The 55963-nt window shown below is 70.0% G+C and carries 53 protein-coding genes and 1 rRNA gene (1 of these 54 cut by a window edge); 29 read left to right on the top strand and 25 right to left on the bottom strand.

Features of this window, described 5'->3' with window-relative positions:
- A protein-coding gene (locus KVT45_RS10540) for a HAMP domain-containing sensor histidine kinase (protein WP_217546281.1) crosses the window boundary here: on the top strand, nucleotides 1-1190 show its 3' portion. The gene continues 238 nt to the left of window position 1, outside the view; the window shows 1190 of its 1428 coding nt (coding positions 239-1428); its start codon lies off the left edge, out of view; it ends in the stop codon at nucleotides 1188-1190.
- A gap of 150 nt (nucleotides 1191-1340) precedes the next feature.
- Here the strand turns inward: KVT45_RS10540 and KVT45_RS10535 are convergent, their stop codons facing one another.
- Nucleotides 1341-1955 (bottom strand): Uma2 family endonuclease, encoded by a 615-nt coding sequence (locus tag KVT45_RS10535; protein ID WP_217546279.1) that lies wholly within the window; start codon nucleotides 1953-1955, stop codon nucleotides 1341-1343.
- A 288-nt stretch (nucleotides 1956-2243) separates the two neighbouring features.
- On the opposite strand from KVT45_RS10535, the gene KVT45_RS10530 reads away from it, so the two are divergent.
- From KVT45_RS10530 to KVT45_RS10520, 3 genes are all read left to right on the top strand, one after another.
- Complete coding sequence (locus KVT45_RS10530; RefSeq protein WP_217546277.1) at nucleotides 2244-2987, top strand: PH domain-containing protein; 744 nt, start codon at nucleotides 2244-2246, stop codon at nucleotides 2985-2987.
- A 72-nt stretch (nucleotides 2988-3059) separates the two neighbouring features.
- Nucleotides 3060-3662: a PH domain-containing protein gene (locus KVT45_RS10525; RefSeq protein WP_217546276.1), complete on the top strand. Its 603-nt coding sequence runs from the start codon at nucleotides 3060-3062 to the stop codon at nucleotides 3660-3662.
- 88 nt (nucleotides 3663-3750) lie between these two features.
- Complete coding sequence (locus tag KVT45_RS10520) at nucleotides 3751-4479, top strand: response regulator transcription factor (RefSeq protein ID WP_217546274.1); 729 nt, start codon at nucleotides 3751-3753, stop codon at nucleotides 4477-4479.
- Nucleotides 4480-4504: 25 nt separating this feature from the next.
- Here KVT45_RS10520 and KVT45_RS10515 read toward each other — a convergent pair whose 3' ends face one another.
- Both KVT45_RS10515 and KVT45_RS10510 read right to left on the bottom strand, forming a co-directional pair.
- Entirely contained in the window at nucleotides 4505-6292 is a 1788-nt protein-coding gene (locus KVT45_RS10515; RefSeq protein ID WP_217546272.1) for an ABC transporter ATP-binding protein, read from the bottom strand.
- Between the two features lie 857 nt (nucleotides 6293-7149).
- A complete protein-coding gene (locus KVT45_RS10510; RefSeq protein WP_217546271.1) occupies nucleotides 7150-8946 on the bottom strand; it encodes a bifunctional UDP-sugar hydrolase/5'-nucleotidase in 1797 nt (598 codons plus the stop codon).
- Nucleotides 8947-9114: 168 nt separating this feature from the next.
- Here KVT45_RS10510 and mshD point away from each other — a divergent pair, with 168 nt between their 5' ends.
- Nucleotides 9115-10044, top strand: a complete 930-nt coding sequence (gene mshD, locus KVT45_RS10505; protein WP_217546269.1) for a mycothiol synthase — start codon at nucleotides 9115-9117, stop codon at nucleotides 10042-10044.
- A 7-nt stretch (nucleotides 10045-10051) separates the two neighbouring features.
- Here the strand turns inward: mshD and KVT45_RS10500 are convergent, their stop codons facing one another.
- The 5 genes from KVT45_RS10500 to KVT45_RS10480 all read right to left on the bottom strand — a co-directional run bounded on the left by KVT45_RS10500 (nucleotide 10052) and on the right by KVT45_RS10480 (nucleotide 14115).
- Nucleotides 10052-10252, bottom strand: coding sequence for a hypothetical protein (locus KVT45_RS10500; RefSeq protein WP_217546268.1), 201 nt, complete (start codon nucleotides 10250-10252; stop codon nucleotides 10052-10054).
- An 85-nt stretch (nucleotides 10253-10337) separates the two neighbouring features.
- Nucleotides 10338-11885 (bottom strand): ABC transporter permease, encoded by a 1548-nt coding sequence (locus KVT45_RS10495; protein WP_217546266.1) that lies wholly within the window; start codon nucleotides 11883-11885, stop codon nucleotides 10338-10340.
- Nucleotides 11882-12742: an ABC transporter ATP-binding protein gene (locus KVT45_RS10490; RefSeq protein ID WP_217546264.1), complete on the bottom strand. Its 861-nt coding sequence runs from the start codon at nucleotides 12740-12742 to the stop codon at nucleotides 11882-11884. Before KVT45_RS10490 ends, KVT45_RS10495 begins: the two co-directional genes overlap by 4 nt.
- Before the next feature lie 15 nt (nucleotides 12743-12757).
- Entirely contained in the window at nucleotides 12758-13567 is an 810-nt protein-coding gene (locus KVT45_RS10485; protein WP_217546262.1) for a zf-HC2 domain-containing protein, read from the bottom strand.
- The gene (locus tag KVT45_RS10480; RefSeq protein WP_217546261.1) at nucleotides 13564-14115 is read right to left on the bottom strand and encodes an RNA polymerase sigma factor; all 552 of its coding nucleotides are present in this window, start codon (nucleotides 14113-14115) and stop codon (nucleotides 13564-13566) included. Before KVT45_RS10480 ends, KVT45_RS10485 begins: the two co-directional genes overlap by 4 nt.
- Before the next feature lie 111 nt (nucleotides 14116-14226).
- Here KVT45_RS10480 and KVT45_RS10475 point away from each other — a divergent pair, with 111 nt between their 5' ends.
- From KVT45_RS10475 to KVT45_RS10435, 9 genes are all read left to right on the top strand, one after another.
- Nucleotides 14227-14637 (top strand): GntR family transcriptional regulator, encoded by a 411-nt coding sequence (locus KVT45_RS10475; RefSeq protein WP_217546259.1) that lies wholly within the window; start codon nucleotides 14227-14229, stop codon nucleotides 14635-14637.
- The gene (locus tag KVT45_RS10470; RefSeq protein ID WP_217546258.1) at nucleotides 14634-15512 is read left to right on the top strand and encodes an ATP-binding cassette domain-containing protein; all 879 of its coding nucleotides are present in this window, start codon (nucleotides 14634-14636) and stop codon (nucleotides 15510-15512) included. Before KVT45_RS10475 ends, KVT45_RS10470 begins: the two co-directional genes overlap by 4 nt.
- Complete coding sequence (locus KVT45_RS10465; RefSeq protein ID WP_217546256.1) at nucleotides 15509-16411, top strand: ABC transporter permease; 903 nt, start codon at nucleotides 15509-15511, stop codon at nucleotides 16409-16411. The genes KVT45_RS10470 and KVT45_RS10465 overlap by 4 nt, the downstream gene beginning before the upstream one ends.
- Nucleotides 16411-17190, top strand: a complete 780-nt coding sequence (locus KVT45_RS10460) for a hypothetical protein (protein WP_217546254.1) — start codon at nucleotides 16411-16413, stop codon at nucleotides 17188-17190. The genes KVT45_RS10465 and KVT45_RS10460 overlap by 1 nt, the downstream gene beginning before the upstream one ends.
- Before the next feature lie 196 nt (nucleotides 17191-17386).
- Nucleotides 17387-19744 (top strand): RNA degradosome polyphosphate kinase, encoded by a 2358-nt coding sequence (locus KVT45_RS10455; RefSeq protein WP_217546252.1) that lies wholly within the window; start codon nucleotides 17387-17389, stop codon nucleotides 19742-19744.
- Nucleotides 19725-20747 (top strand): CHAD domain-containing protein, encoded by a 1023-nt coding sequence (locus KVT45_RS10450; protein ID WP_217546251.1) that lies wholly within the window; start codon nucleotides 19725-19727, stop codon nucleotides 20745-20747. The genes KVT45_RS10455 and KVT45_RS10450 overlap by 20 nt, the downstream gene beginning before the upstream one ends.
- Entirely contained in the window at nucleotides 20744-21160 is a 417-nt protein-coding gene (locus KVT45_RS10445; RefSeq protein ID WP_217546249.1) for an NUDIX hydrolase, read from the top strand. Before KVT45_RS10450 ends, KVT45_RS10445 begins: the two co-directional genes overlap by 4 nt.
- A 466-nt stretch (nucleotides 21161-21626) precedes the next feature.
- Nucleotides 21627-22481 carry a hypothetical protein gene (locus KVT45_RS10440; RefSeq protein ID WP_217546247.1) on the top strand — a complete coding sequence of 285 codons (855 nt, stop codon included), beginning with the start codon at nucleotides 21627-21629 and terminating at the stop codon, nucleotides 22479-22481.
- A 104-nt stretch (nucleotides 22482-22585) separates the two neighbouring features.
- Nucleotides 22586-22753 carry a hypothetical protein gene (locus KVT45_RS10435; protein WP_167449949.1) on the top strand — a complete coding sequence of 56 codons (168 nt, stop codon included), beginning with the start codon at nucleotides 22586-22588 and terminating at the stop codon, nucleotides 22751-22753.
- Nucleotides 22754-22779: 26 nt separating this feature from the next.
- On the opposite strand, the gene KVT45_RS10430 is transcribed toward KVT45_RS10435, so the two are convergent.
- The gene (locus tag KVT45_RS10430; RefSeq protein ID WP_217546246.1) at nucleotides 22780-23118 is read right to left on the bottom strand and encodes a metal-sensitive transcriptional regulator; all 339 of its coding nucleotides are present in this window, start codon (nucleotides 23116-23118) and stop codon (nucleotides 22780-22782) included.
- Nucleotides 23119-23315: 197 nt separating this feature from the next.
- On the opposite strand from KVT45_RS10430, the gene KVT45_RS10425 reads away from it, so the two are divergent.
- Both KVT45_RS10425 and KVT45_RS10420 read left to right on the top strand, forming a co-directional pair.
- Complete coding sequence (locus tag KVT45_RS10425; RefSeq protein ID WP_132892118.1) at nucleotides 23316-23936, top strand: DUF47 domain-containing protein; 621 nt, start codon at nucleotides 23316-23318, stop codon at nucleotides 23934-23936.
- 7 nt (nucleotides 23937-23943) lie between these two features.
- Nucleotides 23944-24942, top strand: a complete 999-nt coding sequence (locus KVT45_RS10420; protein ID WP_089101703.1) for an inorganic phosphate transporter — start codon at nucleotides 23944-23946, stop codon at nucleotides 24940-24942.
- 358 nt (nucleotides 24943-25300) lie between these two features.
- On the opposite strand, the gene pstB is transcribed toward KVT45_RS10420, so the two are convergent.
- The 4 genes from pstB to pstS form a co-directional block, all read right to left on the bottom strand.
- Complete coding sequence (gene pstB / locus KVT45_RS10415) at nucleotides 25301-26077, bottom strand: phosphate ABC transporter ATP-binding protein PstB (RefSeq protein WP_217546244.1); 777 nt, start codon at nucleotides 26075-26077, stop codon at nucleotides 25301-25303.
- 39 nt (nucleotides 26078-26116) lie between these two features.
- Nucleotides 26117-27163 carry a phosphate ABC transporter permease PstA gene (gene pstA / locus KVT45_RS10410; protein ID WP_217546242.1) on the bottom strand — a complete coding sequence of 349 codons (1047 nt, stop codon included), beginning with the start codon at nucleotides 27161-27163 and terminating at the stop codon, nucleotides 26117-26119.
- Nucleotides 27160-28170, bottom strand: coding sequence for a phosphate ABC transporter permease subunit PstC (pstC, locus tag KVT45_RS10405; protein ID WP_217546241.1), 1011 nt, complete (start codon nucleotides 28168-28170; stop codon nucleotides 27160-27162). Before pstC ends, pstA begins: the two co-directional genes overlap by 4 nt.
- Before the next feature lie 143 nt (nucleotides 28171-28313).
- Nucleotides 28314-29444: a phosphate ABC transporter substrate-binding protein PstS gene (gene pstS, locus KVT45_RS10400; RefSeq protein WP_217546239.1), complete on the bottom strand. Its 1131-nt coding sequence runs from the start codon at nucleotides 29442-29444 to the stop codon at nucleotides 28314-28316.
- A gap of 365 nt (nucleotides 29445-29809) precedes the next feature.
- Between pstS and KVT45_RS10395 the strand changes: the two genes are divergently transcribed.
- Entirely contained in the window at nucleotides 29810-31372 is a 1563-nt protein-coding gene (locus tag KVT45_RS10395) for an FAD-binding oxidoreductase (protein WP_217546237.1), read from the top strand.
- A 158-nt stretch (nucleotides 31373-31530) separates the two neighbouring features.
- On the opposite strand, the gene KVT45_RS10390 is transcribed toward KVT45_RS10395, so the two are convergent.
- The 5 genes from KVT45_RS10390 to KVT45_RS10370 form a co-directional block, all read right to left on the bottom strand.
- Nucleotides 31531-32223, bottom strand: a complete 693-nt coding sequence (locus KVT45_RS10390) for a phosphatase PAP2 family protein (RefSeq protein WP_217546236.1) — start codon at nucleotides 32221-32223, stop codon at nucleotides 31531-31533.
- Nucleotides 32224-32415: 192 nt separating this feature from the next.
- Nucleotides 32416-33435: a bifunctional lytic transglycosylase/C40 family peptidase gene (locus KVT45_RS10385; protein WP_217546234.1), complete on the bottom strand. Its 1020-nt coding sequence runs from the start codon at nucleotides 33433-33435 to the stop codon at nucleotides 32416-32418.
- 99 nt (nucleotides 33436-33534) lie between these two features.
- On the bottom strand, nucleotides 33535-34308 hold the full coding sequence (locus tag KVT45_RS10380) for a serine protease (protein WP_217546233.1): 774 nt from the start codon (nucleotides 34306-34308) through the stop codon (nucleotides 33535-33537).
- Between the two features lie 44 nt (nucleotides 34309-34352).
- Entirely contained in the window at nucleotides 34353-34982 is a 630-nt protein-coding gene (locus tag KVT45_RS10375; protein WP_217546231.1) for a Uma2 family endonuclease, read from the bottom strand.
- 172 nt (nucleotides 34983-35154) lie between these two features.
- On the bottom strand, nucleotides 35155-35589 hold the full coding sequence (locus tag KVT45_RS10370; RefSeq protein ID WP_217546229.1) for an ATP-binding protein: 435 nt from the start codon (nucleotides 35587-35589) through the stop codon (nucleotides 35155-35157).
- Nucleotides 35590-35772: 183 nt separating this feature from the next.
- Here KVT45_RS10370 and KVT45_RS10365 point away from each other — a divergent pair, with 183 nt between their 5' ends.
- Together KVT45_RS10365 and KVT45_RS10360 are read left to right on the top strand one after the other, a co-directional pair.
- Nucleotides 35773-36618, top strand: a complete 846-nt coding sequence (locus tag KVT45_RS10365; RefSeq protein WP_217546228.1) for a helix-turn-helix transcriptional regulator — start codon at nucleotides 35773-35775, stop codon at nucleotides 36616-36618.
- Nucleotides 36619-36629: 11 nt separating this feature from the next.
- Nucleotides 36630-36953 (top strand): DUF397 domain-containing protein, encoded by a 324-nt coding sequence (locus KVT45_RS10360; RefSeq protein WP_217546227.1) that lies wholly within the window; start codon nucleotides 36630-36632, stop codon nucleotides 36951-36953.
- Here the strand turns inward: KVT45_RS10360 and KVT45_RS10355 are convergent.
- The 5 genes from KVT45_RS10355 to KVT45_RS10335 all read right to left on the bottom strand — a co-directional run bounded on the left by KVT45_RS10355 (nucleotide 36950) and on the right by KVT45_RS10335 (nucleotide 43063).
- Nucleotides 36950-37729 (bottom strand): trypsin-like serine protease, encoded by a 780-nt coding sequence (locus KVT45_RS10355; RefSeq protein WP_217546226.1) that lies wholly within the window; start codon nucleotides 37727-37729, stop codon nucleotides 36950-36952. The two genes, KVT45_RS10360 and KVT45_RS10355, sit on opposite strands and share 4 nt — an antisense overlap.
- Nucleotides 37723-38322 (bottom strand): hypothetical protein, encoded by a 600-nt coding sequence (locus tag KVT45_RS10350; protein WP_217546225.1) that lies wholly within the window; start codon nucleotides 38320-38322, stop codon nucleotides 37723-37725. Before KVT45_RS10350 ends, KVT45_RS10355 begins: the two co-directional genes overlap by 7 nt.
- Nucleotides 38319-40937 carry a DNRLRE domain-containing protein gene (locus KVT45_RS10345; RefSeq protein ID WP_217546224.1) on the bottom strand — a complete coding sequence of 873 codons (2619 nt, stop codon included), beginning with the start codon at nucleotides 40935-40937 and terminating at the stop codon, nucleotides 38319-38321. The genes KVT45_RS10350 and KVT45_RS10345 overlap by 4 nt, the downstream gene beginning before the upstream one ends.
- Before the next feature lie 338 nt (nucleotides 40938-41275).
- Nucleotides 41276-42043, bottom strand: coding sequence for an SDR family oxidoreductase (locus KVT45_RS10340; RefSeq protein WP_217546223.1), 768 nt, complete (start codon nucleotides 42041-42043; stop codon nucleotides 41276-41278).
- Nucleotides 42044-42154: 111 nt separating this feature from the next.
- Nucleotides 42155-43063, bottom strand: coding sequence for an oxidoreductase (locus KVT45_RS10335; RefSeq protein ID WP_217546222.1), 909 nt, complete (start codon nucleotides 43061-43063; stop codon nucleotides 42155-42157).
- 90 nt (nucleotides 43064-43153) lie between these two features.
- Between KVT45_RS10335 and KVT45_RS10330 the strand changes: the two genes are divergently transcribed.
- From KVT45_RS10330 to KVT45_RS10290, 9 genes are all read left to right on the top strand, one after another.
- Nucleotides 43154-43756 (top strand): TetR/AcrR family transcriptional regulator, encoded by a 603-nt coding sequence (locus KVT45_RS10330; RefSeq protein WP_217546221.1) that lies wholly within the window; start codon nucleotides 43154-43156, stop codon nucleotides 43754-43756.
- 296 nt (nucleotides 43757-44052) lie between these two features.
- Nucleotides 44053-45423: a S53 family peptidase gene (locus KVT45_RS10325; RefSeq protein WP_217546220.1), complete on the top strand. Its 1371-nt coding sequence runs from the start codon at nucleotides 44053-44055 to the stop codon at nucleotides 45421-45423.
- A gap of 400 nt (nucleotides 45424-45823) precedes the next feature.
- Nucleotides 45824-47131 carry a S53 family peptidase gene (locus KVT45_RS10320; RefSeq protein ID WP_217546219.1) on the top strand — a complete coding sequence of 436 codons (1308 nt, stop codon included), beginning with the start codon at nucleotides 45824-45826 and terminating at the stop codon, nucleotides 47129-47131.
- 335 nt (nucleotides 47132-47466) lie between these two features.
- A complete protein-coding gene (locus tag KVT45_RS10315; protein WP_089101683.1) occupies nucleotides 47467-47775 on the top strand; it encodes a hypothetical protein in 309 nt (102 codons plus the stop codon).
- Nucleotides 47776-47916: 141 nt separating this feature from the next.
- Entirely contained in the window at nucleotides 47917-48747 is an 831-nt protein-coding gene (locus tag KVT45_RS10310; protein ID WP_217546218.1) for a hypothetical protein, read from the top strand.
- Nucleotides 48737-50068, top strand: coding sequence for a hypothetical protein (locus KVT45_RS10305; protein WP_217546217.1), 1332 nt, complete (start codon nucleotides 48737-48739; stop codon nucleotides 50066-50068). The genes KVT45_RS10310 and KVT45_RS10305 overlap by 11 nt, the downstream gene beginning before the upstream one ends.
- Nucleotides 50065-51624 (top strand): SCO6880 family protein, encoded by a 1560-nt coding sequence (locus KVT45_RS10300; RefSeq protein WP_217546216.1) that lies wholly within the window; start codon nucleotides 50065-50067, stop codon nucleotides 51622-51624. The genes KVT45_RS10305 and KVT45_RS10300 overlap by 4 nt, the downstream gene beginning before the upstream one ends.
- 14 nt (nucleotides 51625-51638) lie before the next feature.
- Nucleotides 51639-53054 carry an ATP-binding protein gene (locus KVT45_RS10295; RefSeq protein ID WP_217546215.1) on the top strand — a complete coding sequence of 472 codons (1416 nt, stop codon included), beginning with the start codon at nucleotides 51639-51641 and terminating at the stop codon, nucleotides 53052-53054.
- A gap of 12 nt (nucleotides 53055-53066) precedes the next feature.
- Nucleotides 53067-54575 carry a type IV secretory system conjugative DNA transfer family protein gene (locus KVT45_RS10290; protein ID WP_217546214.1) on the top strand — a complete coding sequence of 503 codons (1509 nt, stop codon included), beginning with the start codon at nucleotides 53067-53069 and terminating at the stop codon, nucleotides 54573-54575.
- Here KVT45_RS10290 and KVT45_RS10285 read toward each other — a convergent pair.
- On the bottom strand, nucleotides 54572-55138 hold the full coding sequence (locus KVT45_RS10285; protein ID WP_217546213.1) for a GNAT family N-acetyltransferase: 567 nt from the start codon (nucleotides 55136-55138) through the stop codon (nucleotides 54572-54574). The genes KVT45_RS10290 and KVT45_RS10285 overlap by 4 nt on opposite strands.
- Nucleotides 55139-55246: 108 nt before the next feature.
- On the opposite strand from KVT45_RS10285, the gene KVT45_RS10280 reads away from it, so the two are divergent.
- Nucleotides 55247-55795, top strand: coding sequence for an isochorismatase family protein (locus KVT45_RS10280; RefSeq protein WP_217546212.1), 549 nt, complete (start codon nucleotides 55247-55249; stop codon nucleotides 55793-55795).
- A gap of 50 nt (nucleotides 55796-55845) precedes the next feature.
- Here the strand turns inward: KVT45_RS10280 and rrf are convergent.
- Nucleotides 55846-55962 (bottom strand): 5S ribosomal RNA (gene rrf, locus KVT45_RS10275).
- Nucleotide 55963 lies beyond the last annotated feature (1 nt).

Genomic DNA, 55963 nt, shown 5'->3' with positions numbered 1-55963 from the left:
ACAGCTTCCGGACCAACTACGGCCAGGCAGTCACGCTGAACAACAGGGTCTGCCTTCTGCCCGGCTCCACGGGCGAGGTCAAGGTCACTCAGGACGACAAGAACGTCATCAAGGCCGGGGACACCGACACGCTCTACTTCCGTAACGGCACCGACAAGGACGGCAACGCACTGCGCGTGATGACTCAGGTGTTCCCCACCGACACCGGCTCCTACGTCGGACTGGTCACCGCCGTCCCCCTGAAGAGCACCCAGGACACCCTCAAAGACCTCGCCCTGATCCTCCTGCTGGTCTCCGGCGTAGGAGTCCTCGGCGCCGGAGCCGCCGGCCTAGCCGTCGCCCGTGCCGGTCTGCGCCCCGTCGACAAGCTCACCGAAGCGGTCGAGCACGTCGCCCGCACCGAGGACCTGAGCGTCCGTATCCCGGTGGAGGAGGAGTCGGACGACGAGATCGCCCGGCTGTCGCGCTCGTTCAACAGCATGACCAGCTCTCTGGCGAACTCCCGGGAGCTCCAGCAACAGCTCATCGCGGACGCCGGCCACGAACTCCGCACGCCCCTCACCTCGCTCCGTACGAACATCGAACTCCTCACCCGCAGCGAGGAGACCGGCCGCCCGATCCCCCCGGCGGACCGCAAGGCGCTGCTCGCCTCGGTGAAGGCGCAGATGACGGAGTTGGCGTCGCTGATCGGTGACCTCCAGGAGCTGTCCCGCTCGGAGGGGCAGCGCGGTGAGCGCGTGCAGATAGTGGCCCTCCAGGACACGGTCGAGGCGGCCCTGCGCCGCGCCCGCCTGCGCGGCCCGGAGCTGACGATCACGGCGGACGTCCAGCCGTGGTTCGTCCGGGCGGAGCCCTCCGCCCTGGAGCGGGCGATAGTCAACATCCTCGACAACGCGGTGAAGTTCAGCCCGGAGGGCGGCAAGATCGAGGTCACCTTGGACCGCGGCGTCCTCACGGTCCGCGACCACGGCCCGGGCATCCCCGAGGACGAACTCCCCCACGTCTTCGACCGCTTCTGGCGCTCCCCGAGCGCGAGGGCCCTGCCGGGCTCGGGACTGGGTCTGTCGATCGTGGCGCGCACGGTGCAGCAGGCGGGCGGCGACGTGACTCTGGCCCGCGCGAACGGCGGCGGCACGGTGGCGACGGTACGGCTGCCGGGGGCGCCTACGGCTCCTCCAGAGGCGCCGTAGGCGGCTCCTCTCGGACAGCGTCGAGGCGGCTCATGACACCTGCGAGCCGGAGAACGTCGCTGGCAGCGCCCTTCTCCTCCGCTTCAGCGTGCATGAGGCACAGTGCGCGAGAAGCGCCACACACCGACCCGGCCCCCTGTAAGAGAGCGCTCACCCGCGCTTCGGGCCCGTGATCGTCTCCCCGATCACGAAACCCTTGGCAGGACCCTCGGGAACAGTGACCTCGGTACCGTAAGGGACACGGTGGACGTCCTCCCAGTCGGCCTTGTCGGGGCGCGGCCCGGTGAAGAGGGTGACGGCGACCTGGCCGTCGTAGTCGTCGATGATCACGTACACGGGGATGCCGGCGCGGGCGTACTCGCGGCGCTTGCGGACGCGGTCGCGGTCCTGGTTGCGTTTGCCGGGGGAGACCACCTCGACGATGAGGTGCACAGCGTCGGCCCTGACTCCCATGTCGTCCTCGTCACCGCACGGCTCCGTGTCCTCCGGGGCGACGAAGACATCCGGGATCCATGCCTTGCGGTCGTGGATGACATTCCCATCCTGGTAGCAGGCGTACTTGCCTCCGTCCAGGAATTTGTCCAGCGCCCGCCGCAGGCGGTTCGTGATCTGGGCGTGGGTCAGACGACCGGTGGGCGACACCTCGATGGCTCCCTCGATGATCTCAGCGCGGTAGCCCTCGGGGAGTTCCATGGCCTTCCACGCTTGCCACAGGACCTCGTCCAGGTCGGGTCCGTTCGAGAATTCGGCCTGAGCTTCGGACATGGTCTCGGGCCTCTCATGTGCGAGAGCGGGCAAGGTGGCACCTCCTCCTCAAGTGTGGGCTGGGCGTGCCTGCGGCACAAGCAACGCGATCACGGTAGGCAAGGCGACACCGGCGACCTGGCGGGATGACTCCAGATCACCCGTCCGAGCGAAGACGGAGCGGTCCACCAGGGGGTCGCGGTGTGGCTCGGGGACTGGGTGCCCACCGCCGCCTGACGCCTCAGCAAGCGGTCTTATCCTCTCCCCAGTCGCGCACCCGTTCGGTGCGCCTGGTGAGGGGCACGAGACGTGGACGAGGGTGGAGTCGAGCGGGAGTACCGGAGGCGGCGCAAACCGCCCCTGGGTCAGTTCCTCCTACTGGGGCTGATACTGCTGAACGCGCTCATCCAGACCGGCCGGCTCTCCGCCGGCCCCGACGCGAGCAGGTTCCGGTGGGAGCCGCCGTTCATCGTGGTACTGCTGCTCCTGGCGGTCGCGCGGATCGCGCTGGAGCAGTTCCGGGCGCGTACCAGGGTGACGACCGCCGGGATCACCGCGCAGGGGCCGGTGCGTGCGCGGACCTGGGCCTGGTCCGAGGTGTACGACATCCGGGTCGAGCAGGCGCCGCGCGGTTCGGGGCGGATGGCCCCCCAGTGGCTGACCTATCTGTACGACTTCCAAGGCCGCCGCTTCCTGCTGCCGCAGCTCAACGACTGGCAGCTGGACGACCCCTACGCCGAGGTCGCGGAGCTGTGCCTGGCCGCCGCCCCGCACCGCAGCCTCACCTGGGAGCGCCGTCCGGACGTCGAGGAACGGATCCTGCGGGGGGCCATGCGGCGCAGGGCGTGGACGTGGGGGGCGTACGGCGGGATCGGCGTCTTCTTCCTCACGTTCGTGATCGACATCTGGCGGGTCGTCGTGGGGCGTCCGGACCATCCGTTCGTTCTCATGGTGGTCGTGCCACTGGCCTCGGGCGTCGTCCTGAGCGCCGTGCTCCAGTGGTACTGGAGTGCCCGGCCGCCGCGCTCCGGAGTGGCGCAGGGGCCCAACTGACGTCACAGCGCGCGGTCTTATCCTCTTCTCAGCCGCGCACCAGTTCGGTGCGGGCCGAGGAGGGGGGCCTCGATGGGGGAGGCAACAGGCGTGGAGCGCGTGTACCGGAGACGGCGCAGGCTCCCGGGGCGGTACTTCGTGGCGGCGGGCGTGACCGTCGGGGTGGCGCTCCTGCAGGTGTACACGGGCGACAGCGGGCTGCGCAGATGGGGCTCACTGGCGTTCGGGCTGATGCTCGTGGCGGTCCTGGTCATGGTCCCCCTGAACCAGTACCGGGCACACACCCGGGTGACGGCCCACGGCATCACCGCGCAGTGGGCCCTGCGCGGACGGACCTGGTCCTGGCAGGAGGTGTACGACATCCGGGTCGAACGCGCCCCGGGCAAGAACGCCGGGACGACGTATCCGGAGTGGATCACCTACCTGTACGACTTCGAGGGCCGTCGGTTCACGCTCCCGCAGCTCGACAACTGGCAGCTGGACGACCCGTACGCCGAGGTCGCCGACCTCTGTCTGGCCGCCGCCCAGTACCGCGGCCTCGGCTGGACGCGACGCACGGACGTCGAGGAGCGGATCGTACGGCGGACCGCGCGGCGCAAGACGTGGACCGTGGTGACGGCCTTGGCACTGACGGCACTGATCATCGCGGTCGTGCTCGCCGTGAGCCCGGTGTGACCGCCTGCCCGGCAGCCGTAGCCCATCCACATCCCTCACCCAGCCCCGCCACAGCCCCTCGTCACACTTTTGTCAGATGGCGAGTCAGATGGCGAGGAAGATTTTGCTGGCCGACGACGACGCGGCCGTGCGGGACGGGATCAGCCGGCTGCTCAGGTTCGAGGGGTACGAGACGCTCCTCGCCGGGGACGGCAGAGTGGCCCTCGATCTCCTCGGGGCCCCGGACAGCGAGCCCGACCTGGTGCTGATGGACGTGGAGATGCCGGGCCTTGACGGTCTGGCGGCCACGCGGCGGATCCGGGCCTCCGGGTCCACCGTGCCCATCCTCATGATCACCGGGCGGAACGCGGTCGGGGACCGCATCGTCGCCCTCGACAACGGCGCGGACGGGTATCTGGCCAAGCCGTTCGCCGCCGAGGAACTCCTCGCCCGGGTACGGGCGTTGCTGCGGCGCAGTCCGCGGCGGGAGGCGAAGACGGCGGGGGCAGGTGCGGAGCCGGGCGGGGACCGGGTCCTCGGGTACGCCGACGTCTCGATGGACCTGCGGACCCGGACCGTGCACCGCGGGGACCGGGCCCTCGACCTGACCAAGACCGAGTACGCGCTGCTGGAGTTCCTGCTGCGGTGTCCGGGGCGGGTGCTCAGCCGGGAGCGGATCCTGCGGGACGTGTGGGGCTTCGAGTTCGCGCCCGCCTCCAACACGCTGGACGTCTACATCATGTACCTGCGGCGGAAACTGGAGAGCCGCGGCGAACCGCGGCTCATCCACACCGTGCGCGGGATGGGGTACACCCTGCGGACGGCTCCTGTCTCCTGAGCTACCGACGTGGCTACCGACGTAGCTACCACCTGAGGATCATCGTCTCGTCCGGTACCGGCGCCGGTCCCGCCGCGATGGCCTCCGGGAGCGGGTGGGCCAGGGCGGCGTAGGCACCGTCGCGGGCGAGGAGTTCGGCGTGGGTGCCGGCCTCCACCAGGCGGCCGTGGTCGACGACGAGGATGCGGTCGGCGTCGGGGGCCAGGGCGAGGTCATGCGTGATCATGATGGTCGTGCGGCCGGCCATGAGCCTGCGCAGCGGGGCCACGACCTGGCGGGCGGCGATCGCGTCCAGGCCCGCCGTCGGCTCGTCGAGGACGAGGACCGGGGCGGCGCGGAGCATCGCGCGGGCGATGGCGATCCGCTGGAGCTGGCCCCCGGAGAGGGCTGCCGTGCCGGGGGCGATGTGGGTGTCGTAGCCCTCGGGGAGGGCGGCGATGAAGTCGTGGGCGGCGGCGTCCCTGGCCGCCTGCTCGATCTCCTCGTCACTCGCGCCGGGCCGGCCGCACTCGATGTTCTCGCGGACCGTGCCGTTGAGGATCAGCGTCTGCTGCGGGAGCAGGGCGACGTTCTCGCGGAGGAACTCCAGGGGTACGTCGGTGAGCGGGACGCCGTCCAGGCAGATCACGCCGGCCGAGGGGTCGTAGAAGCGGGTGAGGAGCTTGGAGAGGGTGGACTTGCCGGCGCCGCTCTTGCCGGTGACCAGGACCAGTTCGCCGGGGCCCGCCGCGAAGTCGACGTCGCGCAGGGAGGCGCGGCGGGACTCCGGGTAGCGGAAGGAGACGTTGTGGAAGCTGACCCAGCCGCGGACGGGCCAGGGGCCGACCGGCCGGGCGGGGTCGGTGACGGCGGGCTCGGCGTCCAGGATCTCGCTGATGCGCTCGGCGCCCGCGGTGGCCGCGGTGAGGGTGAGGCCGAGCTGGCCGAGGTTGCGGATCGGCGGGTAGAGGTAGCCGAGGAAGGCGGCGAAGGCGAGGAGCTGGCCGAGGGTCATGCGGTCGGCGGAGATCTCCCAGACGCCCAGGCCGATCACGGCGAGCACGCAGAGGGTCTCGACGACCTCGACGAACTGCGCGTACATCTCGCTGAGGCGGGCCCCGCGCACGCTCGCCCGCATCCAGGCGCGGGCTTCGACGTCGAGGCGCTTCTCCTCGTCCCGGCGGCGGTTGTACGCCTGGGTGAGGACGACGTTGCCGAGGGACTCCTCGACCACGGAGGTGATCGCGCCGTCGGCGACCCGCTCGTCCTGGGAGGCCGTCCTGATCCGGCCGGAGAAGCGGCGGGCGGCGAACAGGAACAGGGGCGCGAGGACGAAGGTGGCCAGCGCCAGGTCCCAGCGCAGCCAGAAGGCGGCGGCCGCGTAGAAGACGGCGGAGAAGGCGGCGGCGACGGTGCCGACGACACCGGAGACGACCATCTGCTCGATGGCCTCGACGTCACCGGTGAGGCGTTCCACCAGGTCGCCCTGGCGGTGCTGCTGGAAGAAGTGCGGGGGCAGGTCCTGGACGTGCCGGAAGACCTTGGCGCGCAGGCGCAGCACGAATCTCTCGGCGGTCCAGGTGGCCAGCGAGTTGCCGAGGTAGCCGACGAACGCGCCCACCGCGGCGACCAGCAGCCAGGCGCCGGCCGGGCCCCAGAAGGCGGAGAGCGAACCGGCCTGCAGGGCGTTGTCGGTGAGGTCGGCGAAGAGCAGGATCGCGGCGGTCTCCGCGAGCGCGGACACCACGACGCACGCGATGATCATCCACAGCCACTTGCGGTCGCCGCGGGTCAGCGGCCAGAAGCGGCGGAAGGCCGTACGGGCTTCTCTCATGGTCGGCAACTCCCTTCAGGGGTGTCGGGGGGCTCGGGGGGTCTCGGGGATGGACATGGCCGAGGCGGGGCCACCGGTGCGACCAGGCGTAACCGGTGACCCCGCCTCACGGGGTGCCTCAGTGCTTGTCGCCGACGGGGCGCTTCGGCTCCGGCTTCTTCGGCGCGGGCTTCTTCGGGGCCGGGGCGGGCTTGCGGTGCTTCTTGACGGGGACGATCTTGTGGAAGCTCATGGTGTTCTACCTCTCCGTGGTGACTTCTGCGGTGACTTCTGTCGTGGTTCTGCAACAGTTTCTCTACTGCCCCGCTGCAACAACCTGTGAATTGATTTGAATTACGTCTGTAAATTCTTTGTCAGCGCTCGTCGCCGACCAGGCGGCGCTTCGGAGCCGGCTTCTTCGGCGCGGGCTTCTTCGGGGCCGGAGCGGGCTTGCGGTGCTTCTTGACAGGGACGATCTTGTGGAAGCTCATGAAAATTCCCTCCTCAGGGCTGGTGACTTAGCGGTTGCCCACGGGGCGCTTGGGCTGGGACTTCTTGCAGTCCTTCTTCTTCGGAGCCGGCTTCGGGGCGGGCTTCTCGGCCTTCTTCACCGGGACGATCTTGTGGAAGCTCATGATCTTCTCCTTCGTTCTGTCGTCTGCGCCGTTCGCTTTCGACATGGAAAACATTACGTGACCCGAGACCCGAAGAAAGCCATTTTCACTTAGACCTCGATGAATTGCGGCTGAGATGAATTTTCAGGAGCAACTGGGAACCGGGCACCCCTTCACATAGGTTTTATCCAGCAGATGCAGCAGAAAGGGCCCGGTACGCACGGGTGTGCGTACCGGGCCCTCGGGCGGGGCGGAGACGGGCGACTACTGCACGATCGTGATCCGGTTCGCGGCCGGCGGTGCGAGCGGGGTCGTGGCCGAGGAGTTGGCCGTCAGGTACTGGGCGAGGGCCGACAGGTCGTCGGTGCCGACGAGGTCGCCGGTGCCCTGGCCGAGGGTGGTGAAACCGTCGCCGCCGCCCGCGAGGAAGGAGTTGGTGGCGACGCGGTAGGTGGCGGCCGGGTCTACGGCGGTGCCGTTCAGCTTCACGGAGTCGGTGACGACCCGGTCCGCGCCGGTCTTCGTCAGGTCCAGGGTGTAGGTGAGATTGGCGGACGGCTGGAGGATCTTCGGGGCGGCCGCGTTCACACCGCTCACCTGCTCCTTGAGCACCTGGATCAGCTGCGCGCCGGTGAAGTCCTGGAGGTTCACGGTGTTGGCGAACGGCTGCACGGTGAAGCCCTCGGCGTACGTCACGACGCCGTCGCCCTCACTCCCCTTGGCCGTGTACGTCAGCCCGGCCCGCACCCCGCCCGGGTTCATCAGCGCGAGGTCGGTCCCCGGGTCCAGCTCCTTGCCGTACGCGAACTGGGCGTCGGCGATCAGGTCGCCCATCGGGGACTCGGTGCCGGTGTTGTTCACGTCGGCGGAGATGTAGCCGATGGCGCGGTTGCCGATCGGGGCGGCGAGGGTGTTCCACTTGCTGATCAGCTCGGTCATGTCGGGCGCCTTGGCGACGTCCCGGGTGACCACGTGGTTCGCGGACTGTACGGCCGTACGCGCGATGTCGCCGGTACGGCGGTCGTAGGTCAGCGTGGTGTCGGTGTAGAGGCGGCCGAAGGAGGCGGCGGACGTGACCATGCGGGGGTTGCCGGCCGGGTCGTCGATCGTGCACACGTACGCGGTGTGGGTGTGCCCGGTGACGAGCGCGTCCACGGCCGGGGTCACGTTCTTCGCGATGTCCACGATGGGACCGGAGATGCCGCTGCCGGCGCCCGGCGAGTCGCAGTCGTAGTTGTAGCTGGACGAGGCCGGGAAGCCGCCCTCGTGGACCAGCGCCACGATCGACTGGACGCCCTGGCGCTGGAGCACCTTGGCGTACTTGTTGATGGTCTCGACCTCGTCCTTGAAGGCCAGGCCCTTGACGCCGTCGGCGGAGACGATGCCGGGCGTGCCCTCCAGGGTGACGCCGATGAACCCGATCTTGACGTCCTTCTTCTGCCAGACCCAGTAGGGCTTGAGGATCGGCTTGTCCGTCTTCTCGTCGAGGACGTTGGCCGCCAGGTAGGGGAAGTCGGCGCCCTTGAACTTCTTGCCCGTGTAGCAGCCGTCGGTGGGGTGGCAGCCGCCGTTCTGGAGGCGGGCCAGTTCCCTGGCGCCCTCGTCGAACTCGTGGTTGCCGACCGTCGTCACGTCCAGGTCGAGCTTGTTGAGCGCCTCGATGGTCGGCTCGTCGTGGAAGAGGCCGGAGATGAGCGGGGAGGCGCCGACCATGTCGCCGCCGGCGGCGGTGACGGAGTACGGGTGCCCCTTGCGGGCCTCGCGCAGGTGGGTGGCCAGGTACTCCACGCCACCGGCGTCGATCGTCTTCGTCGTCCCGTCGGCCTGGGCCTCGGTGACCCGTCCCGAGGAGCCGGCCGGCGGCTCCAGGTTGCCGTGCAGGTCGTTGAAGGAGAGCAGCTGGACGTCCTGGTAGCGGCCGGGGTGCTGGTGCCCGTGCCCCTTGCCGGAGTGCGCGCCGGCGGGCAGCGCGCTCGCCAGGGCCGCGGCGGTGGCGAGCCCGGCGGCCGACGCGAGCAGCGCGTAGGTGCGCCGTCTGGAGGGTCTGGACTGCGCTTGCATGGAGCCCCCTGTGGGTCTGCTGAGAAGTGGCCCGGTCCGGCGCAGCCTAGGGTCAACGCGCGTAGCACAACAGGGTGTTCATGGTTACATCTTGGTTTCCGATTGCCCTGCCTTTTACCTTTCTCCGCTGTCCCCACTTTGCCGATCAGGCCCCGTACCCTCGTACGCATGACCAGCGACGACACCGCACGGCCGCCCATGTACTCCCGCTCCATCGACACCTTCTCCGCGCTCACCCCGGATCAGGCCGAGGCCGTAGGGGAACTGCTGGCGGCGGCCGCGCGGGCCGACGGCCAGCAGCCGGTGTCCGAGCAGGGCCGCCTCCAGCTGACCGGCGGCGCCCGGGAGGGCGTCTCGCATCTGCTCCTCTCCGTCGGCGGCGAACTCGTCGGCTACGCCCAGCTGGAGGACACCGACCCGGTGGAGGCGCCGGCCGCGGAACTGGTCGTGCACCCCGATCACCGCGGCCATGGTCACGGCCGCGCGCTGGGCGCCGCCCTGCTGGCCGCGTCCGGCAAGCGGCTGCGGGTGTGGGCGCACGGCGGCCACTCGGCGGCCCGCCACCTGGCGCAGGTCCTCGGCCTGACCCTGTTCCGCGAACTGCGCCAGATGCGCCGCCCGTTGACGGACCTGGACCTGCCGGACCCGAAGCTGCCCGAGGGCGTCACCGTCCGTACCTTCGTGCCCGGCCGGGACGACGCGGCCTGGCTGTCCGTCAACGCCGCGGCCTTCGCCCACCACCCGGAACAGGGCTCGCTCACCCAGCGCGACCTGGACGACCGCAAGGCCCAGCCCTGGTTCGACCCGGCCGGCTTCTTCCTCGCGGAACGCGGCGGCGAACTCCTCGGCTTCCACTGGACGAAGGTCCACGACGCGGAACGCCTGGGCGAGGTCTACGTCCTCGGCGTCTCCCCCGCCGCCCAGGGCGGCGGCCTCGGCAAGTCCCTCACCACGATCGGCCTGCGCCACCTGGCCGGCCGCGGCCTGCCGACGGCGATGCTGTACGTCGACGCCGACAACACGGCGGCGGTGGCGGTCTACGAACGGCTGGGCTTCACGACCCACGAGACGGACCTGATGTACCGGACGGAGACCTGAGGGTCCCTCACCGGCCCGGCGGCCGCCTGCGGTTGACCAGGTAGGCGGACCTGCCGAGCACGGCGACGGCGACCGCCGCGGCGAGCGCCTTGACCAGGGGTCCGGCACCGCCCGCCAGGGTGGCCGCGGCGAGGAGCAGGACCACGGCCGCCGAGAGCCAGGGCATCGCCCTTTCGAGCGGCCCACCGTCGCGCAAGGGGTTCTCCATGCCCGTCTCCTCGCCTCGCCCGCCCCGGCAGGTGCCGCCTCCGTCCAGCCCCATCATGCCCCCGTCAGCGCGCGTCAGCCCCCCGTCAGCCCGCCTGGCAGTCGTCCGGTCCCTTCGGCACCTTCACGCCGAGCAGGCGGGCCGCCTCGGCCGTCGTCGTGTGCGGTGAGACCAGCTCCTGCCAGTGGGCTTTCACCCGGGCCGCCACCGTGTCGTGCGGCTCCCGGAACAGCTCCCGTACGACCTCGGTCTGCTGGGCCGAGACGGACATGCTGCCGCCGTCCGAGGTGAGGACCGCGGCAGGGCCGCTGAGGCTGTCGTCGATGCGGAGGTGGCGGAAGGTGTCCGTGGGGGTGGGGTCGGTGGCCAGGGCCAGCCACATCGTCGTCACCACGCGGGCGTCGCACATGTCCAGGGAGGCGTGTTCGCTGCCCGCGACCAGGACCCGGGCGACCCCGACGGCGAACTCGGGGACCCGGTTGCCGCCCCACTGGGTGCCGACGGTGACCGTGCCGGGGGTGGAGCTGGTCGGGAGGGTGGCGTCCGCGGTCAGGTCGATGATCTCCTGGATGCGCTGGCGGACGGTGAGCCGGGTCATGGCCGCGTCGCCGCCCGCCTCGGCCTGCACCCGGTGCACCACTCCGGCCCAGTCGACCGTCCAGCCCTTCCAGTCCGGGTACGCGCAGTACCGGGAGCCGGCGCGCTCGACGCACGTCTGGTACCTCGCCGGGTGGTCCGCCTCCGCCTTCCGCGCGGCCTGCAGACCGGCGGAGTCCCCCGGTGCCTGACCGGCCGCACCGGCCACCGCGGCCGCCAGGGCCACGGCCGTCGCCGCCTTCAGGACCCGCGCCCGGCCGCCGGCCACCCACATCGCCGCGCACACCAGCAGCACCGTGAGCCCCACCAGATACAGCGCGTGCCAGCCCGCCGGGCGGCCCAGCAGTTCGCCTGGGACCGGGGTGCCGCCGTTCTCCAGCACCACCGGCCACAGCCAGTGCACGCCGTGGGTGCCCGAACCGCCGGGCAGCAGGATGGTGACGAACCCGAGGGCGAGGAGGATGAGCAGCGGGGCCGCCGGGTGGGGCAGGACACGGGCCAGCAGCACGCCGAGCGCGCCGGCGAGCAGGACGGTCAGCGGGGCCACCGCCAGTTCGAAGAGCGAGCCGTGGCCGACCGCGCCCGGCCGCAGCGCCGACCAGGCGAACTGGAGGTCGACGACCAGGGCCATGCCGACGGCGAAGGGCACGACGGACAGGGCGTGGGCGAGCGTACGGCGCGCGGGCGCCATCGCCAGCACCCCGAACTGCTCCTCCAGGCCCCGCCGCCGGTCGAGCAGCGCCGCCCGGTGCACGCACACCAGCAGGGCGACGGCGAACAGTTCCGGGCCGCCCTGGGTGGTGCGGTCCACGTCGTGCAGGACCGGATAGGCGTCCATGCCCTCGTCCCGGCCGAACAGGCCGTACCCGACGTAGGCGAGGTACAGCAGGCCGAAGACCAGCAGCGGGATCTGGAGGAGGAGCTGGCGGGCCTCGAAGACGGCCAGGGCGAAGACGGACGCGGACGCGGTGTCGCGGTCCCGGTCGTGGTCCGCGGGCACGGCGGGCTCCGGCTTCGTCGCGAGTGTCGTCGTCATGCCGCCACCTCGGCCTCGGCCACGTCGAGGACCAGCAGATAGCCGTCCTCCAGGGTCGGTTCGAGCAGGTCGGCGCCGGTGGGCGGGTCGCCGACGTTGCGGAAGGTGCCGGTGCCGGTGCGCCAGCCGGCCCGGGCGCCCGGGGCGCGTTCGGTGCTGCTCCACACGCGTCCGGCCGCGCGGGCGGTCAGCCCGGCCGGCGTGCCGTCGTACCGGACCCGGCCCTCGGCGAGCACGATCACCCGGTTGCAGAGCATCGCCACGTCCTCGGTCTGGTGGGTGGACAGCAGAACCGTGCGGTCCTCGCCCGCCTCCGCGATCAACTCCCGGAACCGCATGCGCTGTTCGGGGTCGAGTCCGACCGTCGGCTCGTCCAGGACGAGGAACCGGGGGCCGCCGACGAGCGCGGCGGCCAGCGCGACCCGCTGCCGCATCCCGCCGGAGAGCCGCTTGATCCGCCTGCCGCGCACGTCGGCCAGGCCGACCTGGTCGAGGACGCGCCGTACCTCGCGATGGCGGCCGCCCCGGTCGGTGAGCTCCTTGAGGATGGCGACGTAGTCGACGAACTCGAAGGCCGTGAAGTCCGGGTGGAAGCCGGGGGTCTGCGGGAGGTAGCCGAGCGTGCGGCGGACCGCGAGCCGGCCGGCCGGCGTGGCCGGGTCCTCGCCGTGCACCGTGAAGGCGCCGGCGTCCGGCGGTACGGCGGTGGCCAGGACCTTCAACAGGGTCGTCTTTCCGGCGCCGTTGGGACCGAGCAGGCCCGTGACGCCGTCCGTCAGCGACAGGGTGACGCCGTCGAGCGCCGGGGTGCCGCCGTAGCGCACGGTGAGGCCGGCGGCGGAGACAGTGGTGTTCACGTGGGACTCCAGCGATCAGTAGGGCTTGGCGTCGAAGCGGTCCCGCACCTGGTGCAGCAGGACCGTCGCCAGCGCGGCGAGAGCGGCGGCCACCGACTGGCCGGCCGTGGTGAAGGCGACCGGCGTGTGCGCCGGGTGCATCGCCGCCACCGCCATCAGGGCCGTCCACGCCCCGCCGACCAGTCCGGGCCCGAGCAGCGGGCCCAGCCGGACGGAGAGGGCGAGGCCCGCCGCGGTGAGCGCGAGGGCGGGCAGCAGCCAGCCGAAGGCGAGCAGGCCGTAGCCCGGCAGGGCCAGCGCGGCCAGGCAGTTGAGGCCGAGGGAGGCGGTCAGCGCGGCCACCGTGCGGATCATCAGCAGCCGGAAGCCGTGCGTCGGGGCGACCGCGGCGATCTCGTACGTCGGGTCGAGGACCGGTCCGTACGACAGGGCCACCGCGGCGAGCGGGAGCAGCGGGGCGAGGGCCAGGAACAGGGCCGGGGCGTCCACCGCGTGCACCACGAGGACCGTCGCCGCCAGCACGAACGCCACCGACGCCAGCCAGGAGCGGCGCAGCACCGGGGTCGCGGTGAGCAGCCGTGCGGTGGCCTCGCCGACGCCGACGCGGGCCAGGAGCCGTTCGCCCAGGCCCGGCCGCGGCGCGTCCAGTTCGGCGTCGAGCCGCTCCCAGCCCGCGTCCAGCGCGACCGGGTCGGACACCGACGCGAGCACCGCACGGCAGTCGGTGCAGGAGCCGACGTGGGTGTCGGCCGACCACAGCAGCGGCGGCGCCAGCTCGCCGCGCGCGTACGCCCGCAGATCCTCTTCGGACACATGCCAGGTCATGCCAACTCCTCCCGCAGCTGCTTGCGCGCCCGCATCGCGCGTGTCTTGACCGTCCCCGGCGGGATGCCGAGCAGGACCGCCGCCTCGCGGGTGGTCAGCCCGTCGATCACCGTCGCCTGGAGCACCGCCCGCAGTTCGGGCGAGAGCCGGACCAGGGCCCCGGCGAGGTCCCCGTGCTCCACCCCCGCGAGCACGCGTTCCTCCGCCGAGGCCTCGTCCCGGTGCCGCAGCCGGGCCAGCGCCTGCCGCAGCCGGCCGCGGGCCCCGTCGCCGCGCAGCGCGTCGACCAGCCGCCGCGACCCGATCCGCCACAGCCACCCGGCGGCGTCGGCGTTCTCGACGTCCTCGCGGTACCGGGCGGTCCCCCGCCACACCGCGAGGAACGTCTCCTGCACGACGTCGTCGACGACCGCCGGATCCGCGCACCGGCCGCGCAGCCGCGCGGCCAGCCACGGCGCGTACCGCCGGTACAGCTCCTCGAAGGCGCGCCGGTCCGCATCCGCCGCGATCGCCCGCAGCAGCTCCCCGTCGCTTCTCGTTCCGCTCACGTCTCCTCATCGCACGAGCCCGGCCGACCGGTTCACGGAACCGGCCTTGACTTTCCGAACAATCTTGCACCACCCTTTCACTACTCAATTAGTGAAAGGGTGGTTGTACGGGTGGTCGAGTACCGCATCGACCGGCGCTCCGGCGTCGCCACCTACGTCCAGATCGTCCAGCAGACCAAGCAGGCCCTGCGCCTGGGGCACCTCCAGCCGGGAGACAAGCTGCCCACCGCCCGCGAGGTGGTCGAGGCCACCGCCATCAACCCCAACACCGTCCTGAAGGCCTACCGGGAGCTGGAGCGCGAGGGCCTGGTGGAGGCCCGGCGCGGCCTCGGCACCTTCGTGAAGCGCTCGCTCGGCACCGCCCCGGCCGCCGAGTCCCCCCTGCACGGGGAGCTGGACGACTGGGCCGCCCGGGCCCGCGCGGCCGGCCTGGACCGGGACGACGTGGCCGCACTCTTCACCGCCGTACTCGACAAGCACTTCGCCGTGCACGAAAAGCACCTGCAAGGAGAGAGTTCATGACCGACACCGCGATAGCGGCGTCCGCGCTCGGCAAGCAGTTCGGCCGGCGCGGGGGCTGGGCGCTGCGCGACTGCACCTTCCGGCTGCCCGCCGGGCGGGTCTGTGCCGTCGTCGGCCCCAACGGGGCGGGCAAGTCCACGCTCCTCGCGCTGGCCGCCGGTCTGCTGGGCACCACCGAGGGCGAGCTGACCGTCCTCGGCACCACCCCGGCCGAGGCCCGCCCCCGGGTCGGCTACATCGCCCAGGACAAGCCGCTGTACCCGCAGCTCACGGTCGCCGAGACGCTCCGGATGGGCGCCGACCTCAACCCCGGGCGCTGGGACGCGGCCGCCGCCGAACGCATCGTGGCCGCCGGCGACCTGGACCCGAAGTCCCGGATCCGCACCCTCTCCGGCGGCCAGCGCACCCGGGTCGCACTCGCCCTCGCCCTCGGCAAGCAGCCCGAACTGCTGCTCCTCGACGAGCCGATGGCCGACCTCGACCCGCTGGCCCGGCACCAGCTGATGGGCGTGCTGATGGTGCAGGCAGCCCAGCACGGCACCACCATCGCGATGTCCTCGCACGTGGTCGCCGAACTGGAGGACTCCTGCGACCACCTGCTGCTGATCGGCGGCGGCCGGGTCCGGCTGGCCGGCGAGATCGACGACCTGCTGGCCGCCCACACCCGCGTCGGCGCCACCGCCGACACCGACCTCGGCGCCCACACCGTCGTCGAGTCCCGGACCACCGGCCGCCAGCTCAGCGCGCTGATCCGCCCGGCCGGACCGCTGCCGGACGACTGGCGCACCGCCGCCCCCACCCTGGAGGACCTGGTCCTCGCCCATCTGCGCAACCCCGAGGCCCCGGCCCTGACCGAGGTGGAGGCCACCGTATGACCACCCTGACCGCACTCGCGCCGGCCCCCCGGGCCCACCTCACCCGCTGGCTGCTGCGCCTGCACCGCCCCGCGCTGTACGTATGGGCGGGCCTGGTGCTCGCCGCCGCCGTCCTGCTCCTCCTCCTGCACGGCCCGCTGGCCGACGCGGCGGCCGACGCCTGGCACCAGTACGACAGCTGCACGGACTGGCGGAACTGTACGTACGACCAGAACGCGATCCTGCGCTACAAGGACTGGTACAACTACGCCACCCTGGCCGTGGCCGCGGTGCCCCTCCTGGCGGCCGCCTGGGCGGGCGGCGCGTTCGGCAAGGAGCTGGAGTCCGGCACCGCCAAGCTCGCCTGGACCCAGTCCAGCACCCCCGTGCGCTGGCTGGCAGTCCGGCTCGCGGTACCCGCCGCGGCCGTCGCCGCCGGCACCGCGCTGCTGGTCTGGCTGCACCATCTGGCCTGGGCCGCGGGCAACGACCGCATCGACACCGCCAAGCAGTGGTACGACGTCTGGACCTTCCACACCAACGGCCCCACCCTCGTCGCCCTGGCCCTGTGCGGTCTGGCCGCGGGCGCGCTGACGGGCCTGCTGTCCCGCCGTACCCTGCCCGGCCTGGGCCTCGGCCTGCTCCTCACCGGCGCGGTCTGGACCGCCACCCAGCTGCTCATGCCTCGCCTCTGGCCGACGCGGACCAGCACCGGAAAGGCCTTCTTCGCCCTCCCCAACAGCTCCTGGACGGTACGGACGGGCAAGCACGCCGAAGTCCCCTACGGCGACTACCACCCCGCCTCGCACTACTGGCCGCTCCAGCTGACCACCACGGCCCTGCTCCTCGCCGTGACGGCCCTGCTGACCCTGGGCTGCTTCCTGGCGCTGCGCCGCCTGACCGGGAAGACGACCGCCTGATGACCGCCCTGTCCGCCGCTCCCCCGGCCCCGCACCGCTCCCTGAGCAGACTGCACCGCGCGGCGCTGCTCGTGTGGGCCGCGTTCGTGCTGCTGGTGGCGGGCTGGCTGCTCTGGCTGCACCTCTCGGAGGTGCCGGCCGAGCGGACCTGCCAGAGCTTCTTCGCCTACTCCCCCATGGGCGGCCACCCACGCACCTGCGACTATTCGGCGTTCACCGACGCCAACAACCTCTTCAACGTCCTCGGCGAGGTACTCAGCTACTCCTGCGTCGCCGTCGCCGCCTGGGCGGGCGGCGCGCTGGTCGGCCGCGAGCTGGAGTCCGGCACCGCGAAGCTCGCCTGGACCCAGTCCGTGTCCCCGGCCCGCTGGCTGGCCGGGAAGCTGACCGCGGCCGCCGTACCGCTGGCCGCCGGGGGCGGGCTGGCGGCGCTGGTCTTCGGCTGGGTGTGGAGCTCCGACAGGAAGTGGCTGGTCAGCAACTGGACCTACGACCGCGTCTTCATCCCGCGCGGCCCGCTGCTGCCGGCCCTGCTCCTGCTCGGCCTCGCCGTCGGCGCGCTCGCCGGGATCGCGCTGCGCCGCGCCCTCCCGGCACTCGGCACGGCCGCCGCCGCGACCCTCCTGACCAGGCTGTACCTGCGCGAGGCGTGGAAGCCGCTGCGCGGCCCGCTGCACGGCTTCTGGGCGGTGCATCTCAGCGCCACCGCGATGGTGCTCGCACTCGCGGCCGCGGCCGCCGCTGGCGCGTTCTGCATCTTGCGCCACCAGGCCCGCTGAGGGACCGTCGGTCCCGCGCGTCCCCCTGTCGGCGGAAGGACGCGCGGGGCGGGTGAGAAGGTCGTACGGGATCGTCACTTTCGTGATCCCCGAGGTCTCCCGGATCTGATCACATACGTCCGCGAGCCTCCCTCCGCTATCCCATACGCCATGTCTTCGTAACCATTGGTTCAGACGGACTTGCGACGCTCAGCGAATGAAGCCCGCCGTGCCAGAGCCTTCGTCACCCCTTGAGGGGTTCGCGGGAAACGGGGTCGTCCAGCTCCCACCCGCGCGTTCCGACGCGCCTGTCACGGCCCGGGCGCGGAAGAATGGGGTCATGAGTCAGCAGAACGCCCAGGCAGCCGAGGTCCAGCACGCCCAGCCCTCCGTGGGCTCCATAGCCGCGCACCGCCCGCACACCGTGGCCGCCGTGGTCTCCGACCTGGAACCCGACATCGACGCCGACCTCGACACGTACGAGGAGTCGCAGGTCGACGGGGTCCAGCTGCCCCAGGGGCGCTTCCTGGACCGGGAGCGCAGCTGGCTCGCGTTCAACGAGCGGGTGCTGGAGCTCGCCGAGGACCCGAACACTCCGCTGCTGGAGCGGGCGAACTTCCTGGCGATCTTCGCGAGCAACCTGGACGAGTTCTTCATGGTCCGGGTGGCAGGGCTGAAGCGCCGTATCGCCACCGGCGTGGCCACCCGCTCCGCCTCCGGCCTGCAGCCGCGCGAGGTGCTGGAGATGATCTGGGCCCGCTCCCGCGAGCTGATGGCCCGGCACGCCGCCTGCTACCACGAGGACGTCGCCCCCGCGCTCGCGGAGGAGGGCATCCACCTGGTCCGCTGGGCCGAGCTGACCGAGAAGGAGCAGGCGCGGCTCTTCACGCTCTTCCGGCACCAGATCTTCCCGGTCCTGACCCCGCTGGCGGTCGACCCGGCGCACCCGTTCCCCTACATCTCCGGGCTCTCCCTGAACCTGGCCGTGGTCGTACGCAACCCGGTCAGCGGTCACAAGCACTTCGCCCGGGTCAAGGTGCCGCCGTCGCTGTCCCGCTTCCTGGAAAGCTCCGCCGGCCGGTACGTCCCGATCGAGGACGTCATCGCCGCCCATCTGGAGGAGCTGTTCCCGGGCATGGAGGTCGTGGAGCACCACGCCTTCCGCCTCACCCGGAACGAGGACCTGGAGGTCGAGGAGGACGACGCCGAGAACCTGCTCCAGGCCCTGGAGAAGGAGCTCATGCGGCGCCGCTTCGGGCCGCCGGTGCGCCTGGAGGTCGAGGAGTCCATCGACCGCGAGGTCCTCGACCTGCTGGTGCGCGAGCTGAAGATCTCCGAGGCGGAGGTCTACCCGCTGCCCGGCCCGCTCGACCTCACCGGTCTCTTCCGCATCCACGGTCTCGACCGCCCGGAGCTGAAGTACCGCAAGTTCATCGCGGGCACCCACCGCGACCTCGCCGAGGTCGAGTCGGCGTCCGCGCCCGACATCTTCGCGGCGCTGCGCGAGCGGGACGTGCTGCTGCACCACCCGTACGACAGCTTCTCCACCTCCGTGCAGGCCTTCGTCGAACAGGCCGCCGACGACCCCGACGTCCTCGCCATCAAGCAGACCCTGTACCGGACCTCCGGCGACTCCCCGATCGTCAACGCGCTCATCGACGCCGCCGAGGCCGGCAAGCAGGTCCTCGTCCTGGTCGAGATCAAGGCCCGCTTCGACGAGCACGCCAACATCAAGTGGGCGCGCAAGCTGGAAGAGGCCGGCTGCCACGTCGTCTACGGCCTGGTCGGCCTGAAGACCCACTGCAAGCTGTCCCTGGTGGTCCGCCAGGAGGGCGAGACGCTCCGCCGCTACAGCCACGTCGGCACCGGCAACTACCACCCGAAGACCGCGCGCCTGTACGAGGACCTCGGCCTGCTCACCGCCGACCCGCAGGTCGGCGCGGACCTCTCCGACCTGTTCAACCGCCTCTCCGGCTACTCCCGCCGGGAGACCTACCGCCGCCTGCTGGTGGCCCCCAAGTCGCTGCGCGACGGACTGATCGCGCGCATCGAGAAGGAAATACAGCACCACCGGGCCGGCCGGCCCGCGTTCGTCCGCATCAAGGCCAACTCGATGGTCGACGAAGCGATCATCGACGCCCTCTACCGCGCGTCCATGGCCGGCGTACCCGTCGACATCTGGGTGCGTGGCATCTGCGCGATCCGCCCCGGCGTCACGGGCCTCTCGGAGAACGTCAAGGTCCGCTCGATCCTCGGCCGCTTCCTGGAACACTCCCGGGTCTTCGCCTTCGGCAACGGCGGCGAGCCCGAGGTGTGGATCGGCAGCGCCGACATGATGCACCGCAATCTCGACCGCCGGATAGAAGCCCTGGTCCGGGTCACCGACCCGGCTCACAGAGCCACCCTCAACCGGCTCTTCGAAACCGGCATGTCCGACTCCACCTCCTCCTGGCACCTGGGCCCGGACGGCGAATGGACCCGGCACGCGACCGACGCGGACGGCCAGCCCCTGCGCAACATCCAGGAGATGCTCATAGACGCCCGGAGGCGCCGGCGTGGCACAGCAACACCTTGAACCGACGGACCCCACGGCCCGGGTCGTGACCGGGGAGGCCCTGGCGGGCTACCTGCGCGCCCAGGCCACGGAGTTCCTCCGCGCGCTGCGCCTGCACCGGGAGACCGGGACGGTGAGCGCGACGGAGGAGACCGTCGACGCGGCCCGCGCCCTGCGCCGCTCTGCCCGGCGCATCAGCGGCAGCCTGCACACCTTCCGCCCGCTCCTCGACTCCGACTGGTCCGAGGAGATCCGCCCCGAACTGGCCTGGCTGTCGGGCACGTTGGGCCTTGAGCACGCCTACGAGGCACGGCTGGAGCGCCTGTTGCTGGCGCTGCACCGCCTCTCCGGCTCAACGGCCCTTCCCAACCAGGCCACTTCGGAGGCGACGCCCGAGCGCGGCAACCTCACGGTGGGCGCGGCGAAGGCGGGCGCCCTGCTGGACCGCCAGCTCACCCTCGCCCGCACCCGGGCCCACTCCACGGCCCTCCAGGCGCTCGGCTCCTCCCGCTTCCACGCGGTCGCCGACAAGGTCGCGGTGCTGGCCAGCGAGGTCCCGCTGACGGCCGCGGCGCCCACCGCCGACCTGCGCCCGTCGGCGTCGGCGGCCGAGGAGCGCCTCACCGACGCCATCGCCGCGCTCCCGCTGGTCACCGCGGGCCACCCCTACAACGCGGAGGCCCTGGTCCACGGCCTGTCCCCGGACCCCGCCCCGCACCCCCAGGACGGCCCCTGGCACCAGGTCCGCCTCCTGCTGCGCCTGCACCGCTACGCCCGCGAGGTGCTGTGCGGCGAGGGCGCACCCGTGGACGTACGGCTGTTCGCGGCCGGCCAGGCCCTGAACCGCCACCGCGACGCCTCGGAAGCGGCCGCCGCGGCCGCGTCGGCGGCCCGCACCCCGCGCATCGCCCCCGCGACGGCCTACGCCCTCGGCGTTCTCCACGCCGACCAGCGGCACGAGGTGGAGGCGGCCCGGTTCGCGTTCCAGCAGGCGTGGCAGAAGCAGCGGGTGGAGGCCGTGTGAACGACACCCCGGTGCTGGCGGCGGGCTGCGTCCTGTGGCGCCGCTCGCCGGTCGGCGGCGACCTGGAGGTCTGTCTCGTCCACCGCCCCAAGTACGACGACTGGTCCCACCCGAAGGGCAAGCTCAAGCGCGGCGAGGACGCGGGCACGGCCGCGCTGCGCGAGGTGGCCGAGGAAACCGGCTACACCGCCACCCTCGGCAGCGAACTCTCCACCGCCCACTACTACGCCAACGGCCGTCCCAAGGACGTCCGTTACTGGGCCGGCGAAGCAGGAGAGGGCCACTTCACCCCGAACCACGAGGTGGACAGAATCCTGTGGCTGCGCCCACCGGAGGCCCGCCAACGCCTGACCCAGCCGAGAGACGCCGAACTGGTGGACGAACTACTGACCTCGCTGCACAACACTCAGTAGGGGCGCCGACTGAGGCGCCCCGACAGGGGCGCGGGGCTGTATCAATGTGCGGCTACCACCGCGTGAGCGCGACCAACGGCACATCACAGCCGACGCGAGAACAGCCGACCCAAAGGGGCGCGGGGAACTGCGCGACAAGCCCCCACCGGCCCGCAGCCACCGAACGACCGAACTCACCCTCCGGCCAAGTGCCCCTCCGCATCGGTGCGCGCAAGGCTTCTCGCTCTCCTGGCCGGTCCCCGCCACCCACACGTGCACCGGGCGAAACAGAACCGCCCCTGTTCAACCGTGCCCGCGTCATGTTCCGCCCCCTGCAGGGCCCGCCCGGAACCGCCCTCCTGCGCCACACCGACAACGTTACCCACGCTCGGTAAAGCACTGGTATGCGTGACGGCCCCTCCCACCCCTCGTTAAGCGGAACGACGGGAGGCCCGTGACGGACGTACCGGCTGGGGGTAGGCAGACGATGGATCGGCGGCAGCACTGGCGCGCTGGAAAGACGGCCGTCACCGTAGGGCTCGTGGTCGGCCTCGGCGCCTGCGCCACCGGCTGCGGCGGCGCCACGGCCGAGGGCGCCGGCGGCACCCCCGGCGACAACCCGGTCACCCTCCTGAAGCGCGCGGCGGACACCCTGCGCGCCACCCGCACCTCCAAGGCGACGACGTCGATGGAGATGGCCACCGGCGGCACCCGGGTGACCATCCGCGGCAAGGGCGTCTACGACTACGACAGGCAGTTCGGCAGGCTCACGGTCGTCCTCCCGCAGGACCCCGCCGGCGCCTCCGAGCACCGCCCGATCACCGAACTCCTCGCCCCGGGCGCGCTGTTCATGAAGAACCGGGGCGCCGGGGTGCCCGCAGACAAGTGGGTCCGCGTGGAGACCGCGACCCTCTCCGACGGCAACCTGGTCACCGGCGGCGCGACCGACCCCTTCGCGGCGGCCGAACTGCTGCGCGGCACGCGGACGGCGACGTACCTGGGCAAGACCGAGCTCGCCGGGACCGAGGTCCGGCACTACCGGGGCACCGCCGACCTCACGGCCGCCGCCCGCTCGGCGTCCGCCAGCAGCAGGGCCTCCCTGACGGCCGCGGCGAAAGGGTTCGCCACCGCCGAGGTCCCGTTCGACGTGTACCTCGACGACCAGGGCCGGATCCGGAAACTGCGGCAGCGGTTCAGCTTCGTCAACGACGGCGGCAAGGGCACCGTGGCGGTCGCCTCGACGACCCTGCTGTACGGTTTCGGCACGCCGGTCGACGTGAAGCTGCCACGTTCCGAGGACATCTACGCGGGCCGGATCGCCGAAAACCAGCCGACGCACTAGTCAGGGAACGGCTCTGTACAACCTGTGAACTAGCCCGTCCGTGCCATGCGCGTTGTGTTGACCGCTGCCTACTCTAGGAAGTCGGTGACGGCAGAGAAGAGGTGATGCACGTGGCTCCGGTCGGCGGTACGGCAGTTCAGGACCACGTGGCCCTCGCCGAGATCGAGCTGTGCGGAGAGCTGATCATCGCGGCGTCGGCCGCCGAGGACCGGCTCAGCCTGGAGAGCATCGACGAGGTGCTGCGCGTGGCCGAGGAGCGCGAGGTCCGCTGATTCCGGCCAGCACCGGCCGGCTCCGCTCAGGTCCGCAGCAGGCGGGCGATGGCCTGAGTGGCCTCCTCGACCTTCGCGTCGATCTCCGAGCCGCCCTTGACGGCCGCGTCGGCGACGCAGTGCCGCAGGTGCTCCTCCAGCAACTGCAGGGCGAAGGACTGCAGGGCCTTGGTGGAGGCGGAGACCTGGGTGAGTATGTCGATGCAGTAGGTGTCCTCGTCGACCATCCGCTGCAGACCCCGGATCTGGCCCTCGATCCGGCGCAGCCGTTTGAGATGCTCGTCCTTCTGCTTGTGGTAGCCGTGCGTGGTCGCCGGCGCTCCGCTTCCGGAGGGCTTCGTGGCGCCGGCCTCGGTGGTCGTCATCGCGTCCTCCGCATCGTCGAGACATATACCCCTAGTGGGTATATGGTAACGAACTTTGCTGGGTATAGGGCCCTCGGGACGCCCCCGTGCCGATCTCTCTGCCCGATGGGCGAAACTGGAGGGCGGCCCATTAGCCGTGGCCGGATGATGCGCTTAGCATCAGCCTGACCGAAACCCATGCATACCGAGGACCCCAAGTGCGCTTTCGTCTGACCCCCAGGGAGACGAGCTTCTACGACATGTTCGCCGCCTCCGCGGACAACATCGTCACGGGCTCGAAGCTCCTGATGGAACTGCTCGGGGCGGACGCGTCTGCCCGGGCCGAGATCGCAGAGCGTATGCGGGCAGCCGAACACGCAGGTGACGACGCCACGCACGCGATCTTCCACCAGCTGAACTCCTCGTTCATCACGCCCTTCGACCGCGAGGACATCTACACCCTCGCGTCCTCCCTCGACGACATCATGGACTTCATGGAGGAGGCCGTCGACCTGGTCGTCCTCTACAACGTCGAGGAGCTGCCCAAGGGCGTCGAGCAGCAGATCGAGGTGCTGGCGCGGGCCGCCGACCTGACGGCCGAGGCGATGCCCCACCTGCGCACGCTGGACAACCTCACCGAGTACTGGATCGAGGTGAACCGCCTGGAGAACCAGGCGGACCAGATCCACCGCAAGCTTCTCGCGCACCTCTTCAACGGCAAGTACGACGCGATCGAGGTGCTGAAGCTCAAGCAGATCGTGGACGTCCTGGAAGAGGCGGCGGACGCGTTCGAGCACGTGGCGAACACGGTGGAGACCATCGCCGTCAAGGAGTCCTGAACCGTCGATGGACACCTTCGCGCTCGTCGTGACCATCCTGGTCGCGCTCTTCTTCACGTACACGAACGGTTTCCACGACTCGGCGAACGCGATCGCCACGTCGGTCTCGACCCGGGCACTGACCCCGCGGGCGGCGCTCGCCATGGCCGCGGTGATGAACCTGGCCGGCGCGTTCTTCGGCACCGGGGTCGCCAAGACCGTCAGCGAGGGCCTGATCGAGACGCCCGAGGGCTCCAAGGGCATGGCCATCCTCTTCTCGGCGCTGGTCGGCGCGATCGTCTGGAACCTCGTCACCTGGTACTACGGCCTGCCCTCGTCCTCCTCCCACGCGCTGTTCGGCGGCCTGGTGGGCGCGGCGCTGGCCGGCGGCACGGAGGTCCTCTGGAACGGCGTCGTCGGCAAGGTCATCATCCCGATGTTCCTGTCGCCGATCGTCGGCCTGATCCTCGGTTACCTGGTCATGACGGCCATCATGTGGATCTTCCGCCGCGCCAACCCGCACAAGACGAAGCGCGGCTTCCGTATCGCCCAGACCGTCTCCGCGGCCGGTATGGCCCTCGGCCACGGTCTCCAGGACGCCCAGAAGACGATGGGCGTCGTCGTCATGGCACTGGTGATTTCCGGCCATGAGACGTACGGCGACGGGTTCCCGGTCTGGGTCAAGATCGTCTGTGCCGTGATGCTCTCCCTCGGCACCTACGCGGGCGGCTGGCGCATCATGCGCACCCTGGGCCGCAAGATCATCGAGCTGGACCCCCCGCAGGGCTTCGCGGCCGAGGCGACGGGCGCGTCGATCATGTTCACCACCGCGTACCTCTTCAAGGCGCCGATCTCCACCACCCACGTCATCACCTCGGCCATCATGGGCGTCGGCGCGACGAAGCGCGTGAACGCGGTCCGCTGGGGCGTGGCCAAGAACATCGTCCTGGGCTGGTTCATCACGATGCCGGCGGCGGCACTGGTGGCAGCGGCAGCATTCGGAATCGTGGACCTGGCGTTCCTGTAACCACTCGGCCCACCCGCCCACCCGACTCGCTCCGTAGAGAGGCGAGGTCGAACACCCTGTAAGAGGCGCGGGACAGCATTCGATGTGCGGCTGCCCGACGAGCCCCGTAAGGGGCGCGGGGAACTGCGCGGCCAGCCACGACGGTGGCGCACCGACCGACGACGGATCGCGGCACTCTCGGACCGTCATTCCGTTCAGTGTCGACTGCGGATGCGCTGTGGCTTGTCGCGCAGTTCCCCGCGCCCCCAGAAGACAGGGCGCTACACGCAGACGGGCCCGCCCCCGGGAGCCAGGGGCGGGCCCTTTTGCGTCCTCGCGGTGGCACCGCCATGCAGCACCGCGAGGGGTCAGGTCCGGCTCAGCCGAAGCGGCCGGAGATGTAGTCCTCGGTGGCCTGGACCGACGGGTTGGAGAAGATGCGCTCCGTGTCGTCGATCTCGATCAGCTTGCCGGGCTGGCCGACGGCGGCCAGGTTGAAGAACGCCGTGCGGTCGGAGACACGCGCCGCCTGCTGCATGTTGTGCGTCACGATGACGATCGTGAAGCGATCCTTCAGCTCACCGATCAGGTCCTCGATGGCGAGGGTGGAGATCGGGTCGAGGGCGGAGCAGGGCTCGTCCATGAGCAGCACGTTCGGCTCGACCGCGATCGCGCGGGCGATGCACAGACGCTGCTGCTGACCACCGGAGAGGCCGGAACCCGGCTTGTTCAGGCGGTCCTTGACCTCGTTCCAGAGGTTCGCGCCCTTGAGGGACTTCTCGACGATGTCGCCGAGCTCGCTCTTCCTGAAGTTGCCGTTCAGGCGCAGACCCGCCGCCACGTTGTCGAAGATCGACATCGTCGGGAACGGGTTGGGGCGCTGGAACACCATGCCGACCTCGCGGCGCACCGCCACCGGGTCGATGTTGGCGCCGTACAGGTTCTCGTCGTCGAGGAGGACCTTGCCCTCGACGCGGCCGCCGGGGGTGACCTCGTGCATGCGGTTGAGCGTGCGCAGGAACGTCGACTTGCCGCAGCCGGAGGGGCCGATGAACGCCGTGACGGTGCGCGGCTCGACGTTCATCGAGATGTCTTCGATGGCCTTGTGGGAGCCGTAGTAGGCGGTGAGCCCGCTTACGTCGATTCGCTTGGACATTACTTCTTCACTTCCAGAGAGTCGGTCGCTGTCGGCCGGTCAGCGACCGGTCTTGGGGGCCTTCCAGCGGGCGATGCCGCGGGCCACCAGGTTCAGGATCATCACGAAGGCGATCAGCGTGAGCGAGGCCGCCCAGGCACGGTCGTAGGCCGCGTTGGCACCGGCGCTGTCCGAGTACTGCTGGTAGATGAACAGCGGCAGCGAGGACTGCGCACCCTCGAACGGGTTGTTGTTGATGAACGGGTTGCCGAACACCAGCAGCAGCACCGGCGCGGTCTCACCCGCGATACGGGCAATGGCCAGCATGACACCGGTCGTGATACCGCCGATAGAAGTCGGCAGGACCACCTTCAGGATGGTGCGCCACTTGGGCACGCCGAGCGCCAGGGACGCCTCGCGCAGCTCGTTCGGGACGAGCTTGAGCATCTCCTCGGTGGAGCGCACGACCACCGGCATCATCAGGATGGCCAGGGCCAGCGAGCCGGCGAAGCCGAAGGGCTGCATGTCGAAGATCAGCATGAGGCTGAGGATGAACAGACCCGCGACGATCGACGGGATACCGGTCATCACGTCCACGAAGAAGGTGATGGCCTTCGCGAGGCGGCCGCGCCCGTACTCGACGAGGTAGACCGCGGTGAGGATGCCGATCGGCGCACCGATCAGGGTGGCGAGACCGACCTGCTCCAGGGAGCCGATGATGGCCGCGTAGGCACCACCGCCGGTGTCGGCGTTGGCGACGACGCCCATGGAGTGGCTGAGGAAGTAGGGGTCCAGGACCTTCACGCCGCGCGAGACGGTCACCCAGATCAGGGAGACCAGCGGGACCACGGCGATGACGAAGGCGACCCACACCAGGGAGGTCGCGACGCGGTCCTTGGCCTGTCGGCGGCCCTCGACCCGGGCGGCGACGACATAGGTGCCGAGGACGTAGAGGACGCCGGCGATCAGCCCCCACTGGACCTTGCTGTCCAGGCCGCCGACCAGGCCGATGGCCACGCCGAGGACGATGGCCCCGCCGACGATGGCGTAGGAGGACCACTTGGGGAGGGTGGCACCGCGCAGGGTGCTGGCTGCTGCGGTGCTCATGCGTTGGCCCCCGAGTACTCTGCGCGGCGCTGGATGATGATGCGGGCCGCGCCGTTGACCAGCAGGGTGATGACGAAGAGGACCAGACCGGAGGCGATCAGCGCGTCACGGCCGTCCGAGGTCGCCTCGCCGAACTTGCTGGCGATGTTCTGGGCGAAGGTGCCGCCGCCCGGGTTGAGCAGGCTGGCGTGGATGTCGAAGTCCGGGGAGAGCACGGTGGCGACGGCCATCGTCTCGCCGAGCGCACGGCCGAGGCCGAGCATCGAGGCGGAGATCACGCCGGAGCGCCCGAAGGGCAGCACCGCCATGCGGACGACCTCCCAGCGGGTGGCGCCGAGGGCCAGGGCGGCCTCTTCGTGCATCTGCGGGACCTGCCGGAAGACCTCGCGGCTCACGTTGGTGATGATCGGCAGGATCATGATCGCGAGCAGGATCGAGACCGTCAGGATCGAGCGCGGGGCGCCGCCGTCCCAGGAGAGGATCCCGGTCCAGCCGAAGTAGTCGTTCAGCCAGCTGAACAGGCCGGTCATGTGCGGTACGAGGATCAGCGCGCCCCACAGGCCGTACACGATGGACGGCACGGCGGCGAGCAGGTCGATCACGAAGGCGACCGGGCCGGCCATGCGGCGCGGCGCGTAGTGCGTGATGAACAGCGCGATCGCGACCGCGATCGGGACCGCGACGGCCATGGCGATGATCGAGGAGACGACCGTGCCGAAGGCCAGGACCGCGATGCCGAAGGTCGGCGGGATGAGGTTGGTGTTCCACTCGAAGGTGGTGAGGAAGTTGCCGTGGTCGCGGTTGATCGCGAGGGCGGCCCGGTAGGTGAGGAAGACCGCGATCGCGGCCATGATCACCAGGAGCAGGATGCCGGAACCACGGGAGAGCCCGAGGAAGACTCGGTCACCGACCCGGGTGGCACCGCGGGCGTTGCGCTTCTGCTCGGCCGCGGAGGGCTGTGGGGGGGTAGGGGGAGATGCGTCTGTCGTCTGCGTCGATATGTCCATCGGGTTCTCCGGTCTGCGGAGTCGCCTGGGGGGCGGCTCTGAGAAGCCGTACGTCCCGCGCGTAGGGGCGTACGGCTCCGGGCGGCGGTGCACCGGACGGTGCGGCCGGGCTCCTTCCGGAGCTCGGCCGCACACGCGGATCTTTAGCTCAGGCCCTCGACGGTGGTGCGGACCTTGGCGATGATCTCGTCGGGAACGGGGGCGTAGTCGATCGTGGAGAGGACCTTCTGGCCGTCCGCGCTCGCGATGTAGCGCAGGAACGCCTTGGTGGCGGGCAGCGTGTCGGCCTTGTTGCCCTTGTCGCAGACGATCTCGTAGGTGACCAGGCTGATCGGGTACGCGCCCTCGGCCTTGGTCTTGTAGTCGAGCTGGAGCGACAGGTCGCTGCCGGTGCCGACGACCTTGGCGGCCGCGATGTCGGCGGTGGCGGACTCGGTGGACGGGGCCACCGGCGCGCTGGCGCCCGTGTCGATGGAGGCGGCCTTGATGCCGTCCGAGACGTAGGAGAGCTCGAAGTAGCCGATGGCGCCGGAGGTCTGCTTGACCTGCTGGGCGACACCCGCGGACTGCGGAGCGGACTGGCCGCCCTTGGCCTGCCAGGCCTTGCCGCCGGAGTACTTCCAGTTGCTCGGGGTGGTGGCGATCAGGTACTTGGTGAGGTTGTCCGTCGTACCCGACTCGTCCGAGCGGTGGAACGCCTGGATCTTCAGGTTCGGGAGCTTGGCGGACGGGTTCAGCTTCTTGATCGCCGCGTCGTTCCAGTTGGTGATCTTGCTGTCGAAGATCTTGGCGAGGGTCGGCGCGTCCAGAACCAGGTTGTCGACACCCGGGACGTTGTAACCGATCGCGATCGCGCCGCCGACCATCGGGAGGTCGATGCCCTGGCCGCCGGAGCAGACCTTCTTGGAGGCGGTGACCTCTTCCGGCTTGAGCGCGGAGTCGGAACCGGCGAAGGCGACCTGGCCCTGCGTGAAGGCGGTCACACCGGCGCCGGAGCCGGAGCCCTTGTAGTTGATCTGCACACCACAGGCCTGGGAGAAGCTCTTCACCCAGGCGTCGATCGCGTTCTTCTGCGCGGAGGAGCCGTCGGCGAGCAGCTGGCCCTTGGCGTTGTCGCACTTGATGGAGCTGGCGTTGGCGGAGGCCGAAGACGTGCTCGAACCGCTGCTGCCACCGTTGTCGTCGGAGCCGCACGCCGTAAGGGCCAGGGCGCCGGAGACGGCGACAGCACCGAGAGACAGGGCGCGCAGCCGGTTCTTGCGCTGAAGCTTCACTTTCGGGGGTTCCTTCCAGAGGCGCCACCTTCGGCGGCGTGCGAAGTAGGTGGTGGGCGAGGGCCTCCTGCACTGCGCATTAACGACCGCTCACCGCACCCGGTACGGCCGAAATTAGGCAGAACAGGTGAAGCCGCCGATGGCCATAGGTAAACGCAGGGTGAACCCCTGCCGTCGACCCGGTTAGGTCACGGAATGCTCACGGTGAGGGCACATGCCGGTTCCAACGGACGGGTTACGCGAACATTTCTTCGCCGTTCGCCATCGCAGTCGTTACGACGTCACAGCGTTCGTTACACCGCACGGGAACCCGTGTGCGACAGACGCCGTCTCGTCCCACGAAAGCCGACGCGAAAGGCACGGGCATGGAACGGCGTACCTTCATATCTGGCGGGGCGGCCACCCTCGCGGCGACCGCACTGACGGGGTGCAGCTCCGGCGGCACTACCGCGTCCCACACGACCGGCACGCCACTCGCGACCACATCCTCTCGTACGGCGCTGAAGACCACCAGCGCAGCGGCCGCGGCCAACTGGACGGCCCTCGCCCACGCCCTGGACGGCACCCTGGTCCGCCCCGGCGAGGCCTCCTGGACGACGGCCCACCAGCTCTACAACACCCGCTTCGACGGCCTGAAACCGGCGGCGGTCGCGTACGTGGCCCACGCCGACGACATCCGCACGACGCTGTCGTACGCCCAGGCGCACGCGCTGAAGGTCTCGATCCGCAACGGCGGCCACTCCTACGCGGGCTACTCCTCCGGCGACGGCCGCCTGATAGTCGACGTCTCGAAACTGAACCGCATCCGCGTCAGCGGCGGCACCGCGGTGGTCGGCGCCGGCTCCAAACTGATCGACGTCTACCGGGCCCTGGCGGCCAAGGGCGTGACCATACCGGCGGGCTCCTGCCCCACCGTCGGCGTCTCCGGCCTGGTGATGGGCGGCGGCCACGGGGTCGCGTCCCGCGCATACGGCCTGACCTGCGACAGCCTCACGCAGGCGACGCTGATCACGGCGGACGGCACGCAGGTGGTCGCCAACGCGAGCACCAACAAGGACCTCTTCTGGGCGCTGCGCGGCGCCGGCAACGGCAACTTCGGTGTCGTCACGGAGTTGCAGTTCAGGACCCACCCGACCCCGCAGGGGGTGACGGCGTACCTGACCTGGCCGTGGTCGAAGGCGGCGCAGGTCCTGAAGGCCTGGCAGGAGTGGGGCCCGTCCCAGCCGGACGAGATCTGGTCCTCCCTGCACCTGGAGAACTCGGGCAGCGGCCCGCGCGTCTCGGTGGCCTGCTTCTCGATGGGCACGTACGGCGAGCTCCAGAACGCCGTGGACGCCCTCGCCCACAAGGCGGGCGCCAACGCCTCCTCCGTCTCCCTGCGCCGCCACGGCTACGAGGAGGCGATGGAGATATACGCCGGCTGCTCCTCCTTCTCCACCGAGCCCCAGTGCCACCTGCCCGGCTCCACCCCCGGCCGCTCCCCCCAGGGCAAGCTCGGCCGCGAGACGTACACGGCCCGCTCCGACTTCTTCGACCGCTCCCTGTCCGCGGCCGGTATCCAGACGGCCCTGAACCAGATCGCCTCGGTCCGGGGCGGGGCGGGCAGCATCGCGTTCACGGCGCTGGGCGGAGCGGTGAACCGGGTCTCGCCGACGGCGACGGCGTTCGTGCACCGCCGGTCGCGGATGCTGGCGCAGTACATCGTGTCGTGGGGGGCCGGGTCCTCCGGCAGCACGGGCCAGTCCTGGCTGAATGCGGCGCATGCCGCGATGAAGCCGTACGCCTCCGGCGCGGCCTACCAGAACTACACGGACCCGACGCTGACGGACTGGAAGAAGGCGTACTACGGCGACGCCGTGACGAAGCTGGGCTCGGTGAAGAAGCAGTACGACCCGAATCGCTTCTTCTCGTACGCGCAGGGGTTGTAAGGGCCGTCCGTTCGGCTGCGGGTGCGTGGGGGCTGATCGCGCAGTTCCTCCCCCAGCCTTCGGCCGGGGGTACCCCCAGCGCCCCTCACGGGGCGCTGCCCAGCCGCGTCCTACATACATAGCTGCGGGCGAGTGAAACCCCCCGGCCTCAGCCCCGCCTACGCCGCCAGGTCACGTTCCTCGGCTTCGACCGACGCCCGGCCCCCCGGCACCAGACCCACCGCCGCCGACCGGCCCCGCACGATCCACCCCACCCGCGGCGACCCCTCCACCGCCTTCATCAGCGGCGTCAGCACAGCCGTAGCCAGCGGGGAAAGGAGAAGGACGACCGCGGTGCCCAGCGCGAAGCCGCCCACGACGTCCGTCGGATAGTGCACCCCCATGTACACCCGGCAGAACCCCTCCGCCAGCGCCAGCCCTATCCCCGCCAGCCCGAACCTCCGGTTGGCGACGAACAGCCCGACCCCCAGCGCCATGGTGATCGTCGCGTGGTCGCTCACGAAGGAGTAGTCGGTCTTGCCGGAGATCAGGACGTCGAGCCCCTGGTGGGTGAGGAACGGCCGGGGGCGCTCGACGAAGCCGCGGATGGGAACGTTCACGAGGACGGCGATGGCGGCGGCGAGCGGCGCCCACACCAGCGCGGCCATCGTGGACGCGGCGTCCTCGGCCCCCCGGCGCCGCACGGACCACCAGCACCACACCACCAGCAGCACCATCGCGACCAGCAGCCCGTACTCCCCGACGAACTCCATGGCCCGGTCGAACCAGTGCGGCGCGTCCTTGGCCAGGCCGTTGATGTCGTAGAGCAGGTCGACGTCGGGGTTCGATCCGGATTCGGCGATTACAGCCATCGCGCTGCGGCCCCTTCGTCGTCTTTCCGGGACGCACTTCTGTGCGTCGCTCGCTGCCACCCCCGTGGTCGGCTACGTCAACAGGAACGCACGGCCCACACCACTACGTTCCAGGTTCCACCGAATGATCACGCAGACGTTATCGAAGAGAGACACAAAGCCCCAGCTCAGGGGGTGGGTTATACGCTCCGTTCACACCGTCGTGGGGAGCGCTTTCGCGCCATCCTCGGTGACGCGGGTGGCCCCGAAGTAGTCGGCCGAGTCGATGGGGTCGAAACGGATCACGGCCCCGGTGTAGGGCGCGTCGATCATGTAGCCGCCGCCGACATAGATCCCCACGTGGTGGATGGCGCGGGAGTTCGAGAGGTCGGTGGAGAAGAAGACGAGATCCCCGGGGAGCAGTTCGCTGCGCGAGGGATGCGGTCCCGCGTTGTACTGGTCGTTGGCGACCCGGGGCAGCGTGATCCCGACACTGGCGTACGACGCCTTGGTCAGCCCGGAGCAGTCGAAGCGGCCGCCGTCCGCGGCGGTGCCGTTGCCGCCCCAGAGATAGGGGGTGCCGAGCTTCTTCTGGGCGTAGTTGATGGCCCCGGCGGCCTGCTTGGTCGGGGAGAGCCGGCTGACGGGCGCGGCGAAGCTCTCCTCCAGGGTGGTGATCGTCTTGACGTAGTTCTGGGTCTCCTTGTAGGGCGGCACACCCTTGTACTTGATGACCGCGTACGCCCCCGCGTTGTAGGCGGCGAGCATGTTGTCGGAGACGTTGCCGGGCACGTCCTTCACATAGGACGCGAGCTGGCAGTCGTAGGAGGCGGCCGACGGAATCGCGTCGTTCGGGTCCCAGACGTCGCGGACCCCGTCCCCGTTCCCGTCGATGCCGTGGGTGGCCCAGGTCCCCGGGATGAACTGAGCTATCCCCTGCGCGGCCGCCGCGCTCTGCGCCTTCGGGTTGAACCCGCTCTCCTGGTAGAGCTGTGCGGCGAGCAGGGCGGGGTTGATGGCGGAGCAGAGGTTGCCCCACCTCTGCACGAGCGTCTGGTACGCGGCCGGTACGGCGCCCTTGGCCAGGGTCTTGCCGGCGCCGTCGACCCCGTTGAGAAGGTTCCCGGCGACGACGTACACGCCGATGACGAGCAGCATGACGAAGCTCACCCCGAGCGCGGTCGCCGCGCCACCGATCACCCATACTTTCCGCACGCCCCAACCCTCCCCCATGTCAGGGCTGCTCTACGCCATTTAGGCCGAGAGTGGCGCTATTTCACAGGAAGACGGCGCACATGACGCCGTCTCAGCCCGTCGCCCCGGCCCGCCGCCTCAGCCGCCGGTGGCGTCCTTGTACAACTCGGCGGCCTCGGTCCCGAGCACGACGCTGTAGGACGTGTCGGCGGTGACGCCCCCCTGCTCGTGCCCGCCCAGCACCCCGACCACCTCGTGGTCCCCGTTCACCCAGGGGCTCCCGCTGGTGCCTCCGGTGAACTCGGGGCAGTCGATGCGCTGTTGGGTGGCGCTGTGGGCGACGGGCTTGTTGGTGCAGCTGATGGGCACCTCACGGGAGTTGGGGTACCCGGTGACGGTGACGGCGGTGGCGCCGGTGGCCACCCCGGCCGCGAACCGATTGCTCCCGGTCACGGCCTCGACCCGCCTGCCGTCCAGTTCGTCGACGGCGGCGAAGGCGATGTCGCTGTCCTCGTCCTGCCCGTGGGCCCACCCGTCCGGCAGATACTGCTTCCCCACCTTCCACACCCCGTACGGCGCCTGCCCGTCCCGGTATCCCGGCACGAACACCAGCCCCGCGGCGTCCCCCTCCCCGTCGATGCAGTGCGCGGCGCTGACGATCAGGTCCCGCTGCGGGCTGTGTACGACGGAGGCGGTGCAGAAGTGGTTGCCGGACAGGCTCCCGGCCTTGTCGGCAGTGAACAGCGCCCCGACTCTCGCGCTGTCCGCCGTGGCCCCGACCACCGCGGTCACCCCGAACGGCCCCGCCGCCTCATCGGCGGCCGCGACGGAGGCCGAGGTGGCGGCCAGCACGACGACGACACAGAGCGCGACGCGGCGCGAGGTGGCAAAGATGCGTGAGGTGCGCTTCATCAGCGCCTACTGTCCCCCACAAAGGTGAGAAACGGTTCCCGACTTCACTGATTTTTTTCCGGGAACCGCTCTTGCGGCCGACCGGCCTCGCCGTACACCGGAAACCCGTCGGTGGCGACTTCGATCCCCAAGGGCTCGGGCAACGGCACGCTCTCGCCGTACTTCCCCGGCAGCACATCCTGGTAGGCGCCGTTGTCGGGGCGGGTGTGCAGCGCCCAGGTTCCCTTTCGCGGGTCGACGACGAGGAGCACGGGCACCCGGGCGACGGCGTACCAGTCGGCCTTGTCGCGGATCTCCCTGGACTTCTCGGAGGCGGAGATGACCTCGACGGCGAGCGCGGTGTCCTCGGGGGCGGCGAGCCAGTCGTCGTCGTCCTCCCAGTCCGTGGGCAGCACGATCAGATCAGGCGTCACGTAGTCGTCGGGATCTTCGGGGAGGGCGATCGAGGACACCTCGTACACATCGAGCCCCGCAGGCAGATCCGCCCCCTCCAACTGGCGCCGTAGCTTCCTCACCACTCCCGCGTGCTTCCCACGCGGGGTCGGGGACATCACGAGCTTTCCTCCCACGATCTGCACCCGCAGACCCGTCGCTTCCTCGATCTTCTCGGCGACTTCGCGCAGATTTCCGGGTAGGGGACGCAGACCGTTCTGAGCGCCCGATGACGCGGACATGGCTCGCCGCCTCCGTTCCGCCTCGGCTGCACGAGCGGGCTCATGGGGAGGACCGACGCCCCGCTCGGTTTCGAATCCACCGTACTGGCCGACTTCCGCGCACGCAGCCTGCCCACGCCTCGGATCCGCCTTGACCACAGCCATCACTCCCTCACGCTCCGATCCGCCACGATTACGCTAAGTCATCGGACTGACGCTCGGCCCACAGCAGCTTCCCGTCCCTCGCGGCTCCCGGCTCGCGCAGCACGGAGACGCCCCACGACTCGGCGCACGCCTGTACGAGATACAGCCCGCGCCCGCTTTCGGCGTCCCCGCCGACGGGACCGGCCCCGGGCGCGAACCCCGGCGGCACCCGCGGATCCGAGTCCCACACGGCGACCCGCAGCCGCCCTTCCTCGCTCTGACGGAGCCGCAGGGCGTAGGGGCCGGCGGTGTGCAGATGGGCGTTGGCGAGGAGCTCGGCGGCGACCAGTTCGGCGGTGGGAGTCAGAGCCGAGAGGTCGTGAGCGGCGAGGACGGTACGGAGAGTTGCACGGGCGATCCCCGGTGCGCGTGGATCGTGCGGGAGTTGGAGGGTGTAGGACCAGGGCGCGGCTACGGTGGTCATGAAAGTCTCCGATCACTGGGGGAGTTGACTGGCGACCCAGTGGCCTGCCGTCCCGTCGGGCGGTGCGCTTCTGGGCGGAGGGCCCAGTTGTAAGGTAGCGGCAGGCAGTTAAGTTCTTCACCGATACGCAGGAATTCTCTTCACTGCAACCCGTGTGAGTGACGGCAAGGAGGCGGCAGCCCCGTGAGGAATCCAACGGGTCGCCAACTACGTTTCGGCGTTGAGCTGCGGAAACTGCGGGAGCGCGCGGGCTTGAGCTCCACCGAGGCCGGTCAACTCCTCGGCATCAAGCAGGCTCAGGTCAGCAACATGGAAGCCGGTCGCGTAGGCGTGAGTCCTGAGCGGGTGCGCACGATCGGCGGCCACTACGACTGTCCCGACAAGCCGCTGATCGACGCGCTCAGCGAGATGACCGCCGAGCGTACGCGCGGCTGGTGGGAGCAGTACCGCGATCTCGTGTCCGGCTCACTCCTCGACCTGGCCGAACTGGAGTATCACGCCTGCTCGTTGCGCGACTCGACCACCGCCCGCATCCCGGGCCTGCTCCAGACGCGCGAGTACGCACTTGAGATCTTCCGCCAGGCGGTCACCGAGCTTCCACCGCCCGACGTCGAGTACCGCCTGTCCTTCCGCATCAAACGGCAGGCGATCCTCTACCGCGCGACCACTCCGACCCCCTACGAGGCGATCACCCACGAGGCCGCCCTGCGCATGAGGGTCGGCGGCCCCACAGTCGCCCGAGCCCAGCTTCAGCATCTGCTCGACATGAGCGAGCGGAATCACATCACCGTCCGCGCCATCACGTTCGAGGCCGGCGCCTACCCGGGATCCGGGCAGTCGATCCACTACGCGCACGGCCCGGTACCGCAACTCGACACGGTCTACCTCGATCAGGCCCACGGCCTCGCGTTCCTCGACGCCGAGGCCCAACTGCACAAGTACCGCGTGCTGTTCGACCGGCTCGACGCCGTTGCACTCACCCCGGAGAAGACCAGAGACCTCATCCACACCGTGATGCGAGAGCTGTGAAGGGAACGCCCGTGAACCCGCACTGGCAGAAGTCGTCGTACTGCTCCGAAGGAGCTTCCTGCATACACATAGCCGCCACCCCCACCGCCATCCACCTCACCGAGTCCGCCGACCCCACCGGCGCGATACTCACCACCACCCACGCCGCCTTCGCCACCCTCCTCGCCACCCTCAAGCGGCAACCCGCCCCCGACGGCCACGACGAGCCCAGCCCCGTCTACGTCCGCTCCGCGACCACCGTCGTCACCACCGACCGCCGCAAGTGGAACGCCTTCGTACTCGGCGTACAGGCAGGCGAGTTCGACCACTTCATGACGGAAGCGGACAGAGCCTAGAGCCCATGGATTGATCCGATCCAGCGCAGCAATGACGCGACGCGTACGTACACTCCGACATCGTCGATACGGCAACTCGGCCCCCAGCTCACCAGCCCCACCACCGCCGCACGGGCTCCGACGACGAGGACCGGACTGCCCGAATCTCCCGTGCAGGTGTTTCTTGTAGCGGTGGTATCCGGCACCGCACAGAGCTGATATTCCGGATGCGGGGTCAGTCCGAGACCGCGTTGCACGTCCGAGCATCGTCGCTGCGGCACGAACCGGAGGGGAACAGACGAGCGTCGGCAGGGTGCCACGCCGCCGTAGCCATTGCGTCCCCAGCCGACGGCGATTCCCCGAGCAGGGGTCGCGTCGCGCCCGGAGGGCAGCCCGGCAGGCGCGGTCCGCACCCTTCGCGCAAGGACCAGAAGGGCTGCGTCGGCGGTGCCGTTCGTAGTGCGGGGCGCCAGGACGGTGCGGACGACGTGCACGCGCCGGCCTTGGATGGGGGCTCCACGGCAGAGGTTGTCGGCTCCGATGACCGCGTCGACCGAGCCGGGACGGCGCACGCGGACACAGTGGGCGGCGGTGAGGACGAGATCGTCCGCGATGAGTACGCCGCCGCAGAACTGACCACCGAAGAGGCTGTCACGGGGTGACGAGGCGTTAACCAATGCCACGACGGCATCCTGCGGAGCCGTCTCGCTCGGGTTGCTGACGGGAGGCACCGAGCCTCCCGTCAGCAACCCGACCACGAGAATCACCCAAGCCGCGAGGCGCAGGTACCTCAGCACGCCGCCTTCTTCGTCTGGACGACGAGGCTGGTGATGTTGTGCCATCGGTATTGCTTGCCACCGACGTGGTAATCGACGATCACGCCGGTCATACGTACCTTTGTACTGCCGGTCACGCGAACCGCCACCACCAGGTTGTGCGTGCGCGCCGTGTCCGACGTGGTGTCCGGCTGCGGAGCGATCGTCATCCCGACGGCAGGGCGTCGAGAGTCCCACGCGGACTCCAGCCCGTCGAGGAAAGACTTCCTCGGCGGGTAGTGGTTGTCGTACCCGACGAAGTTGTTCCGGGTGGGCAGAACCACTGCGTCGACCAGTCGCAGTCCCTTCGGTTCAAGCAGAGCGACTTTGTCGACGACCACGTCCTTGTGACCGTAGTTGTGGAGCTCGTCCCCTCCGAAGGTCAGCGTCGCGCCCTGTTTGGCCGGCATGCACATCTGGGCCGATCCCGCCTTCTCCCAGTCCGGCCCGTCCAAGGGACCGCTGGCCGCCCTGGCCGATGATGCCGAGCAGCCGACGACGGTGCTCAGCGCGACGGTCAGGGCTAGGACGAACAGGTGTTTCTTCGAGAGCACTGGTGACGGCATACCGATCATCCTGGAAATCCGCTGCTGGTGTGTGCCGCGACGAAGTTGTACGGGTGGCTGCCCCCCGGAGCGCCTCCCGTACCGCAGATGTAGCGGTCCGCCTTGAACGAGTACACCACCGTCGCATCCGTGGAATAACCGGTCTCGGCCGAGAGGTTGATCCCGACGGCATCTCCCAGACTGGCGCCATCCGTCCACGTGATGGCCTTCGACGTGGTCCGGGTGAATTTCCCGCCATTGAGGTATTTCGCGCAATGGGTCGCCTTGGGAATGTATGCGCGGGTCACGTTCTCGCCACCGTAGTAGCCCTTGGCCCGGACTTCGTAGTAGTCCCGCTCGTTGTACTTACTGTAACTGCAGTGGATGTGGTACTTGGCGTAGCTGAACTCGGTCTTGTAATACGCGCCGCGATGGTTGCCGTAGGACGGGTACTCGTTGGTGATGGTGGTCGACTTGGCGTTGGTCCCGCTCTGCTCGAAACTGCCGTATGCCCCGGAGCCCGATACACCGACGCCGAGTGTGCTGGACGCACCCCTTCCGTACGTCAAGGTGTGGGACACACCTGTCGTGGCACTGTACGTCTGACCGATGATGACCCATTTCGGTCCCAGGTTCTTCCACAGCTGGCTGCTGCACCCCTTGGTCACACCCGCGTCGTAGTCAGCCTCGGAATCGTTGGGGTCCGCGCTGTCGGGACTGTCCGAGAGCGACTCCGGTGCGTCGTCGGTGCCGTCGGTGGCCGAGGTGGAATCGGTTTCGCTCGTCGACGAACTCGACAGAGCGGACAGGGCAAGCGTGGCAGCCACCGGAGCGGTGTCGGAACTCGCAATCTCCGTTGCGGCGTCCGAACTCGCGTAGGTGTCGACAGTTGAACCCGCGGCGGTGACGGCACTCAGATAGGCCGTGCCAGTGGATGAATCCGAGGCGCTGACGAGCTTGCGCGGGAAGTTGAAATTCGCCTGGGTCGAGCCTGAATAGGCAACCGTTTCGAAGTTGACGAGTCCGCCGGTATCGGCCTCCGGCGCGACCGAGGAGAGGTCACCGATCCTCAGTGAGTAGTTCCCGGAGCCGTCGGACACCGCCTTTGCCACCGGCTGGAGCTTCACCGAGTCGCCTTCCTGCATTGCGGCCTCGGTGTCGTTGTCGGGCCAGGCGTACAGCACGACATCCGCGTCGGTAACCGGTGAGCCCGATGAGTCGGTTACCGTGCCGCTGCTCACCACGGGGGTGCTCAGCGCCGCGGAGTCCGTGATGCCGGCCAGATCGATGTCCTCGTAGGTGACGGTGAGGTGCGGCGCGTAGTCACTGTCGCCGCCGTCGTAGTTGGCCGAGCGATACCGCCGCCACGTCAGCGGGTCGGTCTCGTCGGCCGCGCGCAGTTGCAGACCGTAGTTGGGAGCGCCGTCGGCCCACGCCTGCACGATCGCGTCGATGTCCCAGTGGCTGTATGCGGCGGGGCAGGACGAGGAGTATCCGTGGGCTCCGCTGTTCACAACCTCGCCCGCGCTGGTGACCGACGGCAGGTCCGACCAGCTGATGGCCGTGGAGTCCCAGTCAGAAGTCACGCGGCGGACTCGGACACCCGAACCGGAGGTGGAGCATGTGGACGAGTAGTACGAGTACAAGGACAGGTCGGTGTCCACGATGTGCTCGCCTGCAAAGGCCGAACTGTCGAACTTCAGGTAGGCCCGCGCCCGGTGCGTACCGTCGTCGTAGGTTCCGACCCGTAGCTCCGTCGAGGAGCGCTGGGAGTCGGTGTAGTTCGGGGTCTCCAGCCAGGTGTCGGTCGTGACGGCCAGCGTTGTCGTCGGATCGATGGTCAACGGGTACGTGATGTCCGGCGAGTCCAGGAAGGCCTGGTCCGGGGTGAGGACGAGGACCTGACCGTCGGCCGTGTCCTCGATCGCCGAGTCCACCTTCATGTCGTGCTCCGGAAGTCCGGAGGCTTCGTCGACCGTGGAGTCCCACATGTGCGGGGCGGGAGCATCGGCGACCGTCGCGCCGGACGAGGCCTTGAGCAGGAGGTGGCCGTTCTCGTCCTGGGAGACCTTGAGACCGCCAGAGGTGCTCAACGGGATGCGGATCGTGACCGGTTCGGAGGGCCGATGGTCCAGGACGACCTGCTCGGAGAAGCCTGTCGGCAGCGCCGTCACGACAAGGTCACCGCCCGCCACCGCGCCGTCATAGGTGGCGGTGTTCCCGTCCAGGGTGGGCGCGGGCAGTCCACTGCCCACGGACAGTGCCAACTTCATTGATCCGTCGGAAACTTGAGCGAACGGTCCGGTCCCGCCGTCGGAGAAGCTCAGGTCGGCCGCCGCCGCCCCCGGGGTGACGTCCTCTCCGGTGTCCGCCAGCGTGGTGTCCACAGGAGTCCAGGATCCGTCCTGCTTGACCCGGATCGGGCTGTCGAACACCTCGGTCGTCAGCGTTCCGTCGGGGTTGGCCCACGAGGTGGAGTCTTCCGTCCGCTCCCCGGTGATCTCGACCCGCTCTCCGCCCTGCGCCGCAGCCGCCAGAGCAGTTGACCGGTCCGGCTCGGCGGACGGGACGGCAGCCGAGGCGTCGTCGGCGACGGACACGGTCGCGACCGCGCCCCCTCCGGAGGCCAGAAGAGCAAACCCCACTGCCAGCACGGTGAGCCTCGGTACGGTCCGGCCTCTGACGCGTCTCAACCTTGAGCGCCGTCTGAGCGACAGCGCGTTCCTGCGTGCGAACACAGTGATCCCCCCTCATGGGATGCGAGCTCAAACGCCCGCCAGCGCCCTTCTGCAGGGCGATGAGCCGCCATGATTGGGCTCTTCGCATGTTCACTACAAGCGCTTACTTTCGACACAACCGGTGACTTTGTCGAGAGTTTGCCAAGGCCTGGAGCCGTACGCCACCCACCGGAGCACCAGCCCGCGCGTCACAACGCGAGGGCGACTCCACGGCTGAGGAATGCGCTTTCGGCGCTCCCCGGAGCTCAGAACGTCGTGGTCATCCCCCCGTCCACCGCGATCGTCTGCCCCGTGATGAAGGACGCCGCGTCGCTCGCCAGGAAGACGACGATGCCCGCGATCTCCGGCGGGCGCCCCCACCGCCCCAGTGCCGTCCGGGTCCGCAGCCACCTGCCCCACTCCGGGTCCTCGGCCAGCTCCGCGTTGACCTCCGTGGCGAAGGTGCCCGGGGCCACCGAGTTGACCGTCGTGCCGCTGGGGCCCAGGTCGGCCGCGAGCGCCCGGGTCAGGCCGTCGAGGCCCGCCTTCGCCGTGGCGTAGGCGACGTCGCCGATGCGGCCGAGCTGGCCGACGACGGACGAGACGTTGATGATGCGGCCCGGCGTGCCCCGCGCGGCCAGCCCCCGGGCGACCGTCTGGCTCAGCGCGTACGCCGACGTCAGGTGGACGTCGAGCAGCGCGGACAGCTCGTCCGGGGGCATCTCCTCGACGCCCCTGCGGTCGCGGTGGCCCACATTGTTGACAAGGATGTCGATCGCGCCGAGGGCGGTCACCGCCTCCTCGGCCGCCTCGCGGTCGGTGACGTCGAAGGCGGCGCCCGTCACGTCCAGGCCGTCGCCGTCACGCAGGCCCGCCGCCACCTGCTCCAGCGTCGCCGCGTCCCGGCCGTTGAGGACCACCCGGGCGCCGGCGCCCGCCAGCCCCCGCGCCATCTCCAGGCCCAGCCCCCGCGCGGAGCCGGTCACCAGGGCCGTACGCCCGTCGAGCGTGAAGTCCACGGCGCCGCCGCTCATCCGGCCACCTCCCGGAGAACCGTCGTATCCGTCGTATCCGCTCACCGTATCCGGGGGCCGCGACGGGTCCGCCGGGCGTCCAGTAACTGGGCGGTCACACGAATCCGACGATCACACGGCCCCCACTCCGAGCTCCCAGGTCACCCCGGTCATCTCCTCCGACAGCGTCCACAGCCTGCGGGCCGCCGCCGGGTCGCTCGCCGCCGCGCTGCGGCCGACAAGGGTAGGTGCCCCCCGCATCTCGCCCATGCCGTCCGGGCCGACATAGCTCGCGCCCGGCAGGTCCTGGGTCGCCGCGTACAGCGTGGGCAGGGTGCCCGCGCGGTCGTCCTGGGCGACGAGGCGGTTGCCGAGCCGCATGCCGAGGCGGGCCAGCGGGTTGGCGTGGTGGCTCTGGAGGTTGGTGGCCGCGTAACCCGGGTGGGCGGCGAATGCACGGACGCGGGAGCCGGCCTCCGTCAGGCGGCGCTGGAGTTCCAGCACGAAGAGCAGGTTCGCCAGCTTGGACTGGGCGTAGGCGCGGCTCGGGTTGTAGTTGCCCTTCAGGTTCACGTTGTCGAAGTGGATCACTCCGTCGCCGCCCCGGTGCAGACCCGAGGAGACCGTCACCACGCGGTCCGTGACATACGGCAGCAGCAGGTTCGTCAGCGCGAAGTGGCCCAGGTGGTTGGTGCCGAACTGCATCTCGAAGCCGTCCTTGGTGCGCAGCTCCGGGAGCATCATCACGCCCGCGTTGTTGATCAGGAGGTCCAGCGGCCGGTCCCAGCCCGCGGCGAACTCCCGTACCGAGGACAGGTCGGCCAGGTCCAGGCGGCGGACCTCGGTGCTGCCGTTCACCCTGGCCGCGGCCGCCCGCCCGCGCTCCGGGTCCCGTACCGCGAGCACCACATGCGCACCCGCCCGGGCCAGCGCGTCCGCGGCAGTGAAGCCGAGTCCGCTGTTGGCGCCGGTGACCACGGCCGTACGGCCGGAGAGACCGGGGAGGTCGGAAGCGTTCCATTTGCCATTCTTCTCAGCCATGCCCGCCAATGTAGACGTCGACAACAATGATGTCAACGACAACAAAGGTGGCAGCGACCACAAAGCTGACAGCGACTACATCGGGATACGATGGCCCCCATGTCGCAAAGCCGCCCCTACCACCACGGAGACCTGCGCGCCGCCCTGCTCGCCAGCGCCGAGCGCACCCTGCGCGAGAGGGGCACCGCCGCCCTGTCCCTGCGCGAACTGGCCCGCGACATCGGGGTGAGCCATGCCGCCCCCGGCCGGCACTTCAAGGACAAGCAGGCCCTGCTGGACGCGCTCACCCTCAGCGGGTTCGAGCGCCTGAACCAGGCCCTGGCCTCGGCGAACCTCCCGGACACCGCCCTCGAACCGCGCATGGCCGCACTCGCCCGCGCCTACGTCACCTTCGCCGTCGACAACCCCGCGCTGCTGGAGCTGATGTACTCCCGCAAGCACGACCCGGACATCGGCACCGAACTCGCCGCCTCCGCCGAGCTCTCCCTGGGCTCCTTCGTCCAGCTGGTCGCCGACGCCCAGCAGCGCGGCGAGATCGTCCAGGGCGACCCGGAGGGCATCACCCTCGTGGCGGCGGCCGGCGTCCACGGCCTGGCCGCGCTGGCCACCAACGGCACCCTCCGGCCGGACGCGGTGCTGGCCGGCCTGGACCGGCACATCCATCTCATCCTGCACGGCCTCAAGCCCCGCTGATCCGGGCGCGGTTGGGGCCTCCCGAAAGCTCGGTACGCCCCGATCAACGCGCATTGAGCCCCGCCCCGAACGGGCTTCAGGTCAACCGAACCCCAACTTCCGGCCATCTGGCCCCCAATGATCAGTAAGCCCTTCCCGCCCTTCGGTAACGCGGAAGTCAGGATTCCGAAACCCACCTTGTTGTCGCGTACCCAACAAGGGGATGGTTCGTCGCGGGCCGCCGCCCCCACCGGCAACCACACCGGTGGTCCCCCACCCGCAGGCCTCTGTCCCAACCTCTCCCAGGAGGCTGTACGTTGCGTACGTCCACCCCCAACTCCCCCCACATACGCGGCAGATGGCGCCAGCTCGGTTCGGCTGCCGCCGCCACCGCCGCGCTCCTCGTGGCCGGCTTCGGCACCGCGGCCCACGCCAGCGCGGCGACCGCGACCACCACGGCCCACAAGGTCAGCGCCAAGGCCATCGCCACCCAGGTCGCCAAGGCCCACGTCCAGTACGAGAAGGCCGGCTGCGGCGCCACCCCGAAGAAGGGCTACGCCGCCTGCAACGCCCTGCGGGTCACCGGCGGCACCACCGCCTTCATGGAGAAGCAGGCCGCCCTCAAGGGCATCGCGCCGAAGACCGTCAAGCCGAACGCCGCCTCCGACTCCCCCACCGGATACGGCCCCTCGGACATCCAGTCCGCCTACGGCCTGACGGACGCCGCCGCCTCCAACGGCTCGGGCGAGACGGTCGCCATCGTCGACGCGTACGACGACCCGAACGCCGAGGCGGACCTCGCCACCTACCGCTCGTACTACGGCCTGTCCGACTGCACGACCGACAACGGCTGCTTCAAGAAGGTCTCCCAGACCGGCTCCACCACCTCGCTCCCCTCCGCCGACAGCGGCTGGGCCGGCGAGGAGTCGCTCGACCTCGACATGGTCAGCGCGACCTGCCCGAACTGCAACATCCTGCTCGTCGAGGCCAAGTCGGCCTCCGACGCCAACCTGGGCACCGCGGTGAACGAGGCCGTCAAGCTGGGCGCCAAGTTCGTCTCGAACAGCTACGGCGGCTCCGAGTCGTCCTCGGACACGTCGTACGACACCTCGTACTACAAGCACGCGGGCGTGGCCATCACCGCGAGCGCCGGTGACGAGGGCTACGGCGCCGAGTACCCGGCCGCCTCCCGCTACGTGACCGCCGTCGGCGGCACCGCCCTCAAGACCGCCTCCAACAGCCGCGGCTGGACCGAGTCGGTGTGGAAGACCAGCTCGACCGAGGGCACCGGCTCCGGCTGCTCCGCCTACGACGCCAAGCCCACCTGGCAGACCGACACGAGCTGCTCGAAGCGCATGATCGCCGACGTCTCCGCGGTCGCCGACCCGGCCACCGGTGTCTCCGTCTACGACAGCTACGGCTCCGACGGCACCGGCTGGAACACCTACGGCGGCACCAGCGCCTCCTCGCCGCTCATCGCCTCGGTCTACGCCCTGGCCGGCACCCCGGGCAGCAGCGACTACCCGGCCGAGTACCCGTACGCGGCGGCCGGCACCTCGGCCCTCAACGACGTGACGAGCGGCAACAACGGCACCTGCTCCACCTCGTACTACTGCACCGCCAGGTCGGGCTACGACGGCCCGACCGGCTGGGGCACCCCCGAGGGGACCACCGCCTTCACCGGCTGAGCCCTTCACAGATTGACCTCCCCGTCGGGTCACGGGGAGCCGCCACCGTGAGGGGGACGTGGGGTCCCCTCGGCGGCAGGGAAAGAGAGACGGGCCACGGCATCCGGCCGTGGCCCGTTTTTCATGTCCTTGGCAACTCCGGTGAAATGCCTGTGAGTTGAGTCAAGTGCCCGCCACCCACAAGACAACGGACGGCCATCGAAGGGTCACGCGAAGGCCTCGTTCGGCAATGCGGAAGTCAGGATTCCAGCAGCCTCTTGTTGTCGCGTACTCAACAAAGGATTCTCTTCGCGGGCCGCCGCCCTGCCGCCGGGGAACCCGTACCGACGGCAAACGCACCAGATCGCACCCGCACCGCCCCTGTTCCAACCCCAGTTCCGGAACTCAGGAGGCTGCACGTATGCGTTCCACTCCCCCCAACAGACCGTCCGCACGCGCCGGCTGGCGCCGCATCGGCGCCGCCGCAGCGGCCACGGCCTCGCTGGTCTTCGCCGGCTTCGGCACGGCCGTCCAGGCCGACGCGGCACCCACCGCGTCCAGCAAGGTGACCTACGTCTCGACCCCCTGTGCCACCCCCAAGCACACGGGTGACCTCACCTGCAAGTCCTACCGCGTCACCGGCGGTCTCACCGCCTTCCAGAAGATGCAGGCCGCGAGGACCGGCATCACCCCCAAGGCGGCCGACGCGTCGACCCCCTCCGGCTACAGCCCGACCAACCTCCGGTCGGCCTACGGCCTGACCTCCGCCGCCGCCTCCAACGGCTCCGGCGAGACCATCGCGATCGTCGACGCGTACAACGACCCGAACGCCGAGGCGGACCTCGCCACCTACCGCTCGTACTACGGCCTGTCGGCCTGCACGACGGCCAACGGCTGCTTCAAGAAGGTCAGCCAGACCGGCTCGACGACCTCGCTGCCCTCGTCCGACGCCGGCTGGTCCGAGGAGATCTCCCTCGACCTCGACATGGCCTCCGCGATCTGCCCGCTGTGCAACATCACGCTCGTCGAGGCCACCAGCGCCAGCTACGCCAACCTCGGCACCGCGGAGAACGAGGCCGTCGCGCTCGGCGCCAAGTTCGTCTCCAACAGCTACGGCGGCTCCGAGTCCTCCTCCCAGACCACGTACGACACCTCGTACTACAACCACGCCGGTGTCGCCATCACCGTCTCCTCCGGTGACAGCGCCTACGGCGCCGAGTACCCGGCGACCTCCCGGTACGTCACCGCGGTCGGCGGCACCAAGCTGTCCACCTCCTCCACCACCCGCGGCTGGACCGAGACCGTCTGGAAGACGTCCAGCACCGAAGGCACCGGCTCCGGCTGCTCCTCCTACGACGCCAAGCCCAGCTGGCAGACCGACACCGGCTGCACCAAGCGCATGGAGTCCGACGTCTCCGCCGTCGCCGACCCGGCCACCGGCGTCTCCGTCTACGACTCCTACGGCGTCACCGCCGGCTGGTACACCTTCGGCGGCACCAGCGTCTCCGCGCCGATCATCGCCGGCGTCTACGCCCTCGCCGGCACCCCGGCCAGCGGCACCTACCCCGCCCAGTACCCGTACGACTACGCGGGCACCTCGTCCCTCAACGACGTGACGAGCGGCAACAACGGCACCTGCTCCACCTCGTACTTCTGCACCGCCGCGACCGGCTACGACGGCCCGACCGGCTGGGGCACCCCCGAGGGCATCTCCGCCTTCGCCAACTAGTACCGGCTCCTCCCCCCGACGGGTCGCGGCAACCAGCCGCGGCCCGTTCGTCATGAGAACATCAAGACGGTGGCATTCACCCGACTGGCCGTCAAAAACCCCGCCAGGTCGTAAAAGGGGTCAACGACGGAACCACACGACAGGTTCCGCCCAGGCCTCATTGCCCGGCGTGACCTGCCGTGATACACAGAGTGACCGTACGATCCCTTCGTACGAAACCCGCCAATCAATGACGTCAAGTCGACATACTCCGGCGACGTTGTCGGCGAGAATGATGTGTGACCTCTGCACCCGGCAGGGGCGGACAGAACTACCCACCAGGGGCGGTGACTTACATGTTCCTTGCAGCCGACAAGGGTGACATCAACACCATCATCGGCGGAATCGCTCCGGACTGGGGCCCCTTCGGCAGCCTGGGCAACGAGGCGAAGACGATGATCCAGGTGGTCATGGCCGTCGCCATCCTGCTCTGCCTCGGCATCGCCGTCTGGGGCGCCGCCAAACAGCGCATCGGCGCCACGGCCCTCCGGGACACCTTCAGCGCCGAACAGGGCAAGGGCCTCATCATCGCCGGACTCACCGGAGTCTTCATCATCGGCTCACTCGGCACCCTGTTCACCATCGTGTACGGCATGGCCGTCTAGCCAATCTGCACCTCCCTTTCCCCCGCTCCGAGGTTGCGTTTCCCTGATGTCGAGTCACCACACCGCGCCCGCGCGGGAACCAGCACGGCTACCGTCGTACTGCTACGCGTTCCGGTACGACGTGGAGGGGGAGTACCCGGCATGAGCCTCGGAGACGAGCCCGGCTACCCGGAGACCGGCCACACCCGCACCCGCCTCCCCGACGACCCCTACGGCGGCGCCCGCCGCGGCGGCCGCTCCTCCTCCCGGAGCCTGGTCACGGTCGTCGGCGTGGTCGTCCTCCTGATCGCAGCGATCGCCTTCGCGAACAGAGGCGACGGCAACGGCTCGTCGACCACGACGGCCAACACGGGCGGAAACGGCAGCGGAAACCAGCCGACGACCTCATCGACGGCGGCGAGCGGCACGAAACCCGTACAGACGAAGAGCGGCGGCATCCCGAGCGGGTTCGCACACGACGCGCAGGGGGCGCAGAGCGCGGCCGCCAACTACGCGGTGACGCTGGGCTCGACGGGCATGTACAGCAAGGTCGACCGGCACCGCATCGTCAGCAGCCTCTACACGTCGGCCGCGGCGAGCAGACTCCAGGGCGCCATGGACACGGCCTACTCGACGAGCTTCCTCGGCAAACTGGGCCTCGACGCCAACGGCAACCCGCCGAAGGGCAGCACCTTCGTGTCCCGCACGGTCCCGGTGGGCACCGAGGTCACCTCGTCAAGCGACAGCGCTGCCGTCGTCGCCGTCTGGTGCAACAGCCTGTCCGGCATCGCAGGCAACAGCTCCACCACCCCCGTGACCAGCAACTGGTTCACCGTCACCATGACGCTGAACTGGAGCGGTGGCGACTGGAAGATCCTCGAATCCCGCCAGGAGTCCGGGCCGACCCCGGTCACCGGCGACGACACCGTGTCCGGATCCGACGCGATCAGCAAGGCGATCCAGGAGTTCGGAGGGTTCACCTATGCTCGCTAGCCAGCACCGTGTGCTCAAACTCACCGGCCTGGTGGCCACGGTACAGACAGCCGCCGTGCTGCTGGCCGCGAACGCCTTCGCCGCGCCCTCGCCCTCGCCGTCACCCTCCAGCAGCGTGGACTGCTCGCTGATCGCTCCCCCGTCCAGGGGAATGTGCGACGGCAGCAAGAGCGGCGGCGGCAGCAGCTCCACCACCGACCCCCTCACCTCCACCCTCGACCCCCTCTCCTCCCTCGCCCAGGGCTGTGCCAAGGCCGCCTCCTGGACCGTCGGCAAGCTCAGTGACGCCGTCAAGGAGACCGCCAACGTCGACTTCACCAACGAGAAGTTCCTCCAGCAGTACGCCGTCGTCTTCGCCGCGTCGACGATCCTGACCCTCCTGCTCTGGCTGCTGGCCGTGGCCAAGCGCGCGGTGCGAGGCGTCCCCCTCACGACCGCCATCTCCGAAGCCATCGGGTTCCTCTGGCTCACCGTGCTGGCCTCCGCCTTCACCCCCCTGATCCTCTACACGGTGGTCTCGGCGACCGACGGCGTCACCGACGTCCTCGCCAAGACCACCGGCGACCAGACCGACACGTTCTTCGGCACATTCTCCGCCGCCCTCAGCAAGGGCGACGACATCGGCGGCGGCCCGATCATGCTGATCGTCGCCTCCCTGGTCAGCATCCTCGCCGCCGGCGTCCTCTGGCTGGAGCTCGTCATCAGGGCCGCCCTGCTCTACGTCGGCGCCCTCCTCGGCACCGTCGTCTACGCCGGCCTCGTCGACAAGAACCTCTGGGGCCACGTCCGCCGCTGGGCCGGCATCATGATCGCCGTCATCCTCGTCAAACCGGTCATCGTGATCGTGCTCGGCCTCGCCGGCGCCCTGTCCTCCGACGGCGGCCCCGACGCCTTCTCCGCCGTCGTCTCCGGCCTCGCCATCATCCTGCTCGCCATCTTCGCCAGCGCGATGATCTACCGCTTCGTCCCCGGCTTCGGCGACGAGATCGCGGGCGGCCGCAACAACCGCATCATGCAGGGCGCCGAAGGCAAGGCCGCCGCCGTCATCAGCAGCCCCGCCAACCTCGTCGCCCAGGGCATCAGGACGCACAGCGCCCGCGCCGACAACAACGGCGGCGGAGGTGGTGGTTCCGGCTCCTCCGGTGCCCGCCCGTCCAACCCCGCCTCGGGCGGCGTCGCCGCGCACAGCACGCGCACCTCGAACGGTGGTGGCGGCGGAACTGTCCCCTCCGCCGCACCCGCACCCCGCGCGCCCAGCCCGATGAACACCCCGCACGCCGGCAACACCCGCAACAACAGCTCGGGAGGTGAAGGGCGTTGACGACAGAGTCCCACCTGTCCCATCCGATCACGCCCCGCCGTACGTATCTCATCGGCCGCGCCCGGCCGAACGCGATCATCGGCAGGAACCGTGAGTCCGGCGAGATCGCGCTGATCATCGCGGGCGCGTTCCTCGGCATGATGTGCGGGCTCCTCGTCCCGGTCCTCTCCCTGCGGATCGTCCTGCTGATGGGCTTCCCGCTGATCGCACTGGCCGCGGTCTACGTGCCGTACAAGCGCCGAACGTTCTACAAGTGGTACGAGATCAACCGCAGTTACAAACGGAGCCTGCGCCAGGGCACCGTCTACCGGTCCACCGCCGCCGAGGCCGGCACCCGCATCGACGGCCGCGAGGTCGAGATCGGCCCCCCGCCCGGCATCGGCCGCATCAGCTGGCTCGCCGCGCCCTTCGGCCCCGACGAGATCGCCGTACTCCTGCACGCTGACCGGAAGACGGTCACGGCCGCCATCGAGATCGAGGGCCCCGGCGTCGGCCTGCGCGACTCCGAGGACCAGGAAGCCCTCGTCGACCGCTTCGGCACCCTCCTCAAGCACGTGGCGAACGGCGACGGCTTCGTCACCCGCCTCCAGATGCTCGCCCGCACCCTCCCCGCCGACCCCGACGCCCACGCCAAGGACGTCGCCCAGCGCGGCGACGACAGGGCCCCGGACTGGCTGTCCCGCTCCTACGACCAGCTCCAGTCCATGGTCTCCACCAGCAGCGAGCAGCACCGCGCGTACCTCGTCGCCTGCATGCACTACTCCCGCGAACTCGCCGCCGAGGCCCAGGCGATGGCCCGCGCCGCCCGCCCCCAGGCCGGCCGCAAACTGGACCGCGACGCCGGTCTCGCGGTCGTCATGGCCCGCGAGCTCACCGACATCTGCTCGCGCCTGCAGGAGGCGGACATCCGCGTCCGCCAGCCCCTCGGCCAGGGCCGGCTCGCCTCCCTCATCCACTCCATGTACGACCCGGACCACCCCATCGACCACCTCCAGGCGATGACCCAGCGCAACGCCTGGCCGGCCGAACTGGACGCCATGGAGCCCACGTTCCTCCAGGCGAAGACCCGTGAGTCCAGCACCCGCGAGCCCTGGTGCCACGCCACGGCCTGGGTGAAGGAATGGCCGATGACCCCGGTCGGCGTCAACTTCCTGGCGCCCCTGCTCGTCCACACCCCGGACGTCATCCGCACGGTCGCCGTGACGATGGACCTCGAACCCACCGAGGTCGCCATCGAGCGCATGCTGACCGAGAAGACCAACGACGAGGCGGAGGCGAGCCGCGCCGCCAAGATGAACCGGACCGTCGACCCCCGCGACATCGCCGCCCACAACCGCCTCGACCAGCGCGGCGAGGACCTGGCCAGCGGCGCGGCCGGCGTCAACCTGGTCGGCTACATCACCGTGTCCTCCCGTACCCCGGAGGCCCTCAACCGCGACAAGCGCACGATAAGGGCGTCCGCCGGAAAGTCGTACCTGAAGCTGGAGTGGTGCGACCGTGAGCACCACCGCGCCTTCGTGAACACACTGCCCTTCGCCACCGGAATCCGAAGGTAGAGGCTGATGCGCTGATGAGGGACCCGCTGTCCGTCCTCACCGAAGCCTTCACGTCCTTCCTCTTCGGGAAGGTCGAGACGACCCGCTCCCCGGTCCGCACCTCCACCGGCCAGGCCCAGGCGGTCTACCTCCCCACGGCCGCGCCCGGCCTCGGCGACTCGGGCGTCATCATCGGCCGCGAGGTGTACTCCGGCAAGGGCTACATCTACGACCCCTTCCAGCTCTACGGCCAGCAACTCCCCGCCCCGCACTGGCTGGTCCTCGGCGAGTCCGGCAACGGCAAGTCGGCCCTGGAGAAGACCTACGTCCTACGGCAGCTGCGCTTCCGCGACCGCCAGGTCGTCGTCCTGGACGCGCAGGGCGAGGACGGCGTCGGCGAGTGGAACCTCATCGCGGAAGAGCTGGGGATAACGCCGATCCGGCTCGACCCGATGGCGGCCCTGGACCACGGCATCCGGCTCAACCCCCTGGACCCGTCGATCACGACGACGGGCCAGCTGGCGCTGCTGAGGACCATCATCGAAGTCGCGATGGGCCACGGCCTGGACGAGCGCTCCGGCTTCGCCCTCAAGGTCGCCCACTCCTACGTCAACGAGACGATCCTCGACCGCCAGCCGGTCCTGACCGACATCGTCGAGCAGCTACGGCACCCCGAGCCGGAGTCGGCCGAGGCGATGAACGTCGCCATAGACGACGTCCGGGCGTGGGGCCTGGACGTCGCCCTGGTCCTGGACCGCCTGGTCGACGGTGACCTGCGGGGCATGTTCGACGGCCCGACCACGGTCGGCATCGACCTCGACGCCCCGCTCATCGTCTTCGACCTCTCCCACATCGACCGCAACTCCATCGCCATGCCGATCCTGATGGCGATCGTCGGCGTGTGGCTGGAGCACACCTGGATCCGCCCGGACCGCAAGAAGCGCATCTTCCTGGTGGAAGAGGCCTGGCACATCATCGCCAGCCCGTTCGTGGCCCAGCTGTTCCAGCGGCTGCTGAAGTTCGGCCGACGGCTCGGTCTGTCGTTCGTGGCGGTGGTGCACCACCTGTCCGACGTCGTGGACGGTGCGGCGGCGAAGGAGGCGGCGGCCATCCTGAAGATGGCGTCGACGAGGACGGTCTACGCGCAGAAGGCGGACGAGGCGCGGGCGACGGGCCGGGTGCTGGGCCTCCCCCGCTGGGCGGTCGAGATCATCCCGACGCTCACCCCCGGCATCGCGGTCTGGGACGTCAACGGCAACGTCCAGGTGGTCAAACACCTGGTCACGGAGACAGAACGCCCGCTCGTCTTCACGGACCGCGCGATGACCGAGTCGTCCAGCGACCTACTGAACCCGGACGACGCCCTGATCGCCGCCGAGCTGGAGGCGGAACAGCGGGCGGCGGCCTTCGTGGAGCAGCATCTCGGCGACTCCGAATCGACGGTGGCGTAGGGAGGACCGTTCGTGAGACCGGACCCTCGGCAGGAGCGCGAGCAGCAGGGCGGCGGGATTCCCGACGGCCTGCTGATCGGCATACTCGGGTTCCTGCTCGGCATCACGATCCTGGTGTGGACGGCGACGGGACTGGCCGCCTGGTTCGCCCACGGCAACTGGCCGTCGACGGTCGACCTCTCCCACACCCCGCTCGCGATGCGCCACCTCATCGGCGCCCCGCACGACATCACGGGCGCCTGGCCGGACACACCGGCGGCCCAGCTGCCGGGCTGGGGGCTGTTCTGGGGCCTGTTCATCGGCCAGCTGATGGTCCTGGTCGTCCTCACCGTGTTCGTGCTGGGAACGGTGGCCCGCTGGCGGGCCGGGAGAAGAAGACGGGCGGCTACGGCGAAGGGCCGAAGCACGGCCGCCGCGGTACCGGAGCCCCGCACCGAGCCGGAAACCGTCCGGGAGGCCACTCGCCCGATGGAGCCGGCGATGCCGACGGCCCCCGAGGCGCCAACGGTCCCGGTGATCCCGGCGACCCCGACGGCCGGCGCAGACCACCCCCTCGAGGGCATCCGTCCCTCCAGCAACGGTGACCGGCCGGGCGCATGGACCAAAATCCACATCGCACCGCGGGAGAGCCGGCAGGCGACCGCGATCCAGGCCATACAGGACGCACCCGGCCCCGCCCTCGTCGTCACCTCGAACGCCACCCTCTGGTCGGAGACCAAGGACGCCAGAGCCAAACTCGGCCCCGTCCTCCTCTACGACCCGAACCACCTCTGCGACACCCCCGCCCGCTTCCACTGGTCCCCCACGGCCCACTGCGAGGACAAGCACACCGCGATCCAGCGCGCCCAGGCCCTCCTCACCCCGGTCAAGCCGACCGCGAAGATCGACCAGACCGTCACGGACACCGCCGAGACCCTCCTCCGCAGCTACCTCCACGCAGCCGCCCTGGAGAACCGCACGATCCGCCACGTCCACCGCTGGGCACAGGGCACCGGCATCCAGGACGCCGTACGCACCCTCCGCACCCACCCGAAGGCCGCCCCCGGCTCCGCCGGCGAGCTGGAAGCCGCCCTCACGTCCCACCCCGAACGCCGGGACATCGCCCAGGAGCTGACGGCCAGAGCGCTCGCCGCCCTCTTCACGGTCAACATCCGCGAGGCCTGCACACCCAACCGATCCGATGCCCTCGCCCTGGATTCCTTCATCGATGAAGGGGGCACGCTTTATGTGGTCGGTGAATCCATCGAGGACCCCAGGACCAACCCCGGCGCGATGCCCCTCCTGACGGCCCTCGCCTCCAGCGTGGTCGAGCGCGGCCGGCGCATGGCCGAACGGTCATCCTCCGGTCGGCTCGACCCACCACTGACCCTGGTCCTGGACGACGTGGCGGCCGTGGCGCCGCTCCCCCAGCTCCCCGACCTCCTGGCCGGCGGCACCGACCAGGGCCTGCCGGCCCTCGCCCTGCTCCGCTCCCACGAACAGGCCCGCTCCCGCTGGCCGCACCGGGAACTGCCGGCCTAGGCCGGCCACTCCAGAACGAACTCGACCTCGGTCTCGGCCTCGTCCTTGAAGAACGGCACGAGCACCCCGCTCGGCACGAAACCCGCCTTGCGGTACGCCCCCTGGGCCCGCGGGTTCTCCGCGTGCACCAGCAGCCTCACCCGCTCGGCGCCCCGCTCCCGCGCCCACTCCGCACCGGCGTCGAACAACGCCTTCACCAGCCCGCTCCCCCGGTGCTCGGGCCGTACAAACACCCCGACGACATGCCCCTGCCGCCGCTCGACCGGAAACCCGGCCCAGTCCGTGGTCCCGGCCTCCTCGATCAGCACGGTCACGGTCCCGGCCCACTCCCCGTCCGCCGCCACCGCGACGAACTGCCGTGCATCGCTGGGCTCGGCGGCCGAACGCGCGGCCCGCTCCTGATAGAAGGAGTCCGGCCGCTCCAGGGCCTCGTCATGGGTCTCCAGGAACGCGATGTCCGCCACCGGGTCCCGCAACGCGACGAGCCGCAACCGCTTGGCGGCCGCCCACTCGTCGGCCCGTATCGCGCGAATCACGTAATCACCGCTGGTCGTAGCACTCATGCGGTCACGCTAACCCCCACCGGCCACCTCACTCACCTCGTTTACGACGCCCTGTCCACGACGCTGACGCCGGACCTGTTGTCAGTGCCCCGGTCTACGGTGGGCGTCATGACGACTCTTCCGAACCGTCCGAACACCGCCCTGCTGATCGTGGACGTGCAGAACGGGGTGGTGGACAGCTCCCACAACCGCGACGAGGTCATCGCCAATATCAACACCCTGCTCGCCAAGGCCCGTTCCGAGGCGGTCCCCGTGGTCTGGATCCAGCACTCCAGCGACGAGCTGAAGCCGGACAGCGCCCCATGGCAGTACGTCCCGGAGCTGACCCGCGAAGCGACCGAGCCCCTCATCCACAAACGCTACGGAGACTCCTTCGAGGACACCGAACTGGAGTCCGTCCTCGCCGAACGGGGCGTGGGCCGCGTGGTCGTGACCGGCGGCCAGACCGACGCCTGCATCCGCTCCACCCTGCACGGCGCGATGGTCCGCGGTTACGACGCGACACTGGTCGGCGACGCCCACACCACGGAGGACCTCACCGAGTACGGCGCGCCGGCCCCCGAACTGGTCATCTCGCACACGAACCTCTACTGGAGCTGGCAGGAGGCCCCGGGCCGAAAGGGCGGCACGGTCGAAACAGCGGACGTCATTTTCTGAATAACGCAGAAAACCCCCGCATCGATGATGCGGGGGTTTTCTCAATACTTGTTCGGCGGTGTCCTACTCTCCCACAGGGTCCCCCCTGCAGTACCATCGGCGCTGTAAGGCTTAGCTTCCGGGTTCGGAATGTAACCGGGCGTTTCCCTCACGCTATGACCACCGAAA

It is taken from the genome of Streptomyces sp. GbtcB6, from assembly GCF_019091475.1.
GTDB classification, from domain to species: Bacteria; Actinomycetota; Actinomycetes; order Streptomycetales; family Streptomycetaceae; genus Streptomyces; species Streptomyces hyaluromycini.
Note: the sequence above shows the minus strand (reverse complement) of the source record. Positions and strands in the feature narration are given on the sequence as shown.

Excerpts from the sequence above, each read along its gene's own strand:
- KVT45_RS10535 (WP_217546279.1), bottom strand. The coding sequence starts at position 1,955 with ATGTCCGAAGCTCAGGCCGAATTCTCGAACGGACCCGACCTGGACGAG.
- KVT45_RS10525 (WP_217546276.1), top strand. The coding sequence starts at position 3,060 with ATGGGGGAGGCAACAGGCGTGGAGCGCGTGTACCGGAGACGGCGCAGG.
- KVT45_RS10520 (WP_217546274.1), top strand. The coding sequence starts at position 3,751 with ATGGCGAGGAAGATTTTGCTGGCCGACGACGACGCGGCCGTGCGGGAC.
- KVT45_RS10515 (WP_217546272.1), bottom strand. The coding sequence starts at position 6,292 with ATGAGAGAAGCCCGTACGGCCTTCCGCCGCTTCTGGCCGCTGACCCGC.
- KVT45_RS10510 (WP_217546271.1), bottom strand. The coding sequence starts at position 8,946 with ATGCAAGCGCAGTCCAGACCCTCCAGACGGCGCACCTACGCGCTGCTC.
- mshD (WP_217546269.1), top strand. The coding sequence starts at position 9,115 with ATGACCAGCGACGACACCGCACGGCCGCCCATGTACTCCCGCTCCATC.
- KVT45_RS10500 (WP_217546268.1), bottom strand. The coding sequence starts at position 10,252 with ATGGAGAACCCCTTGCGCGACGGTGGGCCGCTCGAAAGGGCGATGCCC.
- KVT45_RS10495 (WP_217546266.1), bottom strand. The coding sequence starts at position 11,885 with ATGACGACGACACTCGCGACGAAGCCGGAGCCCGCCGTGCCCGCGGAC.
- KVT45_RS10485 (WP_217546262.1), bottom strand. The coding sequence starts at position 13,567 with ATGACCTGGCATGTGTCCGAAGAGGATCTGCGGGCGTACGCGCGCGGC.
- KVT45_RS10470 (WP_217546258.1), top strand. The coding sequence starts at position 14,634 with ATGACCGACACCGCGATAGCGGCGTCCGCGCTCGGCAAGCAGTTCGGC.
- KVT45_RS10465 (WP_217546256.1), top strand. The coding sequence starts at position 15,509 with ATGACCACCCTGACCGCACTCGCGCCGGCCCCCCGGGCCCACCTCACC.
- KVT45_RS10460 (WP_217546254.1), top strand. The coding sequence starts at position 16,411 with ATGACCGCCCTGTCCGCCGCTCCCCCGGCCCCGCACCGCTCCCTGAGC.
- KVT45_RS10455 (WP_217546252.1), top strand. The coding sequence starts at position 17,387 with ATGAAGCCCGCCGTGCCAGAGCCTTCGTCACCCCTTGAGGGGTTCGCG.
- KVT45_RS10440 (WP_217546247.1), top strand. The coding sequence starts at position 21,627 with ATGGATCGGCGGCAGCACTGGCGCGCTGGAAAGACGGCCGTCACCGTA.
- KVT45_RS10435 (WP_167449949.1), top strand. The coding sequence starts at position 22,586 with ATGCACGTGGCTCCGGTCGGCGGTACGGCAGTTCAGGACCACGTGGCC.
- KVT45_RS10430 (WP_217546246.1), bottom strand. The coding sequence starts at position 23,118 with ATGACGACCACCGAGGCCGGCGCCACGAAGCCCTCCGGAAGCGGAGCG.
- KVT45_RS10420 (WP_089101703.1), top strand. The coding sequence starts at position 23,944 with ATGGACACCTTCGCGCTCGTCGTGACCATCCTGGTCGCGCTCTTCTTC.
- pstB (WP_217546244.1), bottom strand. The coding sequence starts at position 26,077 with ATGTCCAAGCGAATCGACGTAAGCGGGCTCACCGCCTACTACGGCTCC.
- pstA (WP_217546242.1), bottom strand. The coding sequence starts at position 27,163 with ATGAGCACCGCAGCAGCCAGCACCCTGCGCGGTGCCACCCTCCCCAAG.
- pstC (WP_217546241.1), bottom strand. The coding sequence starts at position 28,170 with ATGGACATATCGACGCAGACGACAGACGCATCTCCCCCTACCCCCCCA.
- KVT45_RS10395 (WP_217546237.1), top strand. The coding sequence starts at position 29,810 with ATGGAACGGCGTACCTTCATATCTGGCGGGGCGGCCACCCTCGCGGCG.
- KVT45_RS10390 (WP_217546236.1), bottom strand. The coding sequence starts at position 32,223 with ATGGCTGTAATCGCCGAATCCGGATCGAACCCCGACGTCGACCTGCTC.
- KVT45_RS10385 (WP_217546234.1), bottom strand. The coding sequence starts at position 33,435 with ATGGGGGAGGGTTGGGGCGTGCGGAAAGTATGGGTGATCGGTGGCGCG.
- KVT45_RS10380 (WP_217546233.1), bottom strand. The coding sequence starts at position 34,308 with ATGAAGCGCACCTCACGCATCTTTGCCACCTCGCGCCGCGTCGCGCTC.
- KVT45_RS10375 (WP_217546231.1), bottom strand. The coding sequence starts at position 34,982 with ATGTCCGCGTCATCGGGCGCTCAGAACGGTCTGCGTCCCCTACCCGGA.
- KVT45_RS10370 (WP_217546229.1), bottom strand. The coding sequence starts at position 35,589 with ATGACCACCGTAGCCGCGCCCTGGTCCTACACCCTCCAACTCCCGCAC.
- KVT45_RS10350 (WP_217546225.1), bottom strand. The coding sequence starts at position 38,322 with ATGATCGGTATGCCGTCACCAGTGCTCTCGAAGAAACACCTGTTCGTC.
- KVT45_RS10340 (WP_217546223.1), bottom strand. The coding sequence starts at position 42,043 with ATGAGCGGCGGCGCCGTGGACTTCACGCTCGACGGGCGTACGGCCCTG.
- KVT45_RS10335 (WP_217546222.1), bottom strand. The coding sequence starts at position 43,063 with ATGGCTGAGAAGAATGGCAAATGGAACGCTTCCGACCTCCCCGGTCTC.
- KVT45_RS10330 (WP_217546221.1), top strand. The coding sequence starts at position 43,154 with ATGGCCCCCATGTCGCAAAGCCGCCCCTACCACCACGGAGACCTGCGC.
- KVT45_RS10320 (WP_217546219.1), top strand. The coding sequence starts at position 45,824 with ATGCGTTCCACTCCCCCCAACAGACCGTCCGCACGCGCCGGCTGGCGC.
- KVT45_RS10315 (WP_089101683.1), top strand. The coding sequence starts at position 47,467 with ATGTTCCTTGCAGCCGACAAGGGTGACATCAACACCATCATCGGCGGA.
- KVT45_RS10310 (WP_217546218.1), top strand. The coding sequence starts at position 47,917 with ATGAGCCTCGGAGACGAGCCCGGCTACCCGGAGACCGGCCACACCCGC.
- KVT45_RS10305 (WP_217546217.1), top strand. The coding sequence starts at position 48,737 with ATGCTCGCTAGCCAGCACCGTGTGCTCAAACTCACCGGCCTGGTGGCC.
- KVT45_RS10295 (WP_217546215.1), top strand. The coding sequence starts at position 51,639 with ATGAGGGACCCGCTGTCCGTCCTCACCGAAGCCTTCACGTCCTTCCTC.
- KVT45_RS10285 (WP_217546213.1), bottom strand. The coding sequence starts at position 55,138 with ATGAGTGCTACGACCAGCGGTGATTACGTGATTCGCGCGATACGGGCC.
- KVT45_RS10280 (WP_217546212.1), top strand. The coding sequence starts at position 55,247 with ATGACGACTCTTCCGAACCGTCCGAACACCGCCCTGCTGATCGTGGAC.